The sequence below is a fragment of the Anoxybacillus flavithermus genome (assembly GCF_002742685.1).
Lineage (GTDB): Bacteria > Bacillota > Bacilli > Bacillales > Anoxybacillaceae > Anoxybacillus > Anoxybacillus flavithermus_E.
In genome coordinates, this window is the sequence record NZ_PEDM01000004.1 from 1 (window position 1) to 57,671 (window position 57,671).

The 57,671-nt window shown below is 42.7% G+C and carries 57 protein-coding genes and 1 other annotated feature (1 of these 58 running past the window's edge); of the genes, 44 read left to right on the forward strand and 13 right to left on the reverse strand.

What is annotated here, in order from left to right:
• Nucleotides 1-32: 32 nt before the first annotated feature.
• A complete protein-coding gene (gene pflA / locus CS060_RS03450; RefSeq protein ID WP_035050502.1) occupies nt 33-776 on the reverse strand; it encodes a pyruvate formate-lyase-activating protein in 744 nt (247 codons plus the stop codon).
• Nucleotides 777-824: 48 nt separating this feature from the next.
• The gene (gene pflB, locus CS060_RS03455) at nt 825-3,053 is read right to left on the reverse strand and encodes a formate C-acetyltransferase (protein WP_371411588.1); all 2,229 of its coding nucleotides are present in this window, start codon (nt 3,051-3,053) and stop codon (nt 825-827) included.
• Between the two features lie 300 nt (nt 3,054-3,353).
• Here pflB and CS060_RS03460 point away from each other — a divergent pair, with 300 nt between their 5' ends.
• The 3 genes from CS060_RS03460 to CS060_RS03470 all read left to right on the forward strand — a co-directional run bounded on the left by CS060_RS03460 (nt 3,354) and on the right by CS060_RS03470 (nt 5,594).
• Complete coding sequence (locus tag CS060_RS03460) at nt 3,354-4,154, forward strand: basic amino acid ABC transporter substrate-binding protein (RefSeq protein ID WP_035050231.1); 801 nt, start codon at nt 3,354-3,356, stop codon at nt 4,152-4,154.
• Nucleotides 4,155-4,221: 67 nt separating this feature from the next.
• Nucleotides 4,222-4,875, forward strand: coding sequence for an amino acid ABC transporter permease (locus tag CS060_RS03465; protein WP_035050234.1), 654 nt, complete (start codon nt 4,222-4,224; stop codon nt 4,873-4,875).
• Nucleotides 4,872-5,594, forward strand: coding sequence for an amino acid ABC transporter ATP-binding protein (locus CS060_RS03470; protein WP_006321072.1), 723 nt, complete (start codon nt 4,872-4,874; stop codon nt 5,592-5,594). The genes CS060_RS03465 and CS060_RS03470 overlap by 4 nt, the downstream gene beginning before the upstream one ends.
• Nucleotides 5,595-5,634: 40 nt before the next feature.
• On the opposite strand, the gene ald is transcribed toward CS060_RS03470, so the two are convergent.
• Nucleotides 5,635-6,765 carry an alanine dehydrogenase gene (gene ald, locus CS060_RS03475; protein ID WP_035050237.1) on the reverse strand — a complete coding sequence of 377 codons (1,131 nt, stop codon included), beginning with the start codon at nt 6,763-6,765 and terminating at the stop codon, nt 5,635-5,637.
• Nucleotides 6,766-6,885: 120 nt separating this feature from the next.
• Entirely contained in the window at nt 6,886-8,109 is a 1,224-nt protein-coding gene (locus tag CS060_RS03480; protein WP_099668689.1) for a PucR family transcriptional regulator, read from the reverse strand.
• A 215-nt stretch (nt 8,110-8,324) separates the two neighbouring features.
• Between CS060_RS03480 and CS060_RS03485 the strand changes: the two genes are divergently transcribed.
• From CS060_RS03485 to CS060_RS03575, 18 genes are all read left to right on the forward strand, one after another.
• The gene (locus CS060_RS03485) at nt 8,325-8,807 is read left to right on the forward strand and encodes a PTS sugar transporter subunit IIA (RefSeq protein ID WP_035050239.1); all 483 of its coding nucleotides are present in this window, start codon (nt 8,325-8,327) and stop codon (nt 8,805-8,807) included.
• A gap of 39 nt (nt 8,808-8,846) precedes the next feature.
• On the forward strand, nt 8,847-9,677 hold the full coding sequence (locus CS060_RS03490; protein ID WP_099668690.1) for a PRD domain-containing protein: 831 nt from the start codon (nt 8,847-8,849) through the stop codon (nt 9,675-9,677).
• Nucleotides 9,678-9,866: 189 nt separating this feature from the next.
• Nucleotides 9,867-11,237: a sucrose-specific PTS transporter subunit IIBC gene (locus CS060_RS03495; protein ID WP_035050242.1), complete on the forward strand. Its 1,371-nt coding sequence runs from the start codon at nt 9,867-9,869 to the stop codon at nt 11,235-11,237.
• Nucleotides 11,238-11,273: 36 nt separating this feature from the next.
• On the forward strand, nt 11,274-12,239 hold the full coding sequence (locus CS060_RS03500; protein WP_035050245.1) for a carbohydrate kinase family protein: 966 nt from the start codon (nt 11,274-11,276) through the stop codon (nt 12,237-12,239).
• On the forward strand, nt 12,236-13,675 hold the full coding sequence (locus tag CS060_RS03505; protein WP_035050247.1) for a glycoside hydrolase family 32 protein: 1,440 nt from the start codon (nt 12,236-12,238) through the stop codon (nt 13,673-13,675). The genes CS060_RS03500 and CS060_RS03505 overlap by 4 nt, the downstream gene beginning before the upstream one ends.
• A 113-nt stretch (nt 13,676-13,788) precedes the next feature.
• A complete protein-coding gene (gene deoR, locus CS060_RS03510) occupies nt 13,789-14,730 on the forward strand; it encodes a DNA-binding transcriptional repressor DeoR (RefSeq protein ID WP_035050249.1) in 942 nt (313 codons plus the stop codon).
• A gap of 175 nt (nt 14,731-14,905) precedes the next feature.
• Entirely contained in the window at nt 14,906-16,120 is a 1,215-nt protein-coding gene (locus tag CS060_RS03515) for a NupC/NupG family nucleoside CNT transporter (protein WP_035050251.1), read from the forward strand.
• 20 nt (nt 16,121-16,140) lie between these two features.
• Complete coding sequence (gene deoC / locus CS060_RS03520) at nt 16,141-16,806, forward strand: deoxyribose-phosphate aldolase (protein WP_035050254.1); 666 nt, start codon at nt 16,141-16,143, stop codon at nt 16,804-16,806.
• Between the two features lie 15 nt (nt 16,807-16,821).
• Nucleotides 16,822-16,992, forward strand: coding sequence for a XapX domain-containing protein (locus tag CS060_RS03525; RefSeq protein WP_003397112.1), 171 nt, complete (start codon nt 16,822-16,824; stop codon nt 16,990-16,992).
• Between the two features lie 25 nt (nt 16,993-17,017).
• Nucleotides 17,018-17,413 carry a cytidine deaminase gene (locus CS060_RS03530; protein ID WP_019416459.1) on the forward strand — a complete coding sequence of 132 codons (396 nt, stop codon included), beginning with the start codon at nt 17,018-17,020 and terminating at the stop codon, nt 17,411-17,413.
• A gap of 98 nt (nt 17,414-17,511) precedes the next feature.
• Nucleotides 17,512-18,708 carry an MFS transporter gene (locus CS060_RS03535; protein WP_035050256.1) on the forward strand — a complete coding sequence of 399 codons (1,197 nt, stop codon included), beginning with the start codon at nt 17,512-17,514 and terminating at the stop codon, nt 18,706-18,708.
• A 61-nt stretch (nt 18,709-18,769) separates the two neighbouring features.
• Nucleotides 18,770-19,585, forward strand: coding sequence for a glycosyltransferase family 2 protein (locus CS060_RS03540; RefSeq protein ID WP_035050258.1), 816 nt, complete (start codon nt 18,770-18,772; stop codon nt 19,583-19,585).
• A 10-nt stretch (nt 19,586-19,595) separates the two neighbouring features.
• Nucleotides 19,596-19,829, forward strand: a complete 234-nt coding sequence (locus tag CS060_RS03545; protein ID WP_099668691.1) for a hypothetical protein — start codon at nt 19,596-19,598, stop codon at nt 19,827-19,829.
• 235 nt (nt 19,830-20,064) lie between these two features.
• The gene (gene ahpC / locus CS060_RS03550) at nt 20,065-20,628 is read left to right on the forward strand and encodes an alkyl hydroperoxide reductase subunit C (RefSeq protein WP_035050260.1); all 564 of its coding nucleotides are present in this window, start codon (nt 20,065-20,067) and stop codon (nt 20,626-20,628) included.
• Between the two features lie 14 nt (nt 20,629-20,642).
• Nucleotides 20,643-22,172: an alkyl hydroperoxide reductase subunit F gene (ahpF, locus tag CS060_RS03555; protein ID WP_035050262.1), complete on the forward strand. Its 1,530-nt coding sequence runs from the start codon at nt 20,643-20,645 to the stop codon at nt 22,170-22,172.
• A 101-nt stretch (nt 22,173-22,273) separates the two neighbouring features.
• Nucleotides 22,274-22,450, forward strand: a binding site (T-box leader).
• A 59-nt stretch (nt 22,451-22,509) separates the two neighbouring features.
• Complete coding sequence (locus CS060_RS03560) at nt 22,510-23,892, forward strand: glycine--tRNA ligase (protein ID WP_035050263.1); 1,383 nt, start codon at nt 22,510-22,512, stop codon at nt 23,890-23,892.
• Between the two features lie 59 nt (nt 23,893-23,951).
• Nucleotides 23,952-24,626: a uracil-DNA glycosylase gene (locus CS060_RS03565; RefSeq protein WP_035050265.1), complete on the forward strand. Its 675-nt coding sequence runs from the start codon at nt 23,952-23,954 to the stop codon at nt 24,624-24,626.
• Between the two features lie 178 nt (nt 24,627-24,804).
• Complete coding sequence (locus CS060_RS03575) at nt 24,805-25,800, forward strand: potassium channel family protein (RefSeq protein ID WP_099668693.1); 996 nt, start codon at nt 24,805-24,807, stop codon at nt 25,798-25,800.
• A gap of 18 nt (nt 25,801-25,818) precedes the next feature.
• Here the strand turns inward: CS060_RS03575 and CS060_RS03580 are convergent, their stop codons facing one another.
• The gene (locus CS060_RS03580; RefSeq protein ID WP_035050268.1) at nt 25,819-27,435 is read right to left on the reverse strand and encodes a glycoside hydrolase family 13 protein; all 1,617 of its coding nucleotides are present in this window, start codon (nt 27,433-27,435) and stop codon (nt 25,819-25,821) included.
• Between the two features lie 98 nt (nt 27,436-27,533).
• Between CS060_RS03580 and CS060_RS03585 the strand changes: the two genes are divergently transcribed.
• Both CS060_RS03585 and CS060_RS03590 read left to right on the forward strand, forming a co-directional pair.
• Nucleotides 27,534-27,770 carry a YwdI family protein gene (locus tag CS060_RS03585; protein WP_035050271.1) on the forward strand — a complete coding sequence of 79 codons (237 nt, stop codon included), beginning with the start codon at nt 27,534-27,536 and terminating at the stop codon, nt 27,768-27,770.
• 11 nt (nt 27,771-27,781) lie between these two features.
• Nucleotides 27,782-28,144, forward strand: coding sequence for a DUF423 domain-containing protein (locus CS060_RS03590; protein ID WP_035050273.1), 363 nt, complete (start codon nt 27,782-27,784; stop codon nt 28,142-28,144).
• 26 nt (nt 28,145-28,170) lie between these two features.
• On the opposite strand, the gene gerQ is transcribed toward CS060_RS03590, so the two are convergent.
• From gerQ to CS060_RS03610, 4 genes are all read right to left on the reverse strand, one after another.
• The gene (gene gerQ / locus CS060_RS03595; protein ID WP_035050274.1) at nt 28,171-28,614 is read right to left on the reverse strand and encodes a spore coat protein GerQ; all 444 of its coding nucleotides are present in this window, start codon (nt 28,612-28,614) and stop codon (nt 28,171-28,173) included.
• 14 nt (nt 28,615-28,628) lie between these two features.
• Nucleotides 28,629-29,051 (reverse strand): cell wall hydrolase, encoded by a 423-nt coding sequence (locus CS060_RS03600; RefSeq protein WP_035050276.1) that lies wholly within the window; start codon nt 29,049-29,051, stop codon nt 28,629-28,631.
• 122 nt (nt 29,052-29,173) lie between these two features.
• Nucleotides 29,174-29,920, reverse strand: coding sequence for a hydrogen peroxide-dependent heme synthase (gene hemQ, locus CS060_RS03605; protein WP_035050313.1), 747 nt, complete (start codon nt 29,918-29,920; stop codon nt 29,174-29,176).
• A 67-nt stretch (nt 29,921-29,987) separates the two neighbouring features.
• The gene (locus CS060_RS03610) at nt 29,988-30,551 is read right to left on the reverse strand and encodes a YqaA family protein (protein WP_035050311.1); all 564 of its coding nucleotides are present in this window, start codon (nt 30,549-30,551) and stop codon (nt 29,988-29,990) included.
• A 195-nt stretch (nt 30,552-30,746) separates the two neighbouring features.
• Between CS060_RS03610 and pta the strand changes: the two genes are divergently transcribed.
• Both pta and lipL read left to right on the forward strand, forming a co-directional pair.
• Complete coding sequence (gene pta, locus CS060_RS03615) at nt 30,747-31,730, forward strand: phosphate acetyltransferase (RefSeq protein ID WP_035050309.1); 984 nt, start codon at nt 30,747-30,749, stop codon at nt 31,728-31,730.
• On the forward strand, nt 31,730-32,554 hold the full coding sequence (gene lipL / locus CS060_RS03620; protein ID WP_099668694.1) for an octanoyl-[GcvH]:protein N-octanoyltransferase: 825 nt from the start codon (nt 31,730-31,732) through the stop codon (nt 32,552-32,554). Before pta ends, lipL begins: the two co-directional genes overlap by 1 nt.
• 26 nt (nt 32,555-32,580) lie before the next feature.
• On the opposite strand, the gene CS060_RS03625 is transcribed toward lipL, so the two are convergent.
• Nucleotides 32,581-33,252, reverse strand: a complete 672-nt coding sequence (locus CS060_RS03625) for an RsfA family transcriptional regulator (protein WP_099668695.1) — start codon at nt 33,250-33,252, stop codon at nt 32,581-32,583.
• Between the two features lie 144 nt (nt 33,253-33,396).
• Between CS060_RS03625 and CS060_RS03630 the strand changes: the two genes are divergently transcribed.
• From CS060_RS03630 to CS060_RS03640, 3 genes are all read left to right on the forward strand, one after another.
• A complete protein-coding gene (locus tag CS060_RS03630; protein ID WP_003397078.1) occupies nt 33,397-33,621 on the forward strand; it encodes a YuzB family protein in 225 nt (74 codons plus the stop codon).
• 124 nt (nt 33,622-33,745) lie between these two features.
• On the forward strand, nt 33,746-35,068 hold the full coding sequence (locus CS060_RS03635) for an HD domain-containing protein (RefSeq protein WP_099668696.1): 1,323 nt from the start codon (nt 33,746-33,748) through the stop codon (nt 35,066-35,068).
• A 12-nt stretch (nt 35,069-35,080) separates the two neighbouring features.
• Nucleotides 35,081-35,593, forward strand: a complete 513-nt coding sequence (locus tag CS060_RS03640) for a YwgA family protein (protein WP_099668697.1) — start codon at nt 35,081-35,083, stop codon at nt 35,591-35,593.
• A gap of 10 nt (nt 35,594-35,603) precedes the next feature.
• On the opposite strand, the gene thmT is transcribed toward CS060_RS03640, so the two are convergent.
• Nucleotides 35,604-35,792, reverse strand: a complete 189-nt coding sequence (gene thmT, locus CS060_RS03645) for a 2-hydroxymuconate tautomerase (RefSeq protein ID WP_003397075.1) — start codon at nt 35,790-35,792, stop codon at nt 35,604-35,606.
• A 130-nt stretch (nt 35,793-35,922) separates the two neighbouring features.
• Between thmT and CS060_RS03650 the strand changes: the two genes are divergently transcribed.
• Both CS060_RS03650 and CS060_RS03655 read left to right on the forward strand, forming a co-directional pair.
• The gene (locus CS060_RS03650; RefSeq protein ID WP_035050303.1) at nt 35,923-36,591 is read left to right on the forward strand and encodes a site-2 protease family protein; all 669 of its coding nucleotides are present in this window, start codon (nt 35,923-35,925) and stop codon (nt 36,589-36,591) included.
• 17 nt (nt 36,592-36,608) lie between these two features.
• The gene (locus CS060_RS03655; protein ID WP_035050301.1) at nt 36,609-37,115 is read left to right on the forward strand and encodes a YwhD family protein; all 507 of its coding nucleotides are present in this window, start codon (nt 36,609-36,611) and stop codon (nt 37,113-37,115) included.
• 138 nt (nt 37,116-37,253) lie between these two features.
• Here CS060_RS03655 and CS060_RS03660 read toward each other — a convergent pair whose 3' ends face one another.
• Nucleotides 37,254-39,305 carry a transglycosylase domain-containing protein gene (locus CS060_RS03660; protein WP_099668698.1) on the reverse strand — a complete coding sequence of 684 codons (2,052 nt, stop codon included), beginning with the start codon at nt 39,303-39,305 and terminating at the stop codon, nt 37,254-37,256.
• 176 nt (nt 39,306-39,481) lie between these two features.
• On the opposite strand from CS060_RS03660, the gene speE reads away from it, so the two are divergent.
• From speE to argS, 5 genes are all read left to right on the forward strand, one after another.
• Nucleotides 39,482-40,309, forward strand: coding sequence for a polyamine aminopropyltransferase (speE, locus tag CS060_RS03665; protein WP_035049327.1), 828 nt, complete (start codon nt 39,482-39,484; stop codon nt 40,307-40,309).
• A 12-nt stretch (nt 40,310-40,321) separates the two neighbouring features.
• Nucleotides 40,322-41,194, forward strand: coding sequence for an agmatinase (gene speB, locus CS060_RS03670; protein ID WP_035049330.1), 873 nt, complete (start codon nt 40,322-40,324; stop codon nt 41,192-41,194).
• Nucleotides 41,195-41,307: 113 nt separating this feature from the next.
• Nucleotides 41,308-41,676 (forward strand): cytochrome-c oxidase, encoded by a 369-nt coding sequence (locus CS060_RS03675; protein WP_035049331.1) that lies wholly within the window; start codon nt 41,308-41,310, stop codon nt 41,674-41,676.
• 90 nt (nt 41,677-41,766) lie between these two features.
• A complete protein-coding gene (locus tag CS060_RS03680) occupies nt 41,767-42,204 on the forward strand; it encodes a YwiB family protein (RefSeq protein WP_035049333.1) in 438 nt (145 codons plus the stop codon).
• On the forward strand, nt 42,201-43,871 hold the full coding sequence (argS, locus tag CS060_RS03685; RefSeq protein WP_035049336.1) for an arginine--tRNA ligase: 1,671 nt from the start codon (nt 42,201-42,203) through the stop codon (nt 43,869-43,871). Before CS060_RS03680 ends, argS begins: the two co-directional genes overlap by 4 nt.
• Before the next feature lie 119 nt (nt 43,872-43,990).
• Here argS and cls read toward each other — a convergent pair whose 3' ends face one another.
• Nucleotides 43,991-45,169: a cardiolipin synthase gene (gene cls, locus CS060_RS03690; RefSeq protein ID WP_035049339.1), complete on the reverse strand. Its 1,179-nt coding sequence runs from the start codon at nt 45,167-45,169 to the stop codon at nt 43,991-43,993.
• 87 nt (nt 45,170-45,256) lie between these two features.
• Here cls and CS060_RS03695 point away from each other — a divergent pair, with 87 nt between their 5' ends.
• From CS060_RS03695 to pyrG, 9 genes are all read left to right on the forward strand, one after another.
• On the forward strand, nt 45,257-47,395 hold the full coding sequence (locus CS060_RS03695) for a (Fe-S)-binding protein (RefSeq protein WP_099668699.1): 2,139 nt from the start codon (nt 45,257-45,259) through the stop codon (nt 47,393-47,395).
• Nucleotides 47,396-47,561: 166 nt separating this feature from the next.
• On the forward strand, nt 47,562-48,743 hold the full coding sequence (locus CS060_RS03700) for an acetyl-CoA C-acetyltransferase (protein ID WP_035049343.1): 1,182 nt from the start codon (nt 47,562-47,564) through the stop codon (nt 48,741-48,743).
• A 14-nt stretch (nt 48,744-48,757) separates the two neighbouring features.
• Nucleotides 48,758-49,603 carry a 3-hydroxybutyryl-CoA dehydrogenase gene (locus CS060_RS03705; RefSeq protein WP_231563669.1) on the forward strand — a complete coding sequence of 282 codons (846 nt, stop codon included), beginning with the start codon at nt 48,758-48,760 and terminating at the stop codon, nt 49,601-49,603.
• 13 nt (nt 49,604-49,616) lie between these two features.
• Nucleotides 49,617-50,768 (forward strand): acyl-CoA dehydrogenase, encoded by a 1,152-nt coding sequence (locus tag CS060_RS03710; protein ID WP_035049346.1) that lies wholly within the window; start codon nt 49,617-49,619, stop codon nt 50,766-50,768.
• Nucleotides 50,765-51,904, forward strand: coding sequence for an acyl-CoA dehydrogenase (locus CS060_RS03715; RefSeq protein WP_009360988.1), 1,140 nt, complete (start codon nt 50,765-50,767; stop codon nt 51,902-51,904). Before CS060_RS03710 ends, CS060_RS03715 begins: the two co-directional genes overlap by 4 nt.
• Before the next feature lie 10 nt (nt 51,905-51,914).
• Nucleotides 51,915-52,538 carry a TetR/AcrR family transcriptional regulator gene (locus CS060_RS03720; protein WP_009360987.1) on the forward strand — a complete coding sequence of 208 codons (624 nt, stop codon included), beginning with the start codon at nt 51,915-51,917 and terminating at the stop codon, nt 52,536-52,538.
• Nucleotides 52,539-52,558: 20 nt separating this feature from the next.
• Nucleotides 52,559-55,813, forward strand: coding sequence for a fused isobutyryl-CoA mutase/GTPase IcmF (gene icmF, locus CS060_RS03725; protein WP_035049347.1), 3,255 nt, complete (start codon nt 52,559-52,561; stop codon nt 55,811-55,813).
• A gap of 71 nt (nt 55,814-55,884) precedes the next feature.
• Nucleotides 55,885-56,484 (forward strand): DNA-directed RNA polymerase subunit delta, encoded by a 600-nt coding sequence (gene rpoE / locus CS060_RS03730; protein ID WP_052025611.1) that lies wholly within the window; start codon nt 55,885-55,887, stop codon nt 56,482-56,484.
• A gap of 156 nt (nt 56,485-56,640) precedes the next feature.
• Nucleotides 56,641-57,671: the 5' portion of a CTP synthase gene (pyrG, locus tag CS060_RS03735; protein WP_035049351.1), read on the forward strand. 565 nt of this gene lie beyond the right edge of the window; 1,031 of the gene's 1,596 nt are visible here — the first part of the coding sequence; its start codon is at nt 56,641-56,643; its stop codon lies off the right edge, out of view.

The window sequence follows — 57,671 nt, forward strand, 5'->3', positions numbered from 1 at the left end:
ACCGTACGTACGGTGGTGTGAGAGGACGGAGGTTAATCACCTCCTCCTACTCGATCGCCTAATATTTCCTTTGCTTTTTCGACAAGTTCTTCTGATGGCGTCGGGATGCCTTCAAGTGGATACGTGAGTCCAAGTGCTTTCCATTTGTATACACCGAGTTGATGATACGGAAGAACTTCAACTTTTTCGACGTTGTGCAACGTACGAATGAAGTCAGCTAAGCGATGTAAATCTTCTTCATCGTCTGTGACGGTCGGAACGAGCACATGGCGAATCCAGACAGGTACGTTTCGTTCTGATAATAGACGTGCAAACGCTAAAATATGTTCATTCGTTTTTCCTGTTAGTTTACGATGTTTTTTTTCATCAATATGTTTTAAATCAAGCAAAATTAAATCTGTGTATTGAAGCAATTCATTTAATTTTTTTTGAAATGATGCTTCCGTCGTATAACATCCGCCAGACGAATCAATCGTTGTATGAATGCCAAGCTGTTTACAACGGCGAAATAGCTCAATTAAAAAATCGATTTGTAAAAGCGGTTCTCCGCCACTAACCGTTATTCCGCCGCCAGATGCTTGCATAAAAGGCAAGTACGTCTTTGCATCAGCGATGATTTCATCAACAGACATTTGTTCTCCTTTGCCAATTTCCCACGTATCTGCGTTGTGGCAATATTGGCAGCGCAACAAACAACCTTGAGTAAAAATGACGTAACGAATGCCGGGACCATCCACCGTTCCGCACGATTCGATTGAATGAATAAATCCGTTCATGTTGTTTCCTCCTAGGTAGAAAGCTCCCACGATGCGTGGGAGCTTCCATTACATTGTTTCATGGAACGTCCGATTAATGACGTCAATTTGTTGTTCACGTGTTAATTTAATAAAGTTGACCGCATAACCCGATACGCGAATCGTTAGTTGCGGATATTTTTCAGGATGTTCCATCGCGTCAAGCAACGTGTCGCGGTTAAAGACGTTGACGTTTAAGTGATGACCGCGTTTTTGCGCATATCCATCTAAAATCGCCACAAGGTTTTGAATGCGTGTCGCTTCATCTTTACCGAGCGCTTTTGGTACGATCGAGAACGTGTTTGAAATGCCGTCTAATGCATATTCATACGGTAATTTTGCGACAGAGCTTAACGATGCAAGCGCTCCTTTTGTATCGCGACCGTGTAATGGATTCGCACCAGGTGCGAACGGTTCACCAGCGCGACGACCATCTGGTGTATTTCCTGTCTTTTTACCATATACGACGTTTGATGTGATCGTTAAGATAGATGTCGTATGTTTCGAATCGCGATACGTTTTATGTTTGCGCAATTTTATCATAAAGCGTTCAACAATATCGACCGCAATTGCATCAACGCGATCATCGTTATTGCCGTATTTCGGGAAGTCGCCTTCAATTTCAAAGTCGACAGCTAAGCCATTTTCATCACGAATCGTTTTTACTTTCGCATATTTAATCGCACTTAATGAGTCAGCGACAACGGACAACCCAGCGATACCAGTTGCCATCGTGCGCAAAATGTGCGTATCGTGAAGCGCCATTTCGATTCGTTCATAACAATATTTATCATGCATATAATGGATGACGTTTAATGTATTAATATACAATTCTGCTAGCCATTCCATGACGTTGTCAAATTTGCGCATCACTTCATCGTAGTTTAAGTATTCAGATGTGATTGGCGCAAACTCTGGGCCGATTTGCACTTTTAATTTTTCATCCACGCCGCCGTTAATCGCATATAATAATGCTTTTGCAAGGTTTGCACGCGCGCCGAAAAATTGCATTTGCTTGCCGATTCGCATCGCGGATACGCAGCATGCGATGCCATAGTCATCGCCAAACTCAGGTCGCATTAAATCGTCATTTTCATATTGAATGGAGCTTGTTTGAATCGACATTTTCGCGCAATATTTCTTAAACGCTTCTGGCAACTGTGTCGACCAAAGAACCGTTAAGTTTGGTTCTGGCGCTGGGCCTAAGTTATCGAGTGTATGCAAGAAGCGGAATGAGTTTTTTGTTACAAGTGGACGACCGTCAATCGCGACACCGCCAATGGACTCTGTGACCCATGTTGGGTCGCCGCTAAATAACTCGTTGTATTCTGGCGTTCTTGCAAATTTGACGAGACGCAATTTCATGACGAAATGGTCAACAAGTTCTTGCGCTTCGCGTTCTGTTAATGTTCCTTCTTGCAAGTCGCGTTCAATATAAATATCTAAAAATGTAGAGACGCGGCCTAAGCTCATGGCTGCACCGTTTTGTTCTTTAATTGCTGCAAGGTAAGCGAAATATAGCCATTGGAACGCTTCGTGTGCATTGCGCGCTGGTTTAGAAATATCGTAGCCGTAACTTGCAGCCATTTCTTTTAATTCTTGAAGGGCACGAATTTGTTCAGCTAATTCTTCACGAAGACGAATGATGTCTTCACTCATTGTACGCGCACCTGTGTTGCGTAAATCTTTTTTCTTCTCCTCAATGAGGCGATCGACACCATATAAAGCCACGCGACGATAGTCACCGATAATGCGACCGCGTCCATAGGCGTCAGGAAGTCCTGTAATAATTCCTGCTTTTCGCGCCGCTTTCATTTCGTCCGTATATACGTCGAATACGCCCTGGTTATGCGTTTTACGATATTGCGTAAAAATTTTCTTTACTTCATCACTTACTTCGTAGCCGTACGCTTCGCATGCTTGCTCGGCCATGCGAATACCGCCAAATGGCATAAGCGCTCGTTTAAACGGTTCGTCTGTTTGAAAACCGACGACTTTTTCGAGTTCTTTATTTAAATAACCAGGTCCGTGCGACGTAATGGTCGATACGATTTCCGTATCCATGTTGAGAACGCCGCCTCTTTCGCGTTCTAGTTTGGAAAGTTCCATCACTTGTTCCCAAAGCTTTTTCGTTGCTTCCGTCGGACCTTGTAAAAATGATTCATCCCCCGTGTAAACGGTTACGTTATTTAAAATAAAATCGCGGACGTCAATTTCTTTTTTCCACTTATCGCCTTTAAACGTTCTCCATGCGTCCATTAACGCTTCATGTACAGTCAGTAGCGCCATTATAATCTCCTCCCATTCATTTAGGAATAATAAAAATATCCCCTATATAAAGAATACTACTTTTTGACAACGTGAGGAGCATAAAGGATTGAAGAATTTGTGAAAAGTTGATCAAAAATATTTTCTAAAATAAAGATTTTTCCAAAAATTATTTTTATAAAATTTGTTGCATAAAAACAAAAAAGCTGATAATATGTGAAACATGAGGAGCATAACATGTTTATACACAAATATTTATTATTTTACAGCAAATAGTAAGGGGGAATAACAATGATAAAAAAAGGAATGATTGCAACGCTCGTTTTTATGCTTATGTTTGCGCTTGTTGGCTGTAGTAGTTCGACAGAAAAAACGGCGACAACAGAAAAGAAAATTACTGTCGTCACAGATGCGGCGTTTGCTCCATTTGAATACATGGATAAAGGGGAAATTGTCGGTTTTGATGTCGATTTATTAAAAGCTGTCATGAAAGAAGCTGGACTAGCATATGAATTAAAAAACATCGGCTGGGATCCATTGTTTGCGGCTATTCAAGGAAAAACAGCGGATATGGCCGTCTCAGGTATTACAATTAACGATGATCGGAAACAAACGTATGATTTTTCGATTCCGTATTTTGAATCGACACATATGATTCTTGTGAAAGAAGGAAGTTCGATTAAAAGCGCGAAAGATTTACAAGGAAAAGTGGTCGGTGTCCAAAACGGTACAACGGGACAAGAAGCCGTTGAAAAAATTTTAGGAAAAGAGAATCCAAATATTAAAAAGTTTGAGAATACAGTCGTTGCGATTATGGACTTGTTAAACGGTGGCGTGGAAGCAGTTGTGACAGATAATGCCGTTGCAAACGAATACGTAAAAAATAATCCAGACGCTAAAATTGTAGCGTTCGAAGACCCAGAACATTTTGAATCTGAATTTTACGGCTTTATGTTCCCGAAAGGAAGCGAGTTAAAACAAAAAGTAGACGAAGCGTTGAAAAAAGTCATTGAAAACGGAACGTATACAGAAATTTATAAAAAATGGTTTGGTACAGAACCGAATATTGAATCATTACAACAACAGCAATAACGTTGATGTAAAAATTGCGTAACTTTAGACAGTTACGCAATTTTTACAAAGGGAAAGGTGATTAATGATGGATTTTCGTTTCAACATTATTGTAGAATATGCACCGTTTTTTTTGAAAGGAGTGCTCTGGACGATCGGCTTATCGTTAGTTGGTATTGTTTTCGGGACGATTCTCGGTTTAGCGATTGGGCTTGGGAAAATGGTTCAAAACCGTCTCGTCCGTTTGCCGTTTGATTGGTACGTTCATTTTTTTCGTGGCACGCCATTGTTCGTACAAATTTTACTTATTCATTTTGGAGTTATGCCGGTGTTTACCGCTCAGCCGAATCCGCTCGTATCCGGCGCGATTTCTTTATCTTTAAACGCAGCTGCGTATATTGCGGAAATTTTCCGTGCTGGCATCCAGTCCATTGATCGCGGTCAAATGGAAGCCGCTCGTTCACTTGGAATGACACACGTGCAAGCGATGCGCTACATCATTTTGCCACAAGCGATCAAACGTATGATTCCGCCGCTAGGCAATGAGTTTATCGTCCTTATTAAAGATTCGTCTCTTGCGGCAATTATTGCGGCGCCTGAATTGATGTACTGGGGAAGAGCGATGCAAGGGCAATATTATCGCGTTTGGGAACCGTACTTAACTGTTGCGCTCATTTACTTAGTGCTTACCCTATCATTAAGCAAGTTGCTACATCGGTTAGAAAGAAGGTATGATACATGATTCGGGTTACAAATTTAAAAAAATCATACGGATCACTCCAAGTGTTAAAAGGAATTGACGCACACATTCGTGAAAAAGAAGTGGTTGTTGTCATCGGTCCTTCGGGGTCGGGAAAGTCGACGTTTTTACGTTGTTTAAACATGTTGGAAGATTTTGATGAAGGGGATATTGTCGTTGATGGATTTCATTTAAAGGATCCGAAAACGGATTTAAATAAAGTGCGTGAAGAAGTTGGGATGGTGTTTCAACGATTTAATTTATTTCCGCATATGACGGTGCTTGATAATATTACACTCGCCCCGATGAAAGTGCGCAAATGGTCGAAAGAAAAAGCGACAGAAAAAGCGATGCAACTGCTTGCGAAAGTCGGTTTACAAGATAAAGCGCATGTATATCCGGATTCATTATCCGGGGGACAGGCACAGCGTGTTGCCATTGCTCGTGCGCTTGCGATGGAGCCGAAAGTGATGTTATTTGACGAGCCGACGTCTGCGCTCGATCCAGAAATGGTCGGGGAAGTACTTGCCGTCATGAAACAACTCGCAAAAGAAGGAATGACGATGGTCGTCGTAACGCATGAAATGGGATTTGCGCGTGAAGTCGGGGATCGTGTTCTCTTTATGGACGGTGGAGTAATTGTAGAAGAAGGAACGCCACAACAAATTTTTGATGCACCACAACATGAGCGAACGAAGTCGTTTTTATCTAAAGTGTTGTAGAAAAAAGGTGTCCCATATGCGAGGACACCTTTTGCTTTGCTTATGCTAATAGTTGTTTTTCCAAAGCCACTTCAACAGGAACGTAGTCGTAACCGAGGTCGCGCGCGACAGCTTCGTATGTGATTTCTCCGTTTGCAACGTTTACACCAAGGCGTAATGCAGGGTTGTCTGCGACCGCTTTGTGTACGCCTTTATTTGCAATTTGTAATGCATATGGCATTGTGACGTTTGTAAGTGCAAGTGTTGATGTGCGTGGCACAGCTCCAGGCATATTTGCTACTGCGTAGTGAACGACGCCGTGTTTCACATATGTTGGGTTGTCGTGCGTTGTTACATGGTCGCTCGTTTCAACAATCCCGCCTTGGTCGATCGCTACGTCAACGATGACTGAACCTGGTTGCATCGCTCTTACCATTTCTTCTGTCACTAATTTTGGCGCTTTTGCTCCTGGGATTAATACTGCACCGATCACAAGGTCAGACTCCGCAACAGCTTGTGCGATGTTCATTGGGTTAGACATAAGCGTATTAATTTGGCTTCCGAAAATATCGTCAAGTTCACGTAAACGTTCTGCGCTTAAGTCAATAATCGTGACGTTTGCACCTAAGCCGATCGCCACTTTTGCTGCGTTCGTTCCAACGACACCGCCGCCAATGATCGTTACTTTTCCGCGGCTAACGCCTGGGACACCGGAAAGAAGAATACCTTTTCCGCCTTTTGTTTTTTCAAGAAATTGGGCACCAATTTGTGCTGCCATGCGTCCTGCTACTTCGCTCATCGGTGTCAACAGCGGTAACGTACGACCAACTTGTACCGTTTCATAAGCGATTGCGATGACGCCTTTTTCTTTTAGCGCACGCGCTAACTCTGGTTCAGCAGCGAGGTGTAAGTATGTGAACAATACTAATCCCGGACGGAAGTATTCGTACTCGCTTGGTAGCGGTTCTTTTACTTTCATTACCATATCCGCTTGCGCCCATACATCTGCGGCGCGTTCAACGATTTGTGCGCCTGCTTGAACGTAAGCTTCATCTGTGAAACCGCTTCCAATTCCTGCATCTTTCTCAATGATGACAGTATGTCCATTGCTGACGAATGACATAACGCCAGCTGGTGTAATCGCTACACGATTTTCATTATTTTTAATCTCTTTTGGAACACCAATAATCATGTGCTGTTTCCCCTTTCATGTTGTCTTTCGTTATTATCTACAGTATAAATGTTTTTTATCATTTGTTGTTTGTTTAGAAAAGAGAAAGAAAAAACAAGCTTTTGTGGATTTCCACAAAAGCTATGTTGTCCGATATTTGTCTAATTTCATATCGATATATAGTTTTACTTTTTCGCTCATATTGCTTAAGTCAATGTTTCCAATTTCACTTATTCGCTTCAGACGGTAAGCGAGTGTATTCGGATGAATATTGAGCGTTTTCGCCGTTTCATTGACGTTGCTGTCACAGTCAAGATACGTTTCAATCGTCTCGACTAAGTTGGTATGATGTTGGGCATCGTATTGTTTCAGCTTTTCGAGCGCGGCGTTGTGGAAATCTCCATGTCGTTTTTGTTCAAAAAGCAAATCAAAAAATTGATACATGCCAAGATGTTGATAGCTTTGAATATTGGCAAGTTGATGAGGAAAGGCGCGTTTCATTTTTAACACCGTTTGTGCTTCTTCGTAACTTTTGGCGATTTTTGTATAACATTCATACACATTTCCGAACGCTCCCATCAAAATGTCGACGCGAAATCGCTCTCTCATTTGTGTCATAAATGAACGAAAAAATCGTTCAATGTTTGCTTCTCCATAGACGTTCGAGCTTGGAGCGACGAGCACGATGAGCCGCTGATGGTCGATCGTATAAAGCGGAATAGCGAGTTGTTGTGTCGTCTTTAATAAATAATCAATTTGCCGCTCCACTTGCGTTTGAATCTGTTGTTGAAATTGAAAAATGCCAACAGAAAAAAAAGGATATACATGCACGTTTAATTGATGGCATTGTTCAACGATGTCATGAGGAGAAGAAACGTGTCCCGTTAACAGCTTCCAAAAAAACTCTTGAATGCGCTCTTCTTTTTTATGTTTGCGAATTTGTAGTTGTGACAACAAATTTTTCGCTGCTTTCGCTGCTTGTTTTAACAAATGAAACTGCTGCTCTGTCCACTGCTCATTCATTTCAATTGCCCAAATAAACCCGAGCACCTCTTTATTTTTCCAAATCGAAATGGCGATGCGGTTGCCGAGTCCTACTTCTGAAATTTCTGTGACACGAACAGGCTCTTCGCTCTGCAAAAGTTTTGGAATTACCCCTTCACGCCATAAACTATTAATGACCCGCTCTGGCACGCGACGATGGATGATTGTCGCCGTGCGAGCCGGATCGGTGTAATGTTCATGTCCACTATAAGCAATTAAGCGATGGTTTGCATCTTCAATCGTAATCGGACATTGTAATAACTCGCTTACACGGTCGGCAAACTCCTCTAAACTTTCAAAATGAGTGGCAAAAGGATTCATGACATCCACTCCGTTTCTTACGTTGTTTTTTACGATTATTGTAGCATATTGACAAATGAAAGAGCTTACTTTACTCTATAAGTGAAAAAGTCGCATATTGTGGGATTGTGACTGCGTTGCAGGCAAGACCTAAAACGGATGAAAGAAGGTTTCTTTCTTGCGTTTTAGGTCTTTTATTTTTATCCAAATAATTCTTTAGGAAGGAGATATTTCAAATGTTTCGTTTGTTTCGTAAGCGTGAAGAGGTCATTGTTTCCCCTTTAACAGGAAATGTACGATCGCTTGAAAATGTTCCAGACCCTGTGTTTGCTCAAAAAATGATGGGTGATGGCTTTGCGATTGAGCCAACAGATGGTGTCGTTGTTTCACCGATTCATGGAGAAGTAGTACAAGTGTTCCCGACAAAACATGCTGTTGGTTTGCGTTCGGATGAAGGATTAGAAATTCTTATTCATGTTGGGATTGATACAGTTCATATGCATGGAGAAGGATTTGAAGCGTACGTGAAAGCAGGGGATCGTGTGAAGGTCGGGGATTTACTTTTGTCGTTTGACTTGGCGCTTGTGCAACAAAAAGCGGAAAGTCCTCTCACCCCAGTCGTGATTACAAACGGGGACGTGGTGGACGAGTGTCATCGAGAGCATATAGAACAAGCAGAAAGAGGAAGTACTGTTTTAATGAAAGTGAAATTGAAATAATATATATGTGATAAAACAATCGCTGTTAAGGGGACGAAGATGACGTTGCGAATCCATAAAATTTTGAACAATAACGCTGTCGTTGTATTGGATGAAGGGCAAGAGAAAATTGTGATGGGGCCAGGCATTGCTTTTCAAAAAAAGAAAAATGACATTGTACCTCGTGCAAAAATCGAAAAAATTTTTGTGATGGAAGAAGAAAATGAAAAATTCCAAGAGTTGTTACGTACCCTTCCAGAAGAACATATTGATATTGCCGAAGAAATTATTAGCTATGCTGAAGGAGAATTGCGAGCACCTTTAAACAATCATATCCATATTGCATTGACAGACCATTTATCATTTGCGATTGAACGGATTCAACAAGGGTACCAAATACAAAATAAGTTGTTGAATGAAATTAAAGTGCTGTATAAAAAAGAATATCAAATAGGTCTTTGGGCAAAACAACTGATTCGAGAACGTCTTGGCATCGACATTCCTGATGACGAAGTTGCCCATATTGCTCTTCATATTCATACAGCGAAAATGGACGCAGCCAGCATGAACAGAACGTTAAAACAAACGACTTTAATTCGAGAAATGATCGATTTGATGAAACAAACATTACATGTTCATATTGATGAAGAAGGAATATCTTACCAAAGACTTGTGACACATTTGCGTTTTGCACTGAACCGAATTGAAAACGGTGATTTGTTTCATTCGATGGATGAAGAGATGTTAACGCTCATTCAAACGAAATACGAAAGAGAGTTTGCATGCGCTGTTGCGATAGCTGAATATGCAAAAAAGGAATACGGAATCCAATTTCCTGTCACCGAGTTAGCTTATATTACGCTACACATTCAACGCTTAACCACAAAATAATCATTTTGTAGAATATTGACGAATTTTGAATAATAATCTAAAATGAAAGCGGATAAAAAATGAAATACCGTAGGATTGTGACTGCATAAGCAGGCAAGACCTAAAATGTACGACGATGTTTAAGGCATTCGTATGTACATTTTAGGTCTTTTTGTTTTCTATCATTTTATATGCAGAGGAGGAGTTTATATGAATTACGAACACATAACAAAGCAACTTTTGTCTTTGCTTGGTGGAAAAGAAAATGTCATTAGTGCGGTTCATTGTGCAACTCGTCTTCGTCTTGTTTTAAAAGACGAAAAGAAGGTTAATCAACAAGCAATTGAACAACTTGATGGGGTCAAAGGTGCATTTTCTAGTTCCGGTCAGTATCAAATTATTTTTGGTACAGGTGTTGTCAACAAAGTATACGAACAGTTTGTCAAAGAAGCAGGTTTACAAAACGTAAGTGCCGATGTGCACCAAGAAGCAGTCAAGCAAAAGATGAATCCGATCGCTCGTCTCGCGAAAACGTTGTCAAATATTTTTGTTCCAATTATTCCAGCTATTGTAGCTAGCGGATTGCTTATGGGATTGCTCGGGATGATGAAGGCTTTCAAATGGGTAGCGCCAGATAGTGCATGGATTGTATTACTTGATATGTTCTCAAGTGCCGCTTTCATTATTTTGCCAATTTTAATTGGTTATAGTGCTGCGAAAGAATTTGGGGGAAACCCGTTTCTAGGAGCAGTGATCGGGGGAATTATGACTCATCCTGCTTTGTTGAATCCTTGGGGATTAGGAAGTGCTGAACCTGAGTATTTGCATTTTCTCGGTTTTGATATCGCAATGATTGGATATCAAGGAACGGTCATTCCAATTTTGCTTGCAACATATGTCATGAGTAAAATCGAAAAAAGCTTGCGAAAAGTCGTTCCACACGCCGTCGACTTGCTTGTTACACCATTTATTACGGTTATTTTAACAGGTTTCACTGCGATTTTAGTCATTGGTCCACTTGGAAATATAGTTGGGAAAGGAATTACAACAACGTTAAACTTCGTATATGACACAGGTGGAGCGCTTGCAGGCCTCATTTTCGGTGGTCTGTATTCGATGATTGTAATCACAGGTGTTCATCATAGTTTCCATGCGATTGAAGCCGGATTGCTTGCGGATATTGGTAAAAACTATTTATTGCCTATTTGGTCAATGGCAAACGTTGCTCAAGGTGGAGCGGGTTTAGCAGTATTTTTAAAATCAAAACGGACGAAAACGAAAGAAATCGCTTTGCCAGCTGCATTTTCCGCTTTTCTAGGCATTACTGAGCCTGTTATTTTTGGGGTTAACTTGAAATATCGGAAACCGTTTATTGCAGCAGCTATCGGTGGTGCTGTCGGTGGTGCGTATGTGGTATTTACAAACGTTGTGGCAAATGCGTACGGATTAACTGGTATTCCAATGATTGCGATCGTGGCACCGATGGGGATGGCGAACTTAATAAACTATTTAATCGGCTTTGCAATTGCGGTTGGTACAGCATTTGTGGCAACATGGATATTAGGATTTAAAGAAGAATAAGGCGAGCGAATAACTCGCCTTTTTATGTAGGAGGGAATGATGATGAAGCAAGGAATTATTAGTCTTGGTGAAGCGTTAATTGATTTTATTCCACTTGATGCAACAAATCGGTCGTATCAAAAAAGTCCAGGGGGAGCGCCGGCAAATGTTGCGGTTGGTGTCGCACGCCTCGGTGTTCCATCGACGTTTCTAGGGAAAGTTGGTCGCGATGTATTAGGCGTTTTTCTAAAAGAAACGCTTGATGCATATGGAGTGAATACATCTTTCCTTCAATTTAGTGATGATGTTCGCACAGGTGTTGTTTTTGTAACGTTAGCGGAAAACGGAGAACGGAGCTTTGATTTTTACATTAACCCGAGCGCTGATCGCTTTCTATGCGAAGAAGAAATTGATGAGTCGTTATTTCGGACACATCGCATTCTTCATTTTGGTTCGATCTCACTGATTAGTGAGCCAGCACGAAGCGCTACAAAGCGAGCTGTTATGCTAGCGAAAGAAAACGGCATGATCGTTTCATATGATCCGAATTTGCGCCTTGGCTTATGGGAAAGCGAACAACAAGCTCGCGAAATGATTATATCGATGCTACCAGAAGTAGATGTACTTAAAATTTCTGAAGAAGAGTTGACATTTATTACGGGAGAGAAAGATATTCAAAAAGGTATTGATGCCCTTGCCCTATACAATATTCCTCTCATCGTCGTCACGCTAGGGGAAAACGGTAGTTATGCGTTTACGAAAGAAGGATCCGTCTTTACGCCAGCGCTTAAAGTAGAGGCGGTTGATACGACAGGAGCCGGCGATGCTTTCGTTTCTGGCATGCTGTATTGCTTGCACGAAAGAGAAGGAACAATTGATTCATTATCCCTTCCGGAAATTGAACAAATGGCGCGTTTTGCGAGCGTTTCTGGAGCGTTAGCTGCATCAACGAAAGGGGCAATGACAGCGTTGCCAACACGCGATGAAGTCGAACGTATTTTACGCGAAGGTTGGTCGAAATGAAATCATTGAACGAAAAAAAACAAATACAGCTTGCGGAAGAAGAAGTAAAAAAATATGCTTCAATTGTTGAAAGTGACCCAAATCGTTTGCGTTATCATTTAATGCCTCCTGTCGGATTAATGAACGATCCAAATGGACTGATTTATTGGAAAGGGACGTACCATGTGTTTTATCAGTGGATGCCGTTTCAAACGACACATGGAGCAAAATTTTGGGGACATTATACATCGCGTGACTTTGTTCATTGGGAAAGACAAGCGCCTGCATTAGCTCCAAGCGAATGGTTTGATCGAAACGGTTGCTACTCCGGAAGCGCCGTGGACAATGATGGTGTACTTACACTTTTTTATACAGGCAATGTCAAAGACGATGACGGAACACGCCATACGTATCAATGTATGGCAGTATCAAGTGACGGTGTTCGCTTTGAGAAAAAGGGAGTTGTTGTTCATCTCCCAGACGGTTACACGGCTCATTTTCGTGACCCAAAAGTGTGGAAGCATGAAAACAAGTGGTATATGGTGATTGGCGGGCAGAGCGAGCAATTAGATGGGAAGGCAGTATTATTTCGCTCTGATGATCTCATGCATTGGGAGCATATCGGTGCTATAGCAGGAGGAGAGGACGGAAACTTTGGGTACATGTGGGAGTGCCCAGATGTATTTCGTTTAAGCGGAAAAGATGTACTGATCGTCTGTCCGCAAGGATTGCAACCGGAAGGCATGCACTATCAAAACGTATATCAAGCAGGATATTTTGTCGGACAGTTAAATTATGAAACAGGACAATATGTACACGGTACATTTACTGAGCTGGATCGAGGGTTTGAATTTTATGCGCCACAAACGATGGTCGACGAGCATGGGCGTCGCGTGATGATTGCTTGGATGGGGGTACCAGATCAAGACGAAGATCAGCACCCGACAATTGCTTATCGATGGGTACATGCATTGACATTACCGCGTGAACTCGTTTTAATCGGAGATAAATTATATCAGCGTCCGATTGAGCAGTTGCAGTTGCTTCGGAGTGACGAAGTTCATCATCCAAATGTATTCTTGCAGAAGGAAGTTAGGCAATTTGATGGTGTAAAAGGAAAAACGGTTGAACTGCTACTTAAACAGATCGATGGTAAAGGTGTTTTCTCCATTCATATACAAAACAATGTTTCATTTTCATATGATTTTGAACAAAAAGTTGCGACGTTAGAGAGAGAAAGTTTTGCTCGAAATGGCATGAAAGAGAAACGACAATGTTTATTATCACAATTACACACGATTCACATGTTTATCGATACGTCGTCTATTGAAATTTTCTTAAATGATGGAGAGGAAGTATTTACGGCGCGGTTTTTCACGAAAGAAGAAAATGAACATATCTCATTTCAGACAAATACGGAAGCTTCGTTTCATTTATCTAAATGGAAATTATGTTAAAACTTTTTCTTGTCAAATGTTCAGTTTTTTTCGTATCATGAAAGAAAAGGGAGTATTCCTTCAAATATGGAAGGTTGCTCCTTTTTCATTCATAAATAAAAGGTGATGAAGCGATGGAGCAAGATAAGCTAAAAAAAGTCGTTGAAGCAGCGAAATTGTATTATTTACTAGACTACAATCAAAACGACATTGCAAAAAAGCTTGGCGTATCGCGGCCGACGGTGTCGCGTCTACTACAGCAAGCAAAAGAAGAAGGAATTGTAGAAATTAAAATTAACGATCCGGCTGAAGATATTCAACAGTTAGCAAAACAACTTGAACAAAAGTTCAATCTAAAAAAAGCAATTGTTGTATCGGTTCCCGAACATCAAGATGGCATTATTAAAAAATATTTAGGAAAAGAAGCCGCCGAGTATTTACGTTCGATCGTCAAAGACGGCGATGTGATCGGTGTGACGTGGGGAACAACGTTGTATCACGTTGCATTACAGCTAAAGCATAAACATGTCAAAGACGTCAAAGTTGTGCAGCTAAAAGGTGGCGTTAGTTTATCCGAAACGAATACGTTTGCGTCAGATATTTTACACTTGTTTGGAAGCGCCTTCAATGCAACGGTGCACCATTTGCCGTTACCTGCAATCGTGGATCATGTCGTTGTTAAGCAGGCGATGGAGGCGGACCGCCACATTCGCAAAATTCTTGATCTCGGTCGGCAAGCGAATATTGCTGTATTTACAATTGGACCAATTAAATCAGAGTCGCTATTGTTCCAGCTCGGTTATTTTACAGAAGAAGATTTGCAAACGATTTATTCAAAAGCTGCTGGTGACATTTGTTCACGCTTTTTTGATCAAACTGGGAAGCTATGTAGCGAAGAGCTCAATGCACGCACGCTCGGCATTGAGTTAGAAGAGTTGAAAAATAAGGAATACTCGATTGTGATCGCGGGAGGCATTCATAAAGTGGCTGGTATATACGGAGCACTGAAAGGGAAATATGCCAACGTATTAGTGACAGATCAATTTACTGCCGAATGTTTGTTAGAAAAAGAATAAAGAAACGACAAATGGGGGAAAAGAAAAAAGCCCCCTTTATTTATGCAAAGAAGGAAGAAAGATTTAGTCAAACCATGAATTTTCTTTGACATTTGTTCATGTTAACGTTTACATATGTTCGTTTTCCTGTTATATTGATTACGTAATCAAAATTCAACTTATAGGAGTGTGCAACATGAATATCGTTTGGGGACTTGTTGGTATTGTTGTTGTCCTTGGGATCGCTTTTCTTTCTTCAAACAACCGCAAAGCGATTAATCCGCGAACGATTTTAGGTGGTCTTGCGATTCAAGTCACTTTTGCGTTTATCGTTTTAAAATGGGAAGCAGGAAAAGCTGCATTACAATGGTTAACAAATGGTGTAACAAGCATTATTAACTATGCGAACGAAGGAATTAACTTTTTGTTCGGTGGCATGTTTGCGGCAAAAGGAATCGGATTTGTTTTTGCATTCCAAGTGTTGCCGGTCGTCATTTTCTTCTCCGCGTTAATTTCTGTTCTTTACTACATTGGTGTCATGCAATGGATTATCAAAATGATCGGTGGTCCGCTTGCGAAATTGCTCGGAACGAGCAAAGCGGAGTCGATGTCAGCAGCGGCAAACATTTTTGTCGGTCAAACGGAAGCGCCTCTTGTGATTCGTCCGTATTTGTCTAAAATGACACAATCGGAATTGTTTGCGGTTATGACAGGGGGCTTAGCATCGGTTGCCGGTTCTGTTCTTGTTGGTTACTCGCTTTTAGGTGTTCCGCTTGAATATTTACTTGCGGCAAGTTTCATGGCAGCGCCAGCAGGATTAGTCATGGCGAAAATGATCGTGCCAGAAACAGAGCCGATTAAAGAAGACGAACATTTTGAGATGGAAAAAGACGAAGAATCAACAAACGTTATCGACGCAGCGGCGCGCGGGGCAAGTGACGGCTTAAAGTTGGCTCTAAATATCGGTGCGATGTTGTTAGCGTTTATTGCGTTAATCGCGTTAATTAACGGATTGCTTAGCGGAATCGGAAGCTTGTTTAATTACGATGGTCTAACGCTTGAGAAAATTTTAGGATTTGTTTTCGCACCTATTGCGTTTGCGATTGGTGTACCGTGGTCTGAAGCGGTGACAGCTGGTGGATTTATCGGCCAAAAATTAATTTTAAACGAGTTTGTTGCTTATTCATCGTTTGCGCCACAAATTCCAGACTTATCAGCAAAAACGGTAGCGATTGTTAGCTTTGCGCTATGTGGATTTGCTAATATTTCTTCGATGGGTATTTTACTTGGTGGTTTAGGAAGCTTAGCGCCAAATCGTCGTAGCGACATTGCGCGCATGGGCTTAAAAGCTGTCCTTGCTGGTATGCTTGCTTCATTGTTAAGCGCATCCATTGCGGGTATGTTTATTTAAAAAACAAGGAGGAATGAATGATGAACATTGCTAGCATGATCGATCATACGTTATTAAAGCCAGAAACAACGAAAGCACAAATTGAAAAATTAGTGGAAGAAGCAAAAAAATATGAATTTGCATCTGTATGTGTGAATCCAACATGGGTGAAATTCGTTGCTGAGCGTTTACAAGGAACGAAAGTAAAAGTGTGTACAGTCATCGGCTTTCCGTTAGGAGCGACAACACCAGAAGTAAAGGCGTTTGAGACGAAACAAGCGATTGAAAACGGTGCGCAAGAAGTCGATATGGTCATCAATATCGGTGCGTTAAAAGACGGCGATCATGAGCTTGTAGAGTGCGACATTCGTGCTGTTGTTGAGGCAGCAAAAGGAAAAGCTTTAACAAAAGTAATTATTGAAACAGCGTTGTTGACAGATGAAGAAAAAGTGCGCGCATGCGAAATTGCCGTTCGCGCTGGGGCAGATTTCGTTAAAACATCAACAGGATTCGCAAGCGGCGGTGCAACAGTAGAAGACGTTGCATTAATGCGCAAAACAGTTGGTCCAAACGTTGGCGTAAAAGCATCTGGTGGCGTGCGCAGCGCAGCGGACGCAAAAGCGATGATTGATGCAGGTGCAAACCGTATCGGTACAAGCTCTGGACCAGCGATTATGGAAGGAACAACGTCAAACGAAGCATACTAATGGAGGCATTGACCGATGAAAGAAGTATTATTAAGCTTACTTGCTGGGCTTGTTGTTGGGATTTTATTTAAATTTTTACGTTTGCCATTGCCAGCCCCGCCTGTATTGGCAGGAATGATGGGGGTATTTGGCGTATATTTAGGTGGCGTCGTTGCCGATTGGTTAATGAAGACGTTTTTTAACTAAACAGCCCAAGAAGGGATGATCAACAATGAATAAACAACAGTTAATTGAAGCGGCAAAACAAGCGAGAGAGCGGGCGTACGTTCCGTATTCAAAGTTTAAAGTGGGAGCAGCGCTATTAACGAAAGACGGAAAAGTGTACGGTGGTTGCAACATTGAAAACGCCTCATACGGTTTATGCAACTGTGCAGAGCGTACCGCTTTATTTAAGGCGTACTCAGAAGGTGATCATGAGTATGCGATGTTAGCCGTCGTTGCAGATACGGAGCGACCAGTTCCGCCGTGTGGCGCATGCCGTCAAGTCATTGTTGAATTATGTGATCCAAATATGCCTGTCATTTTAGCGAATATGAAAGGCGATATGCAGGAAACAACAGTAAAAGAACTTCTTCCTGGAGCGTTTTCAAAAGAAGACTTGCGATAAGCGTCGGTTTTTCCCGACGCTTTTTGCATTGATACATAACAAAAAAGGAAATATAATCATGAGGAAGACAATTTGACAGCTGACAACGGAGGGATGACATGAGTAAAGACGTATCAAGAAACAAGTTGCTTTGGATTGCCGGGCTTGGTTGGTTATTTGATGCGATGGATGTAGGGATGCTTTCGTTTATTATTGCTGCATTGCAAAAGGAATGGAATTTAACGGCCGAACAAATGGGTTGGATCGGAAGTATAAATTCGATCGGCATGGCAGTCGGTGCGCTCGTTTTCGGATTGTTAGCTGACCGCATTGGGCGAAAACAAGTTTTCATCATTACGCTTTTATTATTTTCGATCGGTAGCGGACTATCCGCACTTGCGACAACGTTAACGGTCTTTTTAATTTTACGTTTTTTTATCGGCATGGGACTTGGTGGCGAACTGCCTGTTGCGTCAACGCTCGTATCGGAAAGCGTTGCTGCACATGAGCGAGGAAAAGTTGTTGTTTTATTGGAAAGCTTTTGGGCAGGTGGTTGGTTACTAGCAGCGCTCATTTCATTTTTCGTTATTCCAGCGTATGGATGGCAAATGGCGCTTATTTTAGGAGCTGTACCAGCGCTATATGCCATTTATTTGCGCATGAACTTGCCAGATTCACAAAAGTTTATGGCGACGAAAAAGGAGCGTCGTTCCGTCTGGCGCAATATCGCAGACGTTTGGGCAAAACCGTACGCGAAACAAACGACAATGCTTTGGATTTTATGGTTTGCGGTCGTCTTTTCTTATTACGGCATGTTTTTATGGCTACCGAGCGTCATGGTCATGAAAGGATTTAGTTTAATTAAAAGCTTTGAATACGTACTTATTATGACGTTAGCGCAATTGCCGGGTTATTTTAGCGTCGCATGGTTAATTGAGCGCATCGGTCGAAAAGCAGTACTGATCATTTATTTAACTGGTACTGCATTAAGCGCTTATTTCTTCGGAAATGCTGAGACAGCTACCGCATTAATGACATTTGGAGCATTGTTATCGTTTTTTAATCTCGGTGCTTGGGGAGCGCTTTACGCGTACACACCAGAGCAATACCCGACTGTTATTCGTGCAACAGGGGCGGGGATGGCTGCTTCATTTGGACGCATTGGTGGCATTTTAGGACCGCTTCTTGTCGGCTATCTCGTGGCACAAAACGTATCAATTACGATGATTTTTGCTGTATTTTGTATCGCGATTTTCATTGGTGCACTCGCCGTTCTTTTCCTCGGCAAAGAAACGAAACAACAAGAACTCGCATAATCACTCGAAAAGAAGCTATAATGGTATCATTGTAGCTTCTTTTTTGAAAGGGGATTTTCTTTTGGGCGTTTCTATAGTTATTGCAACATATAACCGATTACTACCTTTAGCAGAATTGCTAGAATCGTTAAGCAAACAAACGTATAAACCAACGCAAATTATTATTGTGAACGATGGGGGTTCATCGGTACAAGCCGCGGTCGATGCGTATCCTGAGCTTCCTATTGAGCTCATCCAATTGTATGAAAATGTCGGGCACGTTGAAGCGCGAAATATCGGTGTGCGTGCGGCGACAGAAGACTTTATTATGCTTTGTGATGATGACGACTTGCTATTGCCATGCCATATGGAGCGAATGATTGCGAATATGAACGATGCGGATTTTGTATATTCGGACGTAGAAATTTTTCATTATCGCACGGAGAATGGTATGCGCATACCGACCGATCGCTTTTTATTTGCATATGAATTCGATTTACAAGCGATGCGTTCGTTTTCGACGTATGTCCCTTCAGGAAGCATGTATCGGCGTGCCATTCATGATGTAATTGGATATTTTGATCCGTACGTTCATAACTATTGGGATTGGGATTTCTTTTTACGTGTGGCAAAGGAGTTTCGCGTCAAACGCGTACCGACAGCGAGCGTCCTTTATGCTTTTTCAAATGAAGGTGATCATTTATCGAAACAAATGAATGAAACGAGACAAATGTATTTAAACCGATTAAGTGAGAAACATGGCCTCGGCGATTTGCCGACAAAAAACTTTTGGCTTCTTTTATCGGAGCCGGATGTGCAAAAACGGCGTGCAAAAAGTGAAATTATATGGGATGGTGAACCGTTTCGCTCGCGACTTGCTCACTCTATTCATTGTTAGGAGAGGGAAAATGTATTGGTGGAGCGTTCAGCAATTATTTATTTTACTTTTGTTTTCACCGCTTCTTACTCGTCACGTATTTGATGGGCACGTCAGCTCATTTTTCTTGTTCGTTTGCTTCGCTTTTGGAACGACCATATTTGCGGAATATATGGTGAAGAAAAAAGGAAAACAAACATGGCTATTTGTCTTTGCGCTATTATGTAATGTGTTTGTTTTACTCACTTTTCCTTTTTTTGTATGAGAAAGCAGAGTCTTTGTGAAGGCTCTGTTTTTTTGTTTATGGAAAAGGAATGAAGGGAATATGTGTCGAAAAACTAGATAGCCTGATAGTTTCTACTTGACAAATAAACATTACTATATGATAATTTATATCGAATTATAATTGTTATAATTTATTTTTGCTTTCAGTCATATTTTTCGTATGACTGGAGCATACTACTAACATGCAAAAAAATGATGCAGGAGGATGATTCACAATGCCACTAGTAGGAAAACAAGTACAACCATTTAAAGCGATGGCGTACCATAACGGTGAATTTATCGAGGTAACAGAAGAAAACTTAAAAGGAAAATGGAGCGTTGTTTGCTTCTATCCAGCAGACTTTACATTTGTTTGTCCAACTGAGTTAGAAGATTTACAAAACGAATATCCAAAATTAAAAGAGCTTGGTGTAGAAGTATACTCTGTTTCAACAGATACACATTTCACACATAAAGCATGGCATGACCATTCACCAGCGATCAGCAAAATTGAATATGTGATGATTGGAGACCCTTCTCAAAAATTATCACGCATGTTCGAAGTGCTTGATGAAGAAACAGGTCTTGCGCAACGCGGTACGTTCATCATCGATCCAGATGGCGTCATTCAAGCAGTTGAAATTAACGCTGACGGCATCGGTCGCGATGCAAGCACAATCGTAAACAAAATTAAAGCAGCACAATACGTACGCAATAACCCAGGTGAAGTATGCCCAGCAAAATGGCAAGAAGGTGGCAAAACGCTTAAGCCAAGCCTTGACCTTGTAGGTAAAATTTAAGGAGGCTTATGTACATGATATTGGATGCGGAAATTAAAGCACAGCTCGCCCAATATCTACAATTGATGGAAAATGACATTGTGTTAAAAGTAAGCGCGGGAGACGATGAAGTTTCCCGCGATATGCTTGCTTTAGTCGATGAGCTTGCTACAATGTCACCGAAAATCAAAGTAGAGAAAACAACGCTAGAGAGAACGCCAAGTTTTAGTGTCAATCGCATTGGTGAAGATACAGGCGTTGTATTCGCGGGCGTGCCTTTAGGACATGAATTTACTTCTCTCGTGCTTGCATTGCTTCAAGTGAGCGGAAGACCACCAAAAGTCGATCAAGCGGTTATTGAACAAATTAAACATTTAAAAGGGACGTATCATTTCGAAACATACGTCAGCTTAACATGCCATAACTGTCCGGACGTCGTGCAAGCGTTAAACGTCATGAGCGTATTACATCCGAACATTTCCCATACGATGATTGATGGGGCAGCATTTAAAGAAGAAGTTGAACAAAAAGATGTCATGGCTGTGCCGACGGTCTTTTTAAACGGTGAGCCATTCGCAAGCGGACGCATGTCGCTTGAGGAAATTCTTGCGAAGTTAGGAAGCACGCCGGATGCTTCTACTTTTGCAGAAAAAGACCCATTTGATGTACTTGTCATCGGTGGCGGACCTGCTGGCGCAACAGCAGCGATTTATGCGGCGCGTAAAGGCATTCGCACAGGAATCGTTGCAGAACGTTTTGGAGGTCAAATTTTAGATACGTTAGGCATTGAAAACTTTATTAGTGTGAAATATACAGAAGGTCCGAAGCTTGCGGCAAGTCTTGAGGAACATGTGAAACATTATAACGTTGATATTATGAACTTACAGCGTGCCAAACGGTTAGAAAAGAAAGACCTTATTGAAGTAGAGCTTGAAAACGGTGCGGTATTAAAAAGTAAAGCCGTCATTATTGCAACAGGTGCACGTTGGCGTAACCTCGGTGTCCCAGGTGAAGCGGAGTTCAAAAATAAAGGGGTCGCTTACTGCCCGCATTGTGACGGACCGTTATTTGAAGGAAAACATGTCGCGGTCATCGGCGGTGGGAACTCTGGAGTAGAAGCAGCGATTGACCTCGCTGGAATCGCTAAGCATGTGACAGTGCTTGAATTTGCCACAGAATTAAAAGCGGACGCTGTATTGCAAGATCGTTTATACAGTTTACCGAACGTTACTGTGATTAAAAATGCACAAACAAAAGAAATTACAGGCACAGATAAAGTGAACGGTCTCACATATATTGATCGCGCAACAGGCGAAGAGCACCATATTGAACTTCAAGGTGTATTCGTGCAAATCGGGCTTGTACCGAATACAGAATGGTTAGAAGGAACGGTAGAGCGCAATCGCTTTGGGGAAATTATCGTCGATAAGCGCGGTGCGACAAACGTTCCTGGCGTCTTCGCTGCTGGCGATTGTACAGATAGCGCATATAAACAGATTATCATTTCTATGGGCTCAGGCGCAACCGCTTCTTTAGGAGCGTTTGATTACTTGATTCGAAATTGATAACTCACTCAACCCGCTTTACTATTTAATGTGAAGCGGGTTTTGTTTCCCCCTTGACTCCCCTATTTCAGTTTGATACAATATTAGCCAAATGAAATACAGGTGCAACGATGAAAGATGGATAGTAGCTAAGGTTGTTCTTTTATAGCGAGCTAGGGATGGTGGAAGCCTAGTAAAGACGCTTAGCGAAACGGCAGTCTGGAGTTGCTTCACGCAAAAGTGGATGCGTTACGCATCAACTAGGGTGGAACCGCGGGAGTTACGCTCTCGTCCCTAGGCGAAAGGCCTAAGGATGAGAGCGTTTTTTGTTTACATTTGACAAAAAGGAGGATGAAAGATGTCAGTAACGATGGATCAAATTGTAGCACACGCGAAACATCGTGGTTTTGTTTTTCCTGGTTCAGAAATTTACGGTGGATTAGCGAATACGTGGGATTACGGTCCGTTAGGGACAGAGTTGAAAAACAACATTAAACGCGCATGGTGGAAAAAGTTCGTTCAACAATCGCCATATAACCTTGGCTTAGATGCCGCAATTTTAATGAACCCGCGCACGTGGGAAGCGTCAGGTCATTTAGGAAACTTTAACGATCCGATGATCGACTGTAAGCAATGTAAAGCGCGTCATCGGGCGGATAAGTTAATTGAAAGCGCGCTTGAAGCGAAAGGCATTGAAATGGTTGTCGATGGGCTTCCGTTTGAAAAAATGGAGCAGCTCATTCAAGAGCACGACATTGCTTGTCCAGATTGTGGTAGCCGCGACTTTACAAACATTCGTCAATTTAACTTAATGTTTAAAACGTTTCAAGGTGTGACGGAGTCGAGCGCAAACGAAATTTATCTTCGTCCTGAAACGGCACAAGGCATTTTTGTCAACTTTAAAAACGTACAACGGACGATGCGTAAAAAGTTGCCATTTGGCATTGCACAAATAGGAAAAAGTTTCCGTAACGAAATTACACCAGGAAACTTTACGTTCCGCACACGCGAATTTGAACAAATGGAGCTTGAGTTTTTCTGTAAGCCGGGAGAAGAATTACAGTGGTTTGATTATTGGAAACAATATTGTGAACAATGGCTGTTATCGCTTGGCATGAAGCGTGAAAATATTCGTTTGCGCGATCATTCTGAAGACGAACTATCTCACTACAGCAACGCGACAACAGATATTGAATATAAATTCCCATTCGGTTGGGGCGAGCTATGGGGGATTGCATCACGTACCGATTATGATTTACGTCGTCATATGGAATATTCAGGCGAAGACTTCCATTACCTTGATCAAGAAACGAATGAACGATTCATTCCGTATTGCATTGAACCTTCACTCGGTGCAGATCGTGTGACGCTTGCATTTATGATCGATGCGTACGAAGAAGAACAATTGGCAGACGGCACAACCCGCACAGTCATGCATCTTCACCCAGCATTAGCGCCATATAAGGCAGCTGTATTACCGTTATCGAAAAAGTTATCAGAAGGTGCACGTGAGATCTTTGAACAATTGTCACAACACTTTATGGTTGATTACGACGAGTCTGGTTCGATCGGAAAGCGATATCGCCGTCAAGATGAAATTGGCACACCGTTCTGTATTACGTATGACTTTGATTCAGAACAAGATCAAATGGTGACGGTACGCGACCGCGACACAATGGAACAAACGCGCATTCCAATTGCAGAATTAAAAAGCTTCTTAGAAGAAAAAATTCAATTTTAAGCAAAAACAGGCTATCCTATAAAGTAGGGTAGCCTTTGTATTAGAAAGGAAGTGCGACGATGAGCATATTAAAAAACGATTGGGCCCCATTATTAGAAGAGGAGTTTCAAAAACCGTATTATTTGAAGTTGAGAGAATTTTTAAAAGAAGAATATCGTACAAAAACAATTTATCCCGATATGCACGACATTTTTAATGCCCTTCATTATACTTCGTATGCAGATGTCAAAGTCGTCATTTTAGGACAAGACCCGTATCACGGGCCAAATCAGGCGCACGGATTAAGTTTTTCCGTAAAGCCAGGTGTTGCTTTGCCACCATCGTTATTAAACATTTTTAAAGAGTTACAAGATGACCTAGGGTGCTATATTCCAAACAACGGTTATTTATTAAAATGGGCGAAGCAAGGGGTGCTATTGCTAAATACCGTATTAACAGTACGACGCGGGGAAGCAAATTCACATAAAGGAAAAGGGTGGGAATATTTTACAGACCGCGTCATTGAGCTTGTAAATGAAAAACGTGAGCCTGTCGTCTTTATTTTATGGGGACGTCATGCGCAAGCAAAAAAAGCGCTCATCACGAATGAGCATCATTACATGATTGAAGCACCGCATCCAAGTCCGTTTTCCGCCGCGCGAGGTTTTTTCGGTAGCCGTCCTTTTTCAAAAACAAATACTTTTTTACAACAGACAGGGAGAGAGCCAATTGACTGGCAAATCGAAAACGTGTAATACACGTATCAATTGTTACGAATGCAAACATTTTTATGTGACGTGGGATGCGCAAATGCCACGTGGCTGTCGGGCGTTCGGTTTTAAAAGCGCAATGTTGCCGTCTATTGTCGTTAAGCAATCATCAGGTACGCCTTGCATGAAGTTTGTAAAAAAAAGAACATAAGGGGAGAAACGGATGAGTTCGTCGCGCTCTATCGTCGTTTCTGTCGTCGCGATGATCGTCGCTATTATCGCAGGAACGGTAGGGTTTATGTTTTCTGAGCAATTAACATTTTTTGATGCGCTTTGGTTGACGGTTGTTACGATTTTGACGGTCGGCTATGGCGATACAGTTCCGCAAACGTTTTATGGGAAAATGTTTGCGTTGATTATTATTCCCGTCGGTATTAGTATCGTGACATACGCGACAGGGGCGGTTGTTTCGATGATGATGGAAGGGGAATTTTCGAAAACGGTGCGGAGGCGAAAAATGAAAAAGAAAATTGAAGCGATGACGAATCATATTATCGTATGCGGGTTTGGTCGTGTTGGCGAACAAGTTGTACGTGAGCTTGTCAAAAATGGGACAGATGTCGTTGTCATCGAACGGAATATAGATTGGCTTGAGGAAATGGGCGATCCTATTCCGTATGTTGAGGGAGATGCTACAGCAGATGACGTGTTAATTGCCGCAGGCATTGAGCGTGCCGCGGGATTAGTTGCTGCGTTGCCTTCTGATGCCGATAACGTCTTCATTTCTTTAACCGCAAAAGGACTGAATCCTAGCATTCAAGTTGTCGCGCGTGCCGAGCGAACGGAATCGGAAGAAAAATTGCGGCGCGCTGGGGCGGATAAAGTGATAAACCCTGCCTTTTTAAGCGGTCGACGGATGGCGATGACGATGTTGAAGCCGGTGAGTGTCGATTATGTCGATACGATTTTTCACGATCGTGCCGAACAATATGCGATTGAAGAGATTACGATTGAATCACATTCTTTATTTGTCGGGACGTCTGTCCGCGATCAAGCGGTGCGCACCCGATTTGGCGTGACGATTATCGCCATTCAACGTCAAAACAATATAATTGGCAATCCAGCGCCAGAGGAGCGGTTTTGTATTGGGGATGTCTTGATCGTATTCGGTGAAAAACGAGCGCTAGAGGCGTTTGAACAGGAAGTCAATAAAAAATAAGCAGCCAACTCGGGCTGCTTATTGTAGGGCATAAATTCTTGCTTCGTGCGGACGCATATGAAGCGTTGCGCCTTCTTCTTTTACGTCTGTGTAGTTGCTAAGCAAAAGATGGAGGTGAGCCGAAGCAAGCTCTTCTGGCAATTCATATACGTTGTCGTTATCGCAATGATTTAAGACGATGAGCCAACGAACTCCCTCGAGTTCACGTGTATAGGCGTAAATGTACGGATCATTTTCTGAAAAATCGCGGAACGTTCCGTACACCATGACCGGGTTTTGTTTACGTAATTGAATAAGCTTTTTATAGTAATAATACACCGAGTTCGGATCAGCTAACGCTTGTTTGACGTTAATTTCTTTATAATTTGGGTTGACTTTTAGCCAAGGTGTTCCGGTTGTAAATCCGGCATGTTCGCTATCGTCCCATTGCATTGGCGTACGCGAGTTATCGCGGCTCAGTAGCTGCAAGCTTTCTAGCACTTCTTTCGGATCGCGACCTTTGGCGACTTCCTCGGCATATTTATTTTTCATCGCAATGTCGTTATAGTCATCGATTGAGTCAAATTTGACGCCCGTCATGCCGATTTCTTCCCCTTGATAAATGTACGGGGTTCCAGGCAACGTATGCACGAGCGTAGCGAGCAGTTTTGCTGATTCAACCCGAAACTGTTTGTCGTTTCCATAGCGCGTCACTTGTCGTGTGTGGTCGTGATTGTTTAAAAATTGCGAGTTCCATCCTTTGCCCCACAAACCTTCATACCAACGTTTTTGAATTTGTTTAAAGCGAATCGGATCCCATGTCGGCATTTCGTCGCACACTTCAAAATGGAAAAGAGTATGTAGTTCGTTTCGATCTTCTCCGACATATTTTAAGCCTTCCTCTGGCGACACGAAAGCGACTTCCCCGACAGTGAAAATGTCATAATGCTTTAACACTTTTTCATGCATTTCTTGTAAATAGTCATGCACGCCAGGATTGTTTGTTAAATAACGAATGTCATACGGATTTTCGGCATCTGGGAATCCTTCAGGTTTGGCAAGCAAAGCAATCGCATCTAAACGGAACCCGTCGATCCCTTTATCTAACCAAAAACGCATCATTTTATAAATTTCTTCACGAACTTCTTCGTTTTCCCAGTTTAAATCTGGTTGCTCCACCGCGAACGAATGAAAATAATATTGCCTTGTTTGTTCATCATATTCCCATGCGGATGGGGTAAAGTACGAGCGCCAGTTATTCGGTTTGTCGCGCCATATGTACCAATTGCGTTTCGGATTATGTTTTGACGAACGAGATTCAATAAACCAAGGATGTTGATCGGATGTATGGTTCACGACAAGATCCATAATTAACTTCATTCCGCGTTTATGTACCTCATGAAGCAAGCGATCAAATGTCCCCATATCCCCAGCTTTATCCATAATGCGATAGTAATCAGAAATGTCGTATCCGTTATCTTTATCAGGCGACTCATAGCACGGATTCAGCCAAATGACATCCACTCCTAAGTCGCGAATGTAATCGAGCTTTTGAATCAGTCCTTCTAAGTCACCATACCCATCACCGTTTGAGTCAAAAAAGCTGCGCCAATATACTTGATATACAACCGCTTCTTTCCACCATGTCCGTTTCATTCGTTGTCACTCCTTTATTAAGCGTTTTCAATTTGAAAAGTTGCTATGTATAAGATAACATTGTTGTAAAGGAAAAAGAAGAGGGGAGTGAAAACGTTTTGGATATATCAGTGGCAAATGTATTAACAAAGATCGAAGAAGAAATTGCGAAAGCGAAGCATGCGTCATCACCGCAAGTAGTGCGTCAACATATATATGCTGTTCGCGCATTGTGCGACATTATTTTGCAACAACCATCACCAAGCACACAAGAAGTGACTTTGCCGCAACCGACAAAAACCGAACGATTAGATATCGGTGCCGATGCGAACGGGTCATCATTACTTGATTTTTAGGGGGAATGAACATGAAACTATTTACAATTATCGCTTCCATTAGTGCTGCGTTGTGTGTCGCGCTCGGTGCGTTCGGAGCGCACGTGTTGGAAGGAAGAATCCCAGAGAGATATATGGACACATGGCAAAAAGCGGTTCAATATCAAATGTTCCATACGATCGGTTTATTTATTGTGGCATTACTTGCGACAAAGTGGTCAAATGTGATGCCAGCTGGATGGTTTATGCTTGTAGGGATCGTTTTATTTTCAGGTAGTTTATATGTACTAAGCTTAACACAAATTAAAGTACTTGGAGCGATTACGCCGTTAGGGGGCGTGTCGTTTATTGTTGCTTGGCTATTTTTAGCATATATTGCTATGAAACAAATGTAAAACGAGGCGAGATTGACGCCTCGTTTTTAACGTGGAGCATATGTGCTTAATCCGACACCTGGTGCAAATGGATATTCATAATTAATTTCCTCGTCAAACGTCACATAGTCGAGATAAATCATTGGCAGTAAATAGCGCATTCCTGTTTGCGGATCGCTTAAAATGAGATGATCACGACCAGCCGCTTCAATGGCACCACGGAAAATTTTCGCATTCCATTCACGATTGTTTTCAAATGTCATATAAACGGTTGCAATTTTCCCTTTGTTTAGTCGTAAAATGTTTTCAATGTATGATTCTTCGACCGGAAGCATGCCAGGTAGCGGCTGGCTGGCGGTTGTTGGCGTTTGCATCGCCCCCGTTTGTGGTGTAAACGTTGGTGTAGGTATGCCAAAAGGATATGTTGGCATTTGGTATGGATAGTAGTACGGATACGGATAGTACGGCATTTGTTGACGTTCATCACTCATGAGAATCCCTCCTTCTAATATACCCTTGGACAATTAGAACGCGTTGGCGCGTAAAAGCAGTGTGCTTTAAAACGACCGGCATTCCATTGATTAAACCATTGTGGCGGACAAGTGCCGTCTGGTCGGAAAAACCAGAGAGAATTTGTGGCAGGATGAAACCGCTCACCACGGATGACGCGACGGGCAAGACGAATATCCTCTTCACGTGCCCGTTGATAAAAATACCCTTTTTGTACAGCCTCAAATCCCCCAGGGCTTTGAAATACCATTTGGCGAATGGTACGAAGCCCTTCAAAGTCTAAACAGTTTGCGCGCACGCGATTCACTCCAACATTCCCAACCATTAACATACCGAGTTGTCCGTCTTCCTCTGCCTCTGCGCGCATAAGACGGGCAAGCAATTTCACATCTTCTTCTGTATATGCAACAACAGCCATCCCTTCACCTCACTTTATGAAAATTGCTATTAGCCTATGATGAGACATACGAAAATGTGAGGAAAGTCGTCATTGTTATATGTATGAAAGAGATGATAAAAAAAGACCTCCAAATCGGAGGCCTACACATGTAAAAACTGTTCCATTTTTTCTTTCGGTAAAATGTTGCCGACAAAGAAAGAGCCGAATTCACCAAATCTTGCGCTCACTTCATCAAATCTCATTTCGTATACGAGCTTTTTAAATTGAAGCACATCATTTGAAAAGAGCGTCACGCCCCATTCATAGTCATCAAAGCCGACCGAACCGGTAATGATTTGTACGACTTTTCCAGCATATTTTCTTCCCGTCATGCCGTGTGCGCGCATTAAATTGCGGCGCTCTTCCATCGGAAGCATGTACCAGTTGTCGTTTCCTTGACGGCGCTTGTCCATCGGATAAAAACAAACGTGATTTGTTTTTGGTAAAATCGGATATAAACGGCGACGTACTTCCGGATTTTCATACGGATCGCCTGCCTCTGCTGGCAAGTAGTTGCTTAGCTCAACGACAGAGACGTACGAATAGGCTGGCACGAGATATTCAGCAAGTTTTGTTTTATTGATTGCTGTTTCAATTTCATGCAATTCTTCCATCGTTGGACGTAAAAGCATAAACATGATGTCTGCTTTTTGTCCCATAATCGTGTAAATCGCATGACTACCTTCTTTAGCAGATTCGGTATTTTCCCATTTTTCGACTAATGTGAAAAACTCTTGTATTGCTTCTTGGCGCTCTTCGTTTGTGAGCGTTTTCCAAGCCGCCCAATCTACCGTGCGGAAGTCATGGAGAGAATACCAACCGTCTAACGTTTGTGCTGCTTCGCTCATGTCCAACACTCCTTTTGTTATGTACTACCGAAATTGTATCATATGTGTTTCGTTTATGCCAAACGCACTATTTGAACCGTTTGTAAATAAGAAAAGCAATGATAATGACAATGCCACCAACGATTGTGATCGTTGTAAAATGTTGTTCGATAAATGTTTTCGCTTGAGCACCTAACATGAAAATAATAAGCCCTTCTGCGAAAAAGCGCGCCCCGCGACCGATAAATGACCAAAAAAGCAACGTGCGAATGTTTACGTTAGAAATGCCCGAGAAAATCGTAAACACTTTATACGGAATGGGTGTAAACCCTGCGATGACGATCGCCATCGCCCCGTATTGTTGAAAATATTGTTCTACTTTGTCCATTTTTTCATCAGAAATAAAATAACGTAAAATCGGTCTGCCGAACCTTTTTCCGATATACCACCCAAGCAGTGCGCCAAATACGGAGGCGACCGTTGTTAAAAAAGAAAACCATAGCGCCTTTTCCGGCTGAGCGATGCTTAACGGAATTAATAACACATCAGGCGGAATCGGAAAAAATGAAGATTCTGTAAAAGAAACGATGACGAGACCGATAACGCCAAATTCAAGTAACCATTGTTCAAGATGATGAATCCATTGTGACATATGATAACGCTCCTTTATTTGTACATGTTTCTTAACAAATATATCACTTTTTAGGCGATATATCACTCAAGATAAAAAACAGAATTGTTATAAAAAAAAGACTATTTTCGTTTGTGGTGTAATTCATTGCTTTTCGTCTCAATAAGAGTATTCTAATAGATAGACGAATTTTTTTAAACTAAGGAGGAACATTTCGTGAGTGATTTATTTGCAGCCTTAAAACAAAAGGTGGCAGGAAAAAATGTAACGATCGTGTTTCCGGAAGGACTAGATGAACGTATTTTAACAGCTGTCGGACGTCTAGCGGCAGAAAATGTATTACATCCGATTGTCATCGGCGAGCAAGAAGCTGTCGTCCAAAAAGCGAAAGAGCTTGGTTTGACGCTTGGGAGAGTAGAAATCATCGATCCACGTACGTATGAAGGAATGGAGGAAATGGTTGCCGCGTTTATTGAACGTCGCAAAGGAAAAGTGACGGAAGAAGATGCGCGCAACATCTTACTTGATGAAAATTACTTCGGTACGATGCTTGTGTATATGGGGAAAGCGCATGGGCTTGTGAGCGGTGCTGCGCATTCGACAGCGGATACAGTTCGTCCTGCGTTACAAATCATTAAAACAAAACCAGGCATTCGCAAAACATCGGGCGTGTTCATTATGGTGCGCGGTGATGAGAAATATGTATTTGCCGATTGTGCGATTAACATCGCCCCAGATAGCCAAGATTTAGCAGAAATCGCCATTGAGAGCGCACAAACAGCGAAAATGTTTGATATTGAACCGCGCGTAGCGATGCTTAGCTTCTCAACGAAAGGGTCGGCGAAATCGCCAGAAACAGAAAAAGTGATCGAAGCGGTGCGTATCGCAAAAGAAATGGCACCAGAGTTAACGCTCGATGGTGAGTTTCAATTTGATGCCGCGTTTGTTCCATCTGTGGCGAAAAAGAAAGCGCCAGACTCCGTCATTCAAGGCGATGCGAACGTCTTTATTTTCCCAAGCTTAGAAGCGGGGAATATCGGGTATAAAATTGCCCAACGTCTCGGCAACTTTGAAGCGGTCGGTCCAATTTTGCAAGGATTAAATCAACCGGTGAACGATTTATCGCGCGGATGTAACGCCGAAGATGTATACAAATTATCACTCATCACAGCAGCGCAGGCGCTTGCGGCGATGGAATAATGAGTGAATTGTTGCAACAACAAACGTGGCGAGTGATCGATCATTCGAGTCTTGGTCCATCGTTTGATGCGAAGCAGTCATTTGCGTTTGATGATGCGCTTTGCGAATCAGTTGGTAGCGGTCAATCACATCCGATCGTTCGCTTATGGGTGCATCATCAGACAATTGTGCTCGGCATTCAAGATACGAGATTGCCGTACATTGAAAAAGGACTCGCCTACTTACATGAACAAGGTTGGCGCACGATCGTTCGCAACTCTGGTGGGTTGGCGGTCGTATTAGATGAAGGGGTTTTAAACGTTTCGCTTATTTTTTCTGATACAAAAAAAGGAATTGATATTGATCGAGGATATGAAGCGATGGCGACACTCATTGCGCACATGTTGCCAGAAGCACATGTGCAAACAGGGGAAGTTGTCGGTTCGTATTGCCCAGGAAGTTTTGATTTAAGCATTGACGGAAAAAAGTTTGCAGGCATTTCACAGCGGCGCATTCGGGGAGGCGTCGCGGTGCAAGTGTATATATGTGCAAACGGAAGCGGCGCTGAAAGAGCAGGATGGATTCGTGAGTTTTATGAGCGATCTCTTGCGGGAGAACAGACAAAGTTTACGTATCCGACAATCGTTCCGCATACGATGGCATCTTTAAGTGAATTGCTCGGCAAAGAAATGACCGTTTCAACGCTTATCATCCGCCTATACGAAGCGCTTCAATCGTTTGGAAGTAGGCTCGAGCCATCATCGCTCACCCCGGAAGAATGGGAGCGATATAACGTGTATTTTCAACGTATGATTGACCGAAACGAGACGATGCTGCCGAAATAAAAAAGCTGTCCGATGCGACAGCTTTTTTACTCGGCAATCTTTTCGATTTTTTCTAAGTTTCCGTTGCGATCCATTTTGAAAATCGGTGGCTTAAACTCATCTTCTGAAATTTCGATTTGTCTTGCCCGATTAATGATTCGGGCCATCGTTCCGTAATCTTCGCGCAATTCTTCATTTTCCTTTTGTAATTTTGTAAATTGTTGTTCTAGTTGTTTATATTGTTGTTGTAGTTGTTCGAGCTCAAGCTTCAGTTGTTTATTTTCCACTAGCGCTGTTTCTTGACCGATGTACGATTGCTTTAAAGAATGTAAAAAAGCAATGACATGGTCAAGCGTTAAATGATTTGTCTCAACATGCTCATATTCATTTGTTTGCACTTCTAACGGTTCCATTCCTAATTCTTCAAGCGAAGGTACAGGAGGTGTATAGAGCGGCCGTTTTCGCAAAGCATGTTTATTTCCGAGTGCGCGTTGCCGTTGTTTACGGAACTTTTTCGCCATTTGTAACGATTCTTCGTATTGTTGGCGAACGACCGCATTCCAGCGAAACCCGCATGCAGCAGACGTACGATTTAATTTATCGCCCACTTCTTCAAACGCATTTAATTGCGTGCTCCCTTCGCGCACATGGCGTAGCACCGTTTCAGCTAGCAATAAATCTTCTTCTTCAGTCCAAGCATCTTGTCGTTTTTTTGTCATGAAAAAACTCCTTTCGCATTCTTTTACTTTCATAATCACCAAAAAACGAGAAATATATACTATTTTTCAAAGGAAATAGATGCAGCTTGCATTGTTCGCTTATACGCGTTAGAATACTCGTTAGCGAAAAGGAGTGAGGACGGTATGCAAAATGAATTTCGCGTCTGTGACGACTGTCAAGCAACGAATTTAAAAACGTTGTTGCCAAGGTTAAAAAAATTAGACCCGAACGCAACAATTGAAATTGGCTGCCAATCGTATTGCGGTCCAGGTCGAAAAAAAGTGTTTGCGTTCGTCAACAATCGACCTGTATCAGCGATGACGGAAGATGAATTAATTGAAAAGATTGCTGCGAAGTTGAAAAAATAAGGTGGCTGTCACCGATCAAGGGGCATTCTATGTGAGGGGAATGCCTTTTTTGTTTGATTTTGGTACATGTCATTGAAGGAAGTCTTTGTTTTTTTCATAGAACGCTCTATAATAAAGCTATGTTATGAACGGAAGAGAGGGAGAAGGATTGTACCTCAATGAAAAATTAAGCGAAGAGAAAGTGTTTAAAGATCCGGTGCATCGGTATGTGCATGTGCGAGATAAAGTCGTTTGGGATTTAATTGGCACAAAAGAATTTCAACGGTTGCGCCGCATTAAACAGCTCGGTACGACGTATTTGACGTTTCACGGCGCGGAGCATAGTCGCTTTAATCATTCGCTTGGTGTCTATGAAATTGTCCGTCGCATCGTTGACGATGTGTTTGCTGGTCGACCGGATTGGGATGAAAACGAGCGCTTGCTTTGTTTATGCGCTGCGCTTTTGCACGATTTAGGACATGGACCGTTTTCGCATTCGTTTGAGAAAGTGTTTCATCTTGATCATGAACAATTTACCCGCGCAATTATTTTAGGTGATACGGAAGTGAACGAGGTGCTTCGTCGTGTATCGTTTGATTTTCCGAAAAAGGTTGCGGAAGTGATTGCGAAGACGTACGAAAATAAGCTTGTCGTTAGTCTCATTTCAAGCCAAATTGACGCCGATCGTATGGACTATTTATTGCGCGATGCATACTATACAGGCGTCAGCTATGGGCATTTTGATATGGAACGCATTTTGCGAGTGATGCGTCCGCGCGAAGAACAAGTCGTCATTAAACGAAGCGGCATGCACGCGGTAGAAGACTATATTATGAGCCGATATCAAATGTATTGGCAAGTATATTTCCATCCTGTCACGCGTAGTGCCGAAGTTATTTTAACGAAAATTTTGCACCGTGCGAAACATTTATATTTAGCTGGTTATACATTTCAAACACCTCCTGTTCATTTCCAATCTCTTTTTTATGGAAATATGCAACTAGAAGACTACTTGAAACTAGATGAAGCAGTAACATTATATTATTTTCAACAATGGCAAGATGAGCAAGATCCGATTTTAAGCGATTTATGTCGTCGCTTTATGAATCGCAATTTATTTAAATACGTCGAATTTCAACCGACGAACGAGGAAATGAAAAAGCTAGTGGAATTGACGACGTTGTTTAAAAAGGCAGGCATCGACCCGAACTATTATTTAGTCGTTGACTCTTCATCCGATCTTCCGTACGACTTTTATCGTCCTGGGGAAGAAGAGGAGAGGCTTCCGATTTATTTGTTAATGCCGAATGGGGAGTTGCGTGAATTATCGCGGGAATCGACAATTGTTGATGCGATTTCCGGGAAGCGTCGCACCGATCATAAATTATATTTTCCGCAAGATTTTCTTGACGACTTATCGACAAAACGAAACATAAAGAAAAAAATTAAGGAACTTTTATATGAATAGGAGATGGGGACATTGCTTTTCGAGCATGCGAAAATAATGAAAGCATTAGCGGCAGTTGGGGAGATTGTGGGGCGAAAAAAACTACAAAAAATGATTTACATTGCGAAGAAGATGAAGTTTCCTTTTTATGAAAAGTTTGATTTTCATTTTTACGGTCCGTATTCAGAAGAACTGACGTTGCGCATTGAAGAGTTATGTAACGTCGGATTTTTGCAAGAAATGAAAGAGAAAAAGGGCGGATATTATCAATATCGCTATGCGTTGACGGAAGCAGGCGAGCAGTTTTTAACACATTACCATTTGGACATGCCTGACTTAGACGTTTGCTTGCGCAGTTTAAATGAACAAAGTGCAAGATTTTTAGAGCTAGTTTCGACAATTTTATATTTTGAAGATTTAAGTAAAGATGAAGTGAAAGAAAAAGTATTTACATTAAAAAGCAAACAACGATACACGGAGGAAGAAGTGGAAGAAGCGTATCGTTACATCGAGCAGTTATGCGAACAAGCGTACATAAAAAGCTGACCCTCAACGGTCAGCTTTCGTCGCTTAATCGCTTGCCGCCAATGGCATAATGATTTTTCGACATCTCTTCAATAAAAACGACAATTTTTTCTTTCGGTGCACCTGTCGTTTCCGCAACGGCTTCTGTCACTTTTTCAACGAGCGCTCGTTTTTGTTCTTCGGTGCGCCCTTCAAGCATTTTCACTGTTACATATGGCATGGCGATCGCCCCTTTCTTCTTTATTCGCCAATCGTTATTATATCACGCATTGACCGTTATCAGTAGTGCTTTGGCTTGTTTTTCGTGTATAATATCAAAAAATAAAAAAAGTTTGAAAAGGAGAAGGAACGTGGATCAATTTTTAGCATATCCGCTTCGGGAAATACCGTATGTTCTATTAGCACTTGCGCTTGCGTTTTCTGTCCATGAGTTTGCGCACGCATACGTGGCGTATAAATTTGGTGATCCAACGGCAAAACAACAAGGGAGACTAACGTTGTCGCCGCTCGCTCATTTAGACATATTAGGGACATTGCTTATTTTTATCGCTGGGTTCGGTTGGGCGCGTCCGGTACCAGTCAATCGGGGCAATTTTCGTCACCCGCGTCTTGCGGGCGTTCTCGTTTCTGCGGCTGGCCCGCTCAGCAATTTGTTGCTTGCGGCTATCGGTTTCGCTTTATGGTATGCGATGATTCGCATCGGCATATTTGATTTTATTCCGATATGGTTTCGTGATGGATTGTATCAGTTTTTTGAAATTTATATCGGACTGAATATTTTATTGTTCGTTTTTAACTTATTGCCTTTTCCGCCGCTTGATGGATATCGCATCATCGAAGATTTAGCACCGATGCATGTGCGCGCGAAAATGACGCAATTTGAAAAATACGGAGCGCTCATTTTTTTAATTCTTATTTTTACGCCATTAGATCAATATACGATTCAGCCAATTTTCCATGTAGCTATTCCAACAGTTGCCCAATGGCTACAAGACGTATTTTCAACGCTTATTTTGTAAAGAAAGGATGAACGATCGTGGAAGAGAAAAAAAAGCCGATGTTTAACATTATTAAAAAAGAGCCAAAAGTGCACGGAACGTTTGGAACAGGGGTGCTCAGTTTATCAAACGTTTCTCCAGTCATTATTGACGTTGAAGCAGGTGAAGCATTTATTGATATGGGGGCGATGCATGCGCGCAGCGTCGTAGAAAAAGGCATTAAATTCACACCGCATCGCGATGAAGTGCCAAACGGAAAGCCGTATTGGCTCGTTTGGGTGACGATTGATCATGCGGAAGAAGGCCCATATTATGCGGGAGTGACAGCGTGTGAAATGACGGTTGATCGTGAAGCGCGCCGCGGGTATAAATCGCTTCCTGAGCACGTCAATCGCATGGACAAATCGTTAAAGCGCCATATTATTGTTGACCATATGGATGAGCGGTCAAAAAAAGTATTAGCTTCATTTTTACAACAACATAACCGCGACATGTGGGAACGCTCAAGCGAGGAATTAAAACGAAAGCTTCAAAATCATGGATAAAATGTGACGGTTTTGTGAACGAAAACATGTCAATACTTGTCGTTGAGTGGGAAAAGGAGTAAACTAGAAGTACAAATGTAACACATGATAAAACTAGGACGCATAAACGCCCAAGCATACTCGCTTGGGCGTTTATGTTTAAAACCAATCAAACAATCGCTTCAACCACGAATCTTTTTCTTTTTGTTTTTTCTTCTTTTTCTTTTCTATTGGATGGTCTTTGCAGTAGTCGGTCGGCTCTGTGCCAACGACATAGTAGCTTAACCGTTTGATCGGACAAGCTGTTGTCGCAAGTTTTCCGCTATGAGGATCGACATATACGCCAATCACGCCTTCTGGCGGTTCAAATGTCGCGACCTTTCTTCCGCGTAAACTATCTTCCATAAAACTGACCCAAATATGTTTTGCGTATTGCTTTTCATCTGTGCGATCAATCGTTTCATCTCGGTCATATCCTGTCCAGATGGCTGTGACGAGCTGCGGCGTATAACCAATCATCCAACTATCTGTTTTCGTCGTTCCTGATTTTCCGGCGTACGGGCGAGTCATGCGCGATATAATCGATTGCCCTGTCACCGAAGCATAGTCATTTAACGTTGGATCAAACATGCCGGTCATTAAATGTGTCGTCACAAAAGCGAGTGCGGGATCGAGTATTTGTTCATCGCTTGATTGTTGTTCGTATAGCACTTTTCCTTCATAGTTTGTCACTTTTTTAATAAATACAGGTTCGACCTTTTTTCCACCGTTGGCGATGATGCTGTAGGCGCGAGCCATATCAATGACTTTCACAGGTGACGTACCTAAAGCAAGCGACGGCACTTGTTTCAATGGGCTTGTGATACCGAGTTGTTTGGCAATGGCCACAAGCTTGTCTTGTCCAAGCAGCAAATGCGTTTTCACCGCATAAACGTTATCCGAAAGAGCAATCGCTTGGGCAAGTGTAATCGTATCGTTTGCGTAATAGTTGTTAAAGTTGCGCGGTGTATATGTCGAACCGTCTTCAAGTGTAAACGTCGTTGGTTCGCTACGCAATTGCGTCGATGGAGTAAATCCATGTTGTAGCGCGACATAATATAAAAACGGCTTAAACGTGGAACCAGGTTGACGTTTTGCTTGTGTCGCCCGATTAAATGGGCTTTTTTCATAGTCACGTCCTCCGACAAGCGCTTTTATTTCGCCTGTTTTCGGCTCCATTGCCACAAGCGCTACTTGAATGTTAGATTGCGAATGAATTGTTTCTTTTACTTTTGCTTCTGCGATCGCTTGCATGTCCACATCGAGTGTCGTATATACGCGCAATCCGCCCATTTCAATCGTTTCTTCATCAAGTTTAAGCACAGTTTTTAACATATGCTTGACGGCGTCTTGAAAATATGGGGCAATCGTTTTTGTTTTCATTTGTTGTCCATTTGAAAAGTAAAGTGGTTCGTTTTCCGCTTGTTTTGCTTCTTCTTTCGATAAAAATTTCGCCTCAACCATTGAATGTAAAACGATGCGTTGCCGTTTTTTTGCTCGCTCCATATCGACAAGCGGGGAATAGTAGCTCGGTCCTTTCGGGATCCCAGCAAGCATCGCCGCTTCTGCCACCGTCAATTCACGGGCGGATTTCCCGAAATAAAAATTTGCAGCTGCCTCAATTCCGTATACGCCATGTCCGTAGTAAATCGTGTTTAAATATCCTTCTAAAATATCACGTTTATCGTAGTTCGCTTCTAGTCGAATCGTATATAGTGCCTCTTGGATTTTCCGCCACCATGTCTTTTCATAACTTAAAAATAAGTTGCGGGCATATTGTTGGGTAATCGTGCTTGCTCCTTGCACTTTTTTCATCGCTTTAATATCTGCAACGATCGCCCCAGCGATGCGTTTCAAGTCGAAACCGTAGTGATCAAAAAACTTCCGATCTTCTATCGCGATCGTCGCCTCAATGGCGTGTTGAGACATGTCGGATAATTTTATCCAATATCTTTTTCCTCCGTAATGATTTTCACCAATTTTCGTTCCGTCTTCTGCATAAAAAATCGTGGATTGCGGAACGGCTAAAGGGGGAGGGCCTTGCCACTTTGCAAATATAATAAGTCCGGCGATCGTGAGCGTGCATAAAAGGCTAGCCACAAAAGCGAGCCAAAGAAAGAGCCGCATATATTTAAATGTTCGTTTCCATCGTTCGATGGCAATCGTCTCCATAGCCATCACCTCATTTTTTACGTTTAAAATTAGTATGAAAACATTTTTATTTTTTTAAACGTTTTCTAGCAATTTTTACTTGAAATTTTGCTAGATTGCTCTATACTTTTTCATGTTTAGCATTTTATTTTTTTGGGCATGATAAGCGGTGCATTATTGACGAAAGGGTGTTCAATATGGAACTTTGGTTTACTGAAAAACAGACGGACAGCTTTGGGATTACAGCACGAATTAAACGCACTTTACATACAGAGCAAACGGAATTTCAAAAGCTCGATATGGTCGAAACAGAACAATTCGGGAACATGCTTATTTTAGACGGAATGGTGATGACAACGCAAAAAGATGAGTTCGTCTATCATGAAATGGTTGCGCACGTTCCGTTATTCACGCATCCGAATCCAGAAAACGTTCTTGTTGTTGGTGGCGGAGACGGCGGTGTCATTCGTGAAGTGTTAAAACATCCAAGCGTGAAAAAAGCGACACTCGTTGAAATTGACGGCAAAGTGATCGAGTATTCGAAAAAATATTTACCAGAAATCGCAGGTCAATTGGATGATCCACGTGTTGAAGTGAAAGTGGACGACGGCTTTATGCACATTGCGCAAAGCGAAAACGAATACGATGTCATTATGGTTGACTCGACAGAGCCAGTCGGCCCAGCGGTGAATTTATTTACAAAAGGGTTTTATGCGGGCATTGCGAAAGCGTTAAAAGAAGACGGTATTTTTGTCGCGCAAACAGACAACCCTTGGTTTAAAGCAGATTTAATTCGCACTGTTCAACGCGATGTACGCGAAATTTTCCCAATTACACGTCTATATATCGCAAACATCCCGACGTATCCGAGCGGCATGTGGACGTTTACGCTCGGTTCGAAAAAATATGATCCGCTTGAAGTAAGCGAAGAGCGCTTCCACGACATCGAAACGAAATATTATACAAGACAGCTTCATAAAGCGTGCTTCGTATTGCCGAAGTTTGTTGAAGACTTAGTAAAGTAAGGAGAGAAAACGATGCGATTTGATGAAGCGTATTCTGGCAACGTATTTATTAAAAGCCATCCAAATTTTGAAGAAAGCCAAGCGGTTATTTATGGGATGCCAATGGACTGGACAGTCAGCTATCGCCCAGGCTCTCGCTTCGGTCCAGCGCGCATTCGCGAAGTGTCGATTGGGCTTGAGGAATACAGCCCATACTTAGACCGTGAGCTCGATGAAGTGAAATATTTTGATGCGGGTGACATTCCTTTACCATTCGGTAATGCGCAACGCAGTTTAGATATGATTGAACAGTTTGTCGATCGCATATTGGAAGCGGGAAAATTTCCGCTCGGTCTCGGCGGAGAGCATTTAGTGTCTTGGCCAGTCATGAAGGCAGTATATAAAAAGTATCCCGATTTAGCGATTATTCATATGGATGCGCACACAGATTTACGCGAGCATTATGAAGGCGAGCCGTTGTCGCATTCTACGCCAATTCGTAAAATTGCGGAACTCATTGGACCGAAAAATGTATATTCTTTCGGCATTCGTTCAGGAATGAAAGAAGAATTTGAATGGGCAAAAGAAAACGGCATGTATATTGCGAAATTTGACGTACTTGAGCCGTTAAAAGAAGTGCTTCCAACGCTTGCAGGCCGCCCGGTATATGTCACGATCGACATTGACGTATTAGATCCAGCGCATGCGCCAGGAACGGGAACGGTCGATGCTGGCGGCATTACGTCAAAAGAGCTATTAGCTGCCATTCACGCGATCGCTCGTTCCGACGTGCGCGTTGTCGGAGCAGATTTAGTTGAAGTTGCACCTGTGTATGACCATTCTGAACAAACAGCCAACACAGCAAGCAAGCTTGTACGCGAAATGCTTCTCGGTTGGGTCAAATAAAGACAAAAATCCCTGTCGGTGAGATAGGGATTTTTTTTCATAAAAGTATTGCCAACGTCATACATTGAAAGTAACATTTACATAGTGTCAATATTGGAAAGGAGGTGAGAAAAATGGGCATTCGATTAATTAAAATTTCTGCTGTTTATTTCGCAATCGGTGTCTGTTTAGGGCTTTATATGTCGATGACACACGTTTTTACATTTACACCTGTTCACGTCCATATTAACTTGCTCGGTTGGACGGCTTTGACGCTTGCTGGCATTTTATATCATTTATTCCCTCATATTGCGGAAACGAAAACAGCGAAAGCACATTTTTGGTTTCATAACATCGGATTACCAGCGATGATGATCGGCTTAGCGTTTGTCGTCTCTGGAAATGAAGCATTCATTCCGTTGACAGCAATCGGAGGTACTCTTGTGACGCTCGCTGTGCTCGTGTTTGCATGGAATGTAGTAAAAAACTTAAAGCAGGTATAATATGTTAGGCGGTCTCTAAAAAGAGGCCGCCTATTGCATGTATGCGCCTCTTTTTCTATACTTAACTACAGTCACAACAACAGCGAGGATGTGGGGAAGGTGAACGGAATACCGATACGACTAAAGCAAGTGACGGAAATTCGTGATGGCGCGCGAAAAGAAATTGTTGTCATCGAGGCAAATGGTTTATACTACTTAAAAGGAGATGCGACGTATGTGACGTTTGAAGAGACGCATGAAGGAGAAACGATTAAAAACGTCGTAAAAATCGCCAATGATGAAGTTGTCGTGCTTCGCTCTGGGGCCATTTCGATGCGCCATACGTTTCGTAAACAGTCGGAAACGATCGGCACGTACGAAAGTCCAGTGGCGCGCTGGGAAATGAAAACAAAAACAGAACAAGTATTGTATCAGTATAACGAGAAAACGAAAAAAGGACAGTTGTTTTTTTCTTACATACTTCACTTATCAGGCAAACATGTCGGTCGTCATGCCGTGACGATTTCGTTTAAGGAGGCAAAAAAATGAATATTGTTGAACAAATGAAGCAAAAATTAAAAGAAGAAATTAAAGAAGCAGTCATTCGCTCAGGAGTGGCGACGGAGACAGACGTTCCAAACGTCATTTTAGAGACGCCGAAAGATAAAGCGCACGGCGATTATTCAACAAACGTTGCGATGCAACTCGCGCGCGTTGCGAAAAAGGCACCACGTATGATTGCCGAAGACATTGTTCGGCATTTTCACGGGGAAGCCGTGTTCGTTCAAAAAGTGGACATTGCTGGACCAGGGTTTATTAACTTTTACATGGATAATCGTTATTTGACTGAGCTCGTTCCGGCCATTTTACAAGCAGGGGACGCATACGGTGAAACAAACGTCGGTCAAGGTCAAAAAGTGCAGGTTGAGTTCGTCTCCGCAAATCCGACAGGTAGTTTACATTTAGGACATGCCCGTGGAGCGGCGGTTGGTGATTCGTTGTGTAATATTTTGGAAAAATCAGGTTTTAATGTCACTCGTGAATATTACATTAACGATGCTGGCAATCAAATTGCCAATTTAGCCAAGTCGGTCGAAGCGCGTTATTTTCAAGCACTTGGTATCGATAAGGATATGCCAGAAGACGGATATTTCGGTGAAGATATTATTGAACTAGGGAAAAAGTTAGCGGAAGAACATGGTGACAAGTTTGTCACACTCGATGAACAAGAGCGACTGCAACAATTTCGTGAGTATGGACTAGCGTTTGAAATGGATAAAATAAAAAAAGACTTAGCCGACTTCCGCGTCACGTTTGACGTATGGTATTCGGAAACGTCTCTTTACCATAACGGAAAAATCGAAAAGGCGCTTGAAACGTTGCGCGAAAGAGGACATATTTATGAACAAGACGGTGCGACATGGTTCCGCTCGACGACATTCGGTGACGACAAAGACCGCGTACTTATTAAACAAGATGGTACGTACACATATTTATTACCAGATATCGCATATCATCAAGATAAACTTGAGCGTGGGTTTGAAAAAGTGATTAACATTTGGGGCGCGGACCATCACGGCTACATTCCGCGTATGAAGGCGGCGATCGCTGCGCTCGGATACGACCCTGATGTATTAGAAGTTGAAATTATTCAGCTCGTCAGCTTATATCAAAACGGTGAAAAAGTGCGTATGAGTAAGCGGACAGGAAAGGCTGTTACGCTGCGCGACTTAATGGAAGAAGTCGGATTAGATGCGACGCGTTATTTCTTCGCGATGCGTTCATCGGATACGCATTTAGATTTCGATATGGACTTAGCGGTGTCGCAATCGAATGAAAACCCTGTGTACTATGCGCAATATGCCCATGCGCGCGTATGCAGCATGCTTCGTCAAGGAGAAGAACAAGGGTTATCTTATGATGGTGACCTCTCTTTCACGTACGAATTAGCAGAAAAAGAAATAGACTTATTGAAAAAACTCGGGGAGTTTCCTTCCGCCGTGGCAGAAGCAGCCGTGAAACGTTCACCACATCGCATGACGAACTACATTTTTGATCTTGCGTCTGCGTTGCATAGTTTTTACAATGCGGAAAAAGTGCTTGATGCAACGAACGTGGAAAAAAGCCGTGCTCGCCTAGCGCTCATGAAAGCGGTGCAAATTACATTAAAAAATGCTTTAGCGCTTGTCGGTGTACACGCACCGGAAAAAATGTAATACGAAAGAGGGTGTCCCCAATAGGGCACCCTTTGTCATACTATATATGTGCACGAAACATCTTTGTGAAACTATATATTGTCTCTTTCGTGGAGAAAGGCTTTTGAGTCAGCCCCTTTTTACAATAATGGGGCCATCATTGTCGCGGTGGCTTCTTTTAGGCGTTGAAACCATGTTTGTTTGCGGAAATATTCCGCTGTCAACAACGTCGCTGTGTCGATATCGTGGGCGATTGTTTGTTTCACATGTTGAATAAACGGTTTGTCATATATGTAACAATTCATTTCGTAGTTGATAAACAAACTGCGATGATCGAAATTCGCTGTGCCGATATCACATATGTCATCATCAATGACGATCACTTTTGCATGGTAAAACCCATTGTAAAACTGATAAATATGAGCGCCTGCATGAAGAAGTTGACGAAAATAAGGAAATGAAGCTTCTTTCACAAACGGATGATCGGCTTGAATCGGTGCGATAATCGTTAGTTGAACCCCACGTTTCATCGCTTTCAAAAGAGCGTGCATCAATTTTTGGCTCGGAATGAAGTATGGAGTACCGATTAAAATTTCTCTCTTCGCTTGTTCGATCAGTTGAATAAACTCATCCTCTAAATATGCTCCATCTGTCGGAAGAAAGCGGTGTTTGACCGTTCCCTTTTCAAGAGATGGAAAATACCGTTCATCATCTCCAAACGATTGCCCAGTCGCTTTTTTCCAATCTTCTTGAAACTGTCGTTGTAAATCATGGACTCCTTCTCCTATGATTTTCAAATGATAGTCTCGCCAATGGCCAAACTTCGGATCTTGACCAATATATTCTTTTCCGATGTTAAACCCGCCTAAATAGCCGATTTTCCCATCAATGACCGTAATTTTTCGATGATTTCGTTCGTTTAATTTGTAGAAAAAAAACGGCAATGTCGGACGGTTCGCGAAGGCAAATTGCCCGCTTTTTTGTCGGAGGGAAGCCGATAACCCGAAACTGCCAACCCAATCGACGAGCAGACGCACTTCTACCCCTTCATTTACTTTTTGTTCAAGTAAAGAAAAAAATCGCTGCCCGATTTCATCATCGCGTACGATGTAAAATAAAATGTGAATATGATGTTTCGCTCGTTCTAGTTGCGCAAAATAGTCTTCAAACAACGTTTCGCCCGTCGTAAATAGCGTGATGTCACTTTGACGCTCGACGCCGATTTTTTTTCGTGCTACTGCTTTTGACACTTTGTTGCCCCATTTATAATCGAGCAAAAGAAGAAACAATAAAATGATGACAATCATGAGCCAGCGCATGCCCCCACTCCTTTCGTTGTTGTAGTTTTCCCAAAAAGAAAATAAAAAATGAGAAAAAATATTGACTGAATGCTCATTCATTATATAATGAAAGTAAGTTTGTTCAGAAAATTTATTTTATTTTTACAACAAAGGGGGAAGGGTATCGTGCTTTGGTTGAACTGGATTGCTTTTTTGCTTGTGACAGCGTACGCGGTTCATTTATTTGTTTATCTCGTGAAAACGCGCATTGCGTATATTAAACTAGGGAAAAAAGTAGAGTTTGATGGAAAAGTAAAAGAGCGTCTGCAAAACATATGGGTGAACGTCTTTGGGCAAAAAAAGCTGTTAAAAGATAAAAAAAGCGGTATCATTCATGTCATGTTTTTTTACGGTTTTATTCTCGTTCAGTTCGGAGCGATTGACTTTATCATTAAGGGACTTGTACCGGGAGCGCACTTGCCGCTCGGACCGCTTTATCCAGCGTTTACGTTTTTCCAAGAAATTGTCACATTGCTTATTTTAGTGGCGGTATTATGGGCGTTTTATCGCCGTTACATCGAAAAGCTCGTCCGTTTAAAACGCGATTTTAAAGCAGGGCTTGTCCTTATTTTTATCGGCGGACTTATGCTTTCCGTGCTGTTTGGAAACGGTATGGGGCGCATTTGGCATAACGAAGGACCATCATGGAGCGAACCTGTCGCTTCTGCGATTGCCCTTGCGTTTAGTTGGGTAGGAGAAGCAGGGGCAGCGGTGTTGTTTTTTGTTGCTTGGTGGGTGCACTTGCTTATTTTATTAACGTTTTTAGTGTACGTGCCACAATCGAAACATGCGCATTTAATCGCTGGACCAGTCAACGTCTTTTTTAGTCGGTTAACGAGACCGAAGCTTGAGAAAATCAACTTTGAAGATGAAACACAAGAATCGTTTGGTGTTGGGAAAATTGAAGACTTTAAGCAAACGCAACTCATCGATTTATATGCGTGTGTCGAGTGCGGGCGCTGTACGAACATGTGTCCAGCAACGGGGACAGGGAAAATGTTATCACCGATGGATCTTATTTTAAAATTGCGTGACCATTTAACTGAAAAGGGCGCAGCCATTACATCGAAAGCTCCTTGGGTGCCAACGTTTGCGTTTGCGAACACAAAAGGAAACCAGCTCGCTTTTATGGCACAAGGAATGCAAGAACAAGCCGCAACGATCGAAATGCCGAACTTAATTGGCGATGTTATTACGGAAGAAGAAATTTGGGCATGTACGACGTGCCGCAACTGTGAAGACCAATGTCCGGTTATGAATGAACATGTCGATAAAATTATTGATTTACGTCGTTACCTCGTATTAACAGAAGGAAAGTTAAACCCAGATGCACAGCGTGCGATGACAAATATCGAACGTCAAGGAAATCCATGGGGACTGAATCGCAAAGAAAAAGAAAATTGGCGCGAGTTGCGTGAAGATGTACGCATTCCGACAGTAAAGGAAATGCAAAAAGCAGGGGAAGGATTCGAATATTTATTCTGGGTCGGCTCGATGGGTTCATTCGATAACCGAAGCCAAAAAATTGCGTTAGCTTTTGCGCGCCTATTAAACGAGGCGGGGGTAAAATTTGCGATTTTAGGAAACAAGGAGAAAAACTCTGGCGATACGCCGCGTCGTTTAGGAAACGAATTTTTATTCCAAGAACTAGCGACCGCAAACATTGCCGAATTCGAAAAAGCGGGCGTGAAAAAAATTGTGACGATTGACCCGCATGCGTACAACACATTCAAAAATGAATATCCGGATTTCGGCTTTGAAGCGGAAGTATATCACCATACAGAGTTACTAGCAAAGCTTGTTGAAGAAGGCCGTCTTGTCCCGAAATATGAAGTAAACGAAATCGTGACATTCCACGATTCATGTTATTTAGGTCGATATAACGACGTATACGATGCACCGCGTCAAATTTTGAAAGCGATTCCGGGTGTGAAGCTCGTCGAAATGGCACGTCATCGCGAAACAGGCATGTGTTGCGGTGCAGGTGGCGGATTAATGTGGATGGAAGAAACGACAGGCACACGCATTAACGTGGCGCGAACAGAACAGGCGCTTGAAGTGAATCCAACAGTTATTAGCTCTGGCTGTCCGTACTGTTTAACAATGTTATCAGACGGAACGAAAGCAAAAGAAGTGGAGGAAAAAGTCGGCACGTATGATGTTGCTGAGCTGTTAGAAAAGGCGGTATTTGGATCTGTTCATTAAAAAATTCTAAAAAAAATAAATAGTTTTATTTTTAAGATATTTTCAGTATAATGAAAACAACAGGAAGGTGTACGGTTTCGTGCGCCTTCTTTGCCCGTAAATTGTTGAACGAGCGTTCGCTCAATATTTTTGAAAGGGCTTTCTTATGACGAAAAGGGGGAGAAATATGGGAAAAACGGTCATTGTTAGTGGGGTACGCACGCCATTTGGAAAATTCGGTGGCAGTTTAAGTTCATTTAGCGCCGCACAGCTTGGAGGCATGGCGATCAAAGAGGCGCTCGTGCGTGCAAACGTTCGTGCAGAAGATGTCGATGAAGTCGTATTTGGCACTGTATTGCAAGGTGGACAAGGGCAACTGCCGTCGCGACAAGCGGCAAGAGAAGCGGGAATTCCGTGGGAGACGAAAACAGAAACGATTAATAAAGTATGCGCCTCAGGGATGCGCAGCGTCACGCTCGGTGATCAAATCATTCGTGCTGGGGATGCCGATGTGATCGTTGCGGGTGGAATGGAATCGATGAGCAATGCGCCGTATATATTACCGAAAGCACGTTGGGGATTGCGCATGGGCGATTCAACGGTAAAAGATTTAATGGTATATGACGGATTAACATGCAGCTTTACAGGTGTGCATATGGGCATTTATGGAAGTGAAACAGCGAAAGAATTAGGTATTACGCGCGAAGAGCAAGACCGTTGGGCGTATCGCAGCCATCAATTAGCGATTGCGGCGATCGAAAGCGGAAAGCTGGCAGAAGAAATCGTCCCTGTTGCCATTCCGCAACGAAAAGGAGAGCCGATCACGGTAGCGATTGATGAATCGCCACGAAAAGATACATCGCTTGAAAAATTAGCGAAACTCGCGCCCGTGTTTGATCCAACAGGCACGATCACAGCAGGCAATGCGCCGGGTGTAAACGATGGAGCAGCCGCACTCGTATTAATGAGCGAAGAACGAGCACAAAAAGAAGGTCTTACTCCACTTGCGACAATTGTTGCTCATACGGCGATTGCGATTGAAGCAAAAGATTTTCCGAAAACGCCAGGCATTGTTATCAATGAGTTGTTGCGCAAAACAGGAAAAACCGTACATGACATTGATTTATTTGAAATTAACGAAGCGTTCGCTGCTGTCGCTTTAGCAAGCATGAAAATTGCTGATTTGCCAGAAGAAAAAGTGAACGTCAACGGTGGCGCCATTGCGCTCGGGCATCCGATCGGTGCAAGCGGTGCGCGCATTATTATTACGTTAATTCATGAATTAAAACGCCGTGGTGGCGGCACGGGCATTGCAGCTATTTGCAGCGGCGGCGGTCAAGGCGACGCAATTATGATTGAAGTTCATTAATGGGGGATGGGGACATGAAAAAAGTGATGGTTGTTGGCGCAGGCCAAATGGGATCAGGAATTGCTCAAGTGTGTGCCACAGCAGGATATGACGTCATTTTAAACGATGTCAGTGAAGAGCGGGTACAATGGGGGCTGAACAATATCGCAAAAAGCATCAACAAGTTTTTTGAAAAAGGAACATTAAGCGAACAACAGCGCGATGAAACGATGGGCCGTATTCGCACCTCGACAAATGTGCGCGATGGAAGCGATGTTGATATCGTGATCGAAGCGGTCGTTGAAAATATGGATGTGAAAACAGCGTTGTTTGCGCAGCTAGATGAAATCACACCTCCGCATGCCATTTTAGCAACAAATACGTCCTCATTACCGATCACAGAAATTGCCGCAGCAACGAAACGACCAGAAAAAGTCATTGGCATGCATTTTATGAATCCAGTACCAATTATGAAACTTGTCGAAATTATTCGCGGTCTTGCAACGGCTGATGAAGTGTATGAAGCGATTGAACAAATGACAAAAACGTTAGGAAAAGTACCGGTTGAAGTGAACGACTTCCCAGGATTCGTTTCGAATCGTGTATTAATGCCGATGATTAACGAAGCCATTTATTGTTTATATGAAGGGGTTGCGACGAAAGAAGCGATTGATGAAGTGATGAAGCTCGGGATGAATCATCCGATGGGACCGCTTACCTTAGCTGATTTTATTGGATTAGATACGTGCTTGTATATTATGGAAGTGCTTCATGATGGACTTGGGGATGACAAATACCGTCCATGTCCGCTTTTACGTAAATATGTGAAAGCGGGTTGGCTCGGACGAAAAACGGGACGAGGATTTTACACGTACGAATAAAGGGGTTGGCATCATGAAGTTACATTTTACAGAAGAACAACAAATGATGCGTCAAATGGTGCGCGAGTTTGCGGCAAATGAAATTGCACCGTTTGTCGAGCGCATGGAGCGTGGGGAGTTTCCGCGGCCCATTCTTGAAAAAATGGCGGAGCTCGGCTTAATGGGGATTACTGTACCTGAACAATATGGCGGTGCGGGGATGGATTTTACGTCATATATCATTGCGATACATGAAATTTCAAAAGTGAGTGCAACGGTTGGGGTCATTTTATCTGTCCATACGTCTGTCGGCACAAATCCGATTTTATATTTCGGAACGGAAGAGCAAAAGCAAAAATATGTGCCGAAGCTAGCGCGTGGAGAATATTTAGGGGCGTTTTGTTTAACAGAGCCAGGATCGGGATCGGACGCGGCAAGCTTAAAAACGACGGCTATCCGCGATGGCGATCATTACGTATTAAACGGATCGAAAGTATTTATTACAAACGGTGGAGAAGCGGACACGTACATCGTATTTGCCCGTACAAATCCAGAAGAAAAAGGAAGTAAAGGAGTAAGCGCATTTATCGTTGAAAAACATACCCCAGGGCTTGTTATCGGAAAAGACGAGAAAAAAATGGGGCTTCACGGATCGCGCACGGTACAACTGTCGTTCGAAGATATGCGTGTGCCAGCAGAAAACTTGCTTGGTCAAGAAGGGGACGGATTTACAATTGCGATGGCTAATTTAGATGTCGGGCGCATTGGAATTGCGGCGCAATCGCTCGGTATTGCGGAAGCAGCGCTGGAACATGCGACGAGCTATGCGAAAGAACGCATTCAGTTCGGAAAGCCGATTGCCGAACAACAAGGTATTGCGTTTAAACTAGCTGATATGGCAACGAACGTCGAAGCGGCGAAATTGCTCGTTTATCATGCGGCTTTTTTACGCTCAAACGGCATGCCGTGTGGAAAAGAAGCATCGATGGCGAAGCTTTTTGCATCAAAAACAGCGATGGAAAACGCTATCGAAGCGGTACAAATTTTTGGCGGAAACGGCTACACAGAAGACTATCCGGTTGAGCGGTTATTCCGCGATGCGAAAGTATGTGAAATTTACGAAGGGACGAGCGAAATTCAACGGCTTGTGATTAGTAAACATTTGTTAAAGGGGATGGGAAAATGAATTTTCAACTAAGTGAAGAACATGAAATGATACGAAAAATGGTGCGCGACTTCGCGAAAAATGAAGTGGCACCGACAGCGGCGGAACGCGATGAAGAAGAACGATTTGATCGCAGCATTTTCAACAAAATGGCGGAGCTCGGTTTAACGGGCATTCCGTGGCCAGAACAATACGGTGGCATCGGCAGCGACTATTTAGCATACGTCATCGCTGTCGAGGAGCTTTCCAAAGTGTGCGCCTCGACAGGAGTGACGCTATCAGCTCACATTTCGTTAGCGAGTTGGCCGATTTATAAATTTGGGACAGAACAACAAAAACAAACGTATTTACGGGCGTTAGCGACAGGTGAAAAGCTTGGCGCATACGGTTTGTCTGAGCCAGGGGCAGGTTCTGACGTTTCAGCGATGAAAACGCGTGCGGTTCGCGATGGCGACCATTACGTACTAAACGGCTCAAAAGTATGGATTACAAACGGTGGGGAAGCGGACATTTATGTCGTGTTTGCGGTCACTGACCCAGAGAAAAAGCATCGCGGCATTAGCGCATTTATTGTTGAAAAAGGAACGCCCGGGTTTTCGATCGGGAAAAAAGAGAAAAAGCTCGGCATTCGTTCATCGCCAACGACGGAGCTTATTTTTGAAGATTGCCGCATTCCGAAAGAAAATTTACTCGGCGAAGAAGGGGAAGGATTTAAAATTGCGATGATGACGCTCGATGGCGGACGAAACGGCATTGCGGCGCAGGCGGTTGGCATCGCGCAAGGGGCGCTAGATGCAGCGGTAGAATATGCGAAAGGGCGCGTTCAATTCGGCAAGCCAATCGCAGAACAACAAGGCATCGCTTTTAAACTAGCGGATATGGCAACGGCCATCGAAGCGGCACGTTTATTAACATATCAAGCAGCATGGCTCGAATCAAACGGCTTACCGTACGGAAAAGAATCAGCGATGGCGAAATTGTTTGCAGGGGATACAGCGATGAAAGTCACCGTTGAAGCGGTACAAATTTTCGGCGGTTACGGCTATACGAAAGACTATCCAGTAGAACGCTTTATGCGCGATGCAAAAATTACGCAAATTTATGAAGGCACGCAAGAAATTCAGCGCATCGTTATTTCAAGAATGTTAACGAAATAGGAGTGATGTAATGAAAAAGCGTGAAGTGCCCGCGTCTGTGAAAGACGAACGGCTTGTGAAAAAAAGGCGCAATCAAATGATTAAAGGGGCAATTTCGTTATTTAAACAAAAAGGGTTTCATCAAACGACGACGCGCGAAATTGCCCGCGCTTCTGGCTTTAGCATCGGAACGTTATACGAATACATTCGCAAAAAGGAAGACGTTCTTTATTTAGTGTGCGACCGAATTTACGATGAAGTACGCGATCGCATGGAGCAAGCCATCGATACGACAAAAGGGGATTTAGACGGGTTAAAATTAGCGATTGATTACTATTTTCGCGTTGTTGACGAGCTGCAAGACGAAGTGCTCGTCATGTATCAAGAAGCGAAGTCGCTCGGCAAAGAATCGCTTCCGTACGTGTTAAACAAAGAATTGCAAATGGTGGCGATGTTTGAACATATTTTACGGCGCTGTGTCGACAACGGGGTATTTTCGCTTACAGAACAAGAAATTCAATTGTTTGCACATAACATTTTTGTTCTCGGTCAAATGTGGGGGTTCCGTCGGTGGGCGTTGAAAAAAATGTATACGCTCGATGAATATATTGAATGGCAAACAAAGCTATTGCTCGAAGGCATTATGAAGCGGTAGCGAAAGGGGATGGGAGAAAGATGGCGCACATTTATCGTCCGAAACATCACGTTCGCTTTGTGACGGCATCGAGTTTGTTTGATGGGCACGATGCGGCCATTAACATTATGCGCCGCATTTTACAAGCGAGTGGAGCGGAGGTCATTCATCTCGGTCATAACCGCTCGGTTGAAGAAATTGTAAACGCTGCGATTCAAGAAGACGTACAAGGGATTGCTGTATCTTCGTATCAAGGCGGACATATGGAGTTTTTTAAATATATGTACGACTTATTGCAACAACGTGGCGCTTCGCATATTCGCATTTACGGCGGCGGTGGCGGCGTGATTATTCCAAGGGAAATAAAAGAATTGCACGCGTATGGTATCGCTCGTATTTTTTCACCAGAAGACGGACGGCGTTACGGGTTGCAAGGAATGATTAACATCATGATGGAAGAATGCGATTTCCCAACGGTCAGAGAAATAACAGATGAAGTGGAACGATTAGCAAACGGAGACGTTCAAGCGGTGGCGCGCTTAATTACTGTGTGTGAAAACCGCGTGAATGCCCATAGTGAAGTAGCTGCGACAGCAGAAGCGGTTTTACAACGGGTCAAAGCGATGGCCAAGCGCGTTCCCGTCGTCGGGGTTACCGGAACAGGTGGAGCTGGCAAAAGCTCGCTTACTGATGAGCTCGTTCGTCGCTTTTTGAATGAAATTCCAGAGAAGAAAGTAGCCATTTTATCGGTGGACCCGACGAAGCAAAAAACGGGCGGTGCGTTGCTTGGAGATCGCATTCGTATGAATGCCATTTCTTCTCCACGTGTGTATATGCGTAGCTTGGCGACACGAAGCTCGCGTTCAGAATTGTCGCTTGCCATTCAAGATGCAATTGAAGTCGTTAAAGCGGCAGGCTTTGATTTAGTGATCGTAGAAACGAGCGGCATTGGTCAAGGCGATGCAGCGATTAAAGATATTTGTGATATTGCGATGTATGTGATGACGAGCGAGTTCGGCGCCCCATCGCAGCTTGAAAAAATCGATATGATCGACTATGCCGATCTCATTGTCATTAATAAATTTGAGCGACAAGGTTCAGAAGATGCAAAGCGCCAAGTGCAAAAGCAATATCAACGAAGCCATCAATTGTTTGATCGCGATGTTAGCGAAATGCCTGTATTCGGAACGATCGCCAGCCAATTTAACGACCCGGGAACAAATACGCTCTTTGTCGCATTAATCGACTTAATTAACGAACGAATGGGAACAAATTGGACGACGACGTTGCAAAAAGTCGATCGTGTCGAAAAACAAAACGTCATTATCCCGAACGAACGTCGCCATTATTTGCGCGAAATTGCCGATACGATCCGTCAATATCATAAGCGCGTCAATGAGCAATGTGACATCGCTCGCCGTGTATTTCAGCTTGAAGGCGCCATCGAAACGATGAATGAGCGCCACGATGAACAAGCGTTGGCAGCTTTGCAAGAGGCGAAGCGATCATATGAGGAAAAATTAACGCCAGAGTCGAGAAAGCTATTAGCTTCATGGGAAGATGTGAAAAAGAAATATGCTGCCAAAGAGTTTGTGACAAAAGTGCGCGATAAAGAAATCGTCACGCCGCTAAAGACGAAAAGTTTAGCAGGTTTAGACATTCCAAAAGTGGCGCTGCCAAAGTTTAAAGATTACGGGGAAATTTTACGATGGCTTTATAAAGAAAACGTTCCAGGTGCATTTCCATTTACCGCTGGTGTATTCCCGTTTAAACGGCAGGAGGAAGATCCGAAGCGACAGTTTGCAGGGGAAGGTACGCCAGAGCGGACGAATCGGCGCTTCCATTACTTATGTAAAGACGATCCAGCGAAACGGTTAAGTACCGCGTTTGATTCTGTCACGTTATATGGGGAAGACCCGAATGAACGTCCAGATATTTTTGGGAAAATCGGTGAAAGTGGTGTAAGCGTTTGTACGTTAGATGATATGAAAAAATTATACAAAGGGTTTGATTTATGCCATCCGCTTACATCTGTATCGATGACAATTAATGGTCCTGCGCCAATCATTTTAGCGATGTTTCTAAATACAGCGATTGATCAACAAGTAGAGAAGAAAGAAGCAGAGCTTGGACGAAAGTTAACGAAAGAAGAATACGAACAAGTGAAAGCATGGACGCTGCAGACGGTGCGCGGAACGGTTCAAGCGGACATTTTAAAAGAAGATCAAGGACAAAATACGTGCATTTTTTCAACCGAATTTGCTTTGCGCATGATGGGAGATATTCAACAATATTTTATCGACAATCGTGTCCGTAACTATTATTCTGTTTCCATCTCAGGCTATCATATTGCGGAAGCTGGAGCAAATCCGATCACGCAATTAGCGTTTACGCTTGCGAACGGTTTTACGTACGTTGAATATTATTTAAGCCGAGGCATGCACATTGATGATTTTGCACCAAACTTATCGTTTTTCTTCAGCAACGGCCTTGATCCAGAATATACAGTAATCGGTCGAGTAGCAAGACGCATTTGGGCGGTTGCGATGCGAGAAAAATACGGGGCGAACGAACGAAGCCAAAAGTTGAAATATCACGTACAAACATCAGGACGTTCGCTTCACGCCCAAGAAATTGATTTTAATGACATTCGCACAACGTTACAGGCGCTCATGGCGCTTCACGATAACTGCAACTCGCTTCATACGAACGCCTATGATGAAGCGATCACTACGCCGACTGAAGAGTCTGTTCGTCGTGCGATGGCGATTCAGCTTATTATTACAAAAGAGCATGGATTAACGAAAAACGAAAATCCGCTACAAGGATCATTTATTATCGAAGAATTAACGGACTTAGTGGAAGAGGCGGTATTAAAAGAATTTGAACGTCTTGATGAGCGCGGTGGCGTGCTTGGTGCGATGGAAATGCAATATCAGCGCGGCAAAATTCAAGATGAATCAATGTATTACGAAATGAAAAAACATAGCGGAGAGCTGCCGATTATTGGCGTAAACACATATTTAAATCCGAACGCAGCAGTCGAAGAAGAAATTGAAAGCTTGCAGCTCGCGCGGGCATCATATGAAGAAAAGCAGCTTCAACTCGAAAACTTACGCAAATTCCATGAAGAACATAAAGACGAAGTGGAAGAAGCGCTTGCGCGGTTAAAACATGTCGCGGTAAGCGGCGGAAACATTTTCGCCGAGCTGATGGAGACGGTAAAAGTCGCCAGCTTAGGACAAATTACAAAAGCGTTGTATGAAGTCGGTGGACAATATCGCCGCAATATGTAATGTCGGGGAATGTCCCGACATTTTTTTTGGGCAACGCTCTAGCATAAAGTAAATGAATTTGTTTATAATGAATGGTATGGATTTTTGTTGTTTTCATACGTTGGAGAAAGGGAGTGCGGAAAGTGAGTTTGGAGCAATACTCTCAAGAACAATTGCGAGAGATGTCTTTTGTCGAACTTGCATATTTGCTATTGTGTGAGAAAAAGCAAACAGTGTCATTTCAAGAGATGGTTGAACAGCTAGTCACGATTAAAGGGTTATCTGAAAGTGAAGTAAGCGCCCGATTAGCGCAATTTTATACAGATTTAAACGTCGACGGCCGGTTTATTTGTGTTGGGGAAACGGCTTGGGGCTTGCGCGCATGGTATCCATACGATCAAACAGAAGATGAAGCGGTACCTGTCGAGCGCGTGAAGAAGAAGAAAAAAGTGGCGGATGACTTTGATGACTTTGACGATATCATCGATGAAGACGAATTAGTATATGACGATTTAGACGAAGAGTTATTAGATGATGAAGAGCTGTTAGACGATGATTTTGTATTAGATGAAGATGAAGAAGTGATCGACGATTTATTAGATGAAGAACTAGATTTAGATGATGCCCCGCTTGATGAAGAGTTAGACGTCGTTGATGAAGAATTAGAGTTAGAAGAAGATGAGGAATTATAACCTTGACTTTTTACATCGATATATGTAGAATTCTGTTTGGGCTCTTTTCATAGAGATACGTTCGCTCCCTTACATATTTGTAAGCGGAGCGTTTTTATTTTTCCCCGAATTCGCACAAAATGTAACTATTCTAAATGAGTTGAGGGGGAAGGTTTCATGACAAAATATATTTTTGTAACAGGCGGCGTCGTATCATCGCTTGGGAAAGGAATTACGGCTGCTTCACTCGGTCGCTTATTAAAAAATCGCGGCTTGAAAGTAACGATTCAAAAATTTGATCCGTACATTAACGTTGACCCAGGAACGATGAGTCCGTATCAACACGGAGAAGTGTTTGTCACAGATGACGGCGCGGAAACAGACTTAGATTTAGGCCATTATGAGCGTTTTATTGACATTAATTTGAACAAATACAGCAACGTAACAACAGGAAAAATTTATTCGACGGTATTGAAAAAGGAACGCCGTGGCGACTATTTAGGCGGAACAGTACAAGTTATTCCGCACATTACAAACGAAATTAAAGAACGTGTGTTTAGGGCAGGACGTGAAACGAATGCTGATGTCGTCATTACGGAAATTGGCGGAACGGTTGGCGACATCGAATCTCTTCCGTTTTTAGAAGCGATTCGTCAAATTAAAAGCGACGTCGGTCGCGACAATGTGATGTACATTCATTGTACGCTTGTGCCGTACATTAAAGCGGCAGGTGAAATGAAAACGAAACCGACGCAACATAGCGTCAAAGAATTGCGCAGCTTAGGCATTCAGCCAAACGTCATCGTCGTGCGCACAGAAATGCCGATGTCTCAAGATATGAAAGATAAAATTGCTTTATTCTGTGACATTGATCCGAAAGCGGTCATTGAAGCGCGCGATGCCGATACACTATATGCCGTTCCGCTTATGCTTCAAGAACAAAAGCTCGATCAAATCGTTTGCGAACATTTAAAACTAAATTGTAACGAAGCGGATATGACAGAATGGATCGCACTCGTCGAAAAAGTGCGCAATTTATCAAACAAAACAACGATTGCGCTCGTTGGAAAATACGTTGAACTTCAAGATGCGTACATTTCTGTCGTGGAAGCGTTACGTCATGCAGGATATGCGTTTGATGCGGATATAGACATTCGTTGGATTAACTCAGAGCATGTCGATCGCGATAATGTGGCGCAGTTGCTTCA

Bases quoted from the DNA above. Each gene is read 5' to 3' on its own strand.
- CS060_RS03575 (WP_099668693.1), top strand. From the start codon at position 24,805: ATGAGTTCGTCGCGCTCTATCGTCGTTTCTGTCGTCGCGATGATCGTC.
- CS060_RS03515 (WP_035050251.1), top strand. From the start codon at position 14,906: ATGAATATCGTTTGGGGACTTGTTGGTATTGTTGTTGTCCTTGGGATC.
- CS060_RS03565 (WP_035050265.1), top strand. From the start codon at position 23,952: ATGAGCATATTAAAAAACGATTGGGCCCCATTATTAGAAGAGGAGTTT.
- CS060_RS03460 (WP_035050231.1), top strand. From the start codon at position 3,354: ATGATAAAAAAAGGAATGATTGCAACGCTCGTTTTTATGCTTATGTTT.
- deoC (WP_035050254.1), top strand. From the start codon at position 16,141: ATGAACATTGCTAGCATGATCGATCATACGTTATTAAAGCCAGAAACA.
- CS060_RS03630 (WP_003397078.1), top strand. From the start codon at position 33,397: ATGCAAAATGAATTTCGCGTCTGTGACGACTGTCAAGCAACGAATTTA.
- ald (WP_035050237.1), bottom strand. From the start codon at position 6,765: ATGATTATTGGTGTTCCAAAAGAGATTAAAAATAATGAAAATCGTGTA.
- CS060_RS03625 (WP_099668695.1), bottom strand. From the start codon at position 33,252: ATGACAAAAAAACGACAAGATGCTTGGACTGAAGAAGAAGATTTATTG.
- CS060_RS03530 (WP_019416459.1), top strand. From the start codon at position 17,018: ATGAATAAACAACAGTTAATTGAAGCGGCAAAACAAGCGAGAGAGCGG.
- CS060_RS03480 (WP_099668689.1), bottom strand. From the start codon at position 8,109: ATGAATCCTTTTGCCACTCATTTTGAAAGTTTAGAGGAGTTTGCCGAC.
- CS060_RS03465 (WP_035050234.1), top strand. From the start codon at position 4,222: ATGGATTTTCGTTTCAACATTATTGTAGAATATGCACCGTTTTTTTTG.
- CS060_RS03470 (WP_006321072.1), top strand. From the start codon at position 4,872: ATGATTCGGGTTACAAATTTAAAAAAATCATACGGATCACTCCAAGTG.
- CS060_RS03600 (WP_035050276.1), bottom strand. From the start codon at position 29,051: ATGGCTGTTGTTGCATATACAGAAGAAGATGTGAAATTGCTTGCCCGT.
- CS060_RS03635 (WP_099668696.1), top strand. From the start codon at position 33,746: ATGAACGGAAGAGAGGGAGAAGGATTGTACCTCAATGAAAAATTAAGC.
- CS060_RS03705 (WP_231563669.1), top strand. From the start codon at position 48,758: ATGAAAAAAGTGATGGTTGTTGGCGCAGGCCAAATGGGATCAGGAATT.
- ahpC (WP_035050260.1), top strand. From the start codon at position 20,065: ATGCCACTAGTAGGAAAACAAGTACAACCATTTAAAGCGATGGCGTAC.
- CS060_RS03490 (WP_099668690.1), top strand. From the start codon at position 8,847: ATGACGTTGCGAATCCATAAAATTTTGAACAATAACGCTGTCGTTGTA.
- CS060_RS03500 (WP_035050245.1), top strand. From the start codon at position 11,274: ATGATGATGAAGCAAGGAATTATTAGTCTTGGTGAAGCGTTAATTGAT.
- pflB (WP_371411588.1), bottom strand. From the start codon at position 3,053: ATGGACGCATGGAGAACGTTTAAAGGCGATAAGTGGAAAAAAGAAATT.
- lipL (WP_099668694.1), top strand. From the start codon at position 31,730: ATGAGTGAATTGTTGCAACAACAAACGTGGCGAGTGATCGATCATTCG.
- deoR (WP_035050249.1), top strand. From the start codon at position 13,789: ATGGAGCAAGATAAGCTAAAAAAAGTCGTTGAAGCAGCGAAATTGTAT.
- speE (WP_035049327.1), top strand. From the start codon at position 39,482: ATGGAACTTTGGTTTACTGAAAAACAGACGGACAGCTTTGGGATTACA.
- CS060_RS03545 (WP_099668691.1), top strand. From the start codon at position 19,596: ATGTATTGGTGGAGCGTTCAGCAATTATTTATTTTACTTTTGTTTTCA.
- CS060_RS03715 (WP_009360988.1), top strand. From the start codon at position 50,765: ATGAATTTTCAACTAAGTGAAGAACATGAAATGATACGAAAAATGGTG.
- gerQ (WP_035050274.1), bottom strand. From the start codon at position 28,614: ATGAGTGATGAACGTCAACAAATGCCGTACTATCCGTATCCGTACTAC.
- ahpF (WP_035050262.1), top strand. From the start codon at position 20,643: ATGATATTGGATGCGGAAATTAAAGCACAGCTCGCCCAATATCTACAA.
- speB (WP_035049330.1), top strand. From the start codon at position 40,322: ATGCGATTTGATGAAGCGTATTCTGGCAACGTATTTATTAAAAGCCAT.
- rpoE (WP_052025611.1), top strand. From the start codon at position 55,885: ATGGTATGGATTTTTGTTGTTTTCATACGTTGGAGAAAGGGAGTGCGG.
- CS060_RS03660 (WP_099668698.1), bottom strand. From the start codon at position 39,305: ATGGAGACGATTGCCATCGAACGATGGAAACGAACATTTAAATATATG.
- CS060_RS03560 (WP_035050263.1), top strand. From the start codon at position 22,510: ATGTCAGTAACGATGGATCAAATTGTAGCACACGCGAAACATCGTGGT.
- CS060_RS03590 (WP_035050273.1), top strand. From the start codon at position 27,782: ATGAAACTATTTACAATTATCGCTTCCATTAGTGCTGCGTTGTGTGTC.
- CS060_RS03700 (WP_035049343.1), top strand. From the start codon at position 47,562: ATGGGAAAAACGGTCATTGTTAGTGGGGTACGCACGCCATTTGGAAAA.
- CS060_RS03610 (WP_035050311.1), bottom strand. From the start codon at position 30,551: ATGTCACAATGGATTCATCATCTTGAACAATGGTTACTTGAATTTGGC.
- CS060_RS03695 (WP_099668699.1), top strand. From the start codon at position 45,257: ATGAAAGTAAGTTTGTTCAGAAAATTTATTTTATTTTTACAACAAAGG.
- pflA (WP_035050502.1), bottom strand. From the start codon at position 776: ATGAACGGATTTATTCATTCAATCGAATCGTGCGGAACGGTGGATGGT.
- CS060_RS03485 (WP_035050239.1), top strand. From the start codon at position 8,325: ATGTTTCGTTTGTTTCGTAAGCGTGAAGAGGTCATTGTTTCCCCTTTA.
- CS060_RS03720 (WP_009360987.1), top strand. From the start codon at position 51,915: ATGAAAAAGCGTGAAGTGCCCGCGTCTGTGAAAGACGAACGGCTTGTG.
- CS060_RS03580 (WP_035050268.1), bottom strand. From the start codon at position 27,435: ATGAAACGGACATGGTGGAAAGAAGCGGTTGTATATCAAGTATATTGG.
- CS060_RS03710 (WP_035049346.1), top strand. From the start codon at position 49,617: ATGAAGTTACATTTTACAGAAGAACAACAAATGATGCGTCAAATGGTG.
- CS060_RS03525 (WP_003397112.1), top strand. From the start codon at position 16,822: ATGAAAGAAGTATTATTAAGCTTACTTGCTGGGCTTGTTGTTGGGATT.
- CS060_RS03535 (WP_035050256.1), top strand. From the start codon at position 17,512: ATGAGTAAAGACGTATCAAGAAACAAGTTGCTTTGGATTGCCGGGCTT.
- CS060_RS03675 (WP_035049331.1), top strand. From the start codon at position 41,308: ATGGGCATTCGATTAATTAAAATTTCTGCTGTTTATTTCGCAATCGGT.
- hemQ (WP_035050313.1), bottom strand. From the start codon at position 29,920: ATGAGCGAAGCAGCACAAACGTTAGACGGTTGGTATTCTCTCCATGAC.
- CS060_RS03505 (WP_035050247.1), top strand. From the start codon at position 12,236: ATGAAATCATTGAACGAAAAAAAACAAATACAGCTTGCGGAAGAAGAA.
- cls (WP_035049339.1), bottom strand. From the start codon at position 45,169: ATGCGCTGGCTCATGATTGTCATCATTTTATTGTTTCTTCTTTTGCTC.
- argS (WP_035049336.1), top strand. From the start codon at position 42,201: ATGAATATTGTTGAACAAATGAAGCAAAAATTAAAAGAAGAAATTAAA.
- icmF (WP_035049347.1), top strand. From the start codon at position 52,559: ATGGCGCACATTTATCGTCCGAAACATCACGTTCGCTTTGTGACGGCA.
- thmT (WP_003397075.1), bottom strand. From the start codon at position 35,792: ATGCCATATGTAACAGTGAAAATGCTTGAAGGGCGCACCGAAGAACAA.
- CS060_RS03495 (WP_035050242.1), top strand. From the start codon at position 9,867: ATGAATTACGAACACATAACAAAGCAACTTTTGTCTTTGCTTGGTGGA.